The following is a 56,342-nucleotide window of genomic DNA, read 5'->3' on the forward strand; positions in this document are numbered from 1 at the left end:
AAAGGGGCCGGCGAATAGCCGGCCCCTTTTCGTGTATCCCGGGCGGATCAGGCGTCTTTTTTCGGTTCATCTTTCTTCTGGGGCTTGATCTCGATCTCTTCTTTCCCTTCAGACGCCTTCTTGAAATTGCGGATGCTCTTGCCGAGTGCGCCGCCTATTTCCGGCAGCCGTCCCGCGCCGAATACCACCAGCACGATAATCAGAATCACGATAAGCTCAGGCATGCCGAATCCGAACATACGCTAACCTCCAAAAACTATAGAGTTGTCAGCGAGTATCGCATCCGGCCGGCGAAAAATCAAGCGCAACCACCGTGGAGCAGGCATCCGGCGGCCGGCCTTACATTTCCTCTGTTTGCTGCTATACTGTATAACCATTTAGTGCAGACCGCCGGATTTCACTCATGGCGAGATCGTCGGCCAACGGCGTCCGGGCGAAAGGAGAAAACGATGAAGTGTCCCCATTGCGGCAGCAGGACAGCGGTGCAGATAGACATGCATTCGGAAGGGTTCAGCTCGGAAGAGTCGCCAGTGAAGGAGTGTGGCGACTGCGGCCTTGTTTGGCGGGTACGGGTGGTCAAGGGCAACTCGCAGATAGACATCATCAAAGAATCCGGCCACGCGGCAAAAAAATGAACAGCCTCCCGTGCGGGAGGCTCATGTGGCGGTGACAGGGGGAGCCGCCGGTCAGACCGGCTCGAACAAGTCCTTGCCCGCTCCGCAGATGGGGCAGACCCAATCATCGGGCAACTCCTCGAAGGGTGTGCCGGGATTGATGCCGTTTTCCGGGTCTCCCGCCGTGGGGTCATATTCGTACTGGCAGATGGTACATCTCCAACGTTCCATGGACCGTGGTCTCCTTTCCAGCCGGAGAGGGATTTTTTCTCCATCTCTCCGGACCGTGGTTGATGGCTATCCCTTCCAACTGATGCACTGAACCGGGCACCCGTCGATGGCCTGCTGGATTTCCTGCTCGCCGGCCCCGTTGGGATCATAGACCTCCGACTTGCCGTCCTCGTTGAACCGGAACACTCCCGGACAGGTCGCTACGCAGAGCCCGCAACTGATGCATGAATCCTGATCAACCGTCGGTATTCGTGCCATGTGAAGCCTCCTTGTGTATCGAATGGACTCCATTGTAGCAGTGGAACAACCGCTGTCAATGGCGGCGCAGCCGTGTCATTTGCCGGAATTTCCCCTCTGCACGCCCTCGCAGCAAGTCAGAGGCGGCCCTGAGTTACGGACCCTTTCATCTTATCCCGATGCCCACACTTTTCAGGCTGTGAAGCCTCCCATGCACGTTGTGTCTTCCGCGCCACACAAGGACAAGGCGCTCCTCGTCCGGCTCGACCATGAGCGTATCGAGTTGCATCTTCAGTTCATGGACCGTCGCTCCGATCGCCACCGAGACGCGGGGTGCGATGCCGGGCAGGGTAAATTCCAGCCTGCCGTTGCGCGAGGCGTTTGCGACAAGCACCTGTTCCGTGCCCGACAGGTGTCGGTTTGACATGAGGCCCGGTGGTGCGGACGAGTGGAAGCGCGAATCCATATCCTCCGGCGGGAGGGGGTTCACGTACTTTCGCCAGTGATCGTCATAGGTGCCGGCGTACTTCGCCCGAGGCTGCCAGTGGGGCGGAATCGGCCCGAACCCCATGGGCCGGGGACGGTCGTCGGTCTTTCTTATGGGATGTGTCGGGTCTTCCATGTTGGGAAGGCGAAGACCGTCGATCTCCTGTTTCGTCCTTTTCGCCAGAATGCCCCTTCCCACCGGATTTTCGAGGCAGAACTCATGGTTTTTCGGGTCAGGCCAGGTCGCGTCCGCCCCTCCGAAGGCCAGTTCCCAGACGAGGGGAATCTTCTCGAACGGAGCAGCCCTCGACATCGACACCATTCCCAGGCACTTCATCCAGATCCGTTCGCCGAAGACCCGCACCGTCTTTCGCACCGGCCCCACGGCGAAGGTCACATCCACCGACTCGACTCCCACCTTTGGCGCCCAGGCGTGGCCGAGGAGGATGCAGTCGGTGCCGGGCTTCTCCAGTGTGATGTCGGTGTCGTGGATGAGGCTCGATGAGGCGGGATCGTCGGAGTAGAGAGGCTCGAAGCGGACTGGCACCTGCTCTTCCGCCACGGAGAGGGTTCCGTCCCGATTGATCCGCCACGTTCCCTTGACGATGACAAGGAGCGTTTCGGCGCCGTGGCGATCGGAGAGAAAGAGCGGGGTGGCGGCGAAGGGGGTGGAGTTGAGGAGGTCCATCCGGTCTGTCTCTTTCTAATCGTTATGCTGCAGAGCATCCACAGCAATTTCCGCCAACCGCAGATGGGTCGGTGTACCGGCCGTAATAATCCAGAGCAGGCTGATCACCAGGGGACAGGATGAGCGGCAACGTCTTTGCCATTCTCTTTACCTCGTTGATATCGCAGCAGGCTGTTGAAGCAGTCATCACGCGGCAATACGCCTGGACCATCGCACGGTACGCCAATGTCTTGTCGCTGCATTCAATGCTTGTTCCCAAGTCCCTGCTTCTTCTCTCTGGTCAGCTTTTCCAGATCGTTCTTAACGATGTAGTCGTGGAACGACATCGTGCCCTTTTCGGGAAAGTCCCGGTTTTCCAAATCCCAGTGGTAGATCTTGTCAAGTCTTGAACCGACAAAACCGGTCGGGTTGGTGGTCCAGGCGAATTTTCCTTCATCGAAGTACGTATCTGCCAGCAGGATGGGGGAACCCAGGTAATGAGGGTATTTTTCGGAGACAGGCATGAGGTAGGTCTTGGCAGCACCTGTGCGTTCATATTTGAAAACGACCCATTGACCATCTGGCGAGATAACAAACTGCGATGCACCACTTGTCAACAAATGTGGCACTGGTATATTTTTCTTTTCCCAACCAATATAGACGGCCCCTTTTTTCCCGCGAAGAATAGCAAAGGGGAATTGGGGATGAACATATATTCGTGAAAAATCAATTTTGTCTTTATACTGCTTTAGAGCATCCTCCAGCGGATGGTGGGCCACCTCCAGCTTCATGTCGAAAACTTGAAGTTTCTTTTCTAAGATACGGTACAGAAATACTCTCTCTTTCGTAGTTGTCCATATTGTACCAGCCGGCTTAAATACTTCCTTTATTACCTTGTGCTTATCATCACTCAAATCAATCAATTGTAAAAAGTTGTTTGAATCGAATGGTTCTTTGGCATTACGCTTCTGCGACTCTATTTCAAACAGAAACCGTTTGCGTTCTGAATCGGCTAAAGCGATTTTTTCAATGTATTGTGTAATTGGAAACACTATGCGGTACTCCCGGTGCAGTTTCTTTTTGAAGTCAAACAACAGGAAACGCCGAACCTGGCCGTAGCCCAGGATATCCTTGGCGGTTTGCGAAACAAACTCTCCACCGCCGCTCATGTCGTCCGCGGCATTGCGGAAGTAGCGGTCGTAATCGATCTTCCCCTTGGGAAAGGAGATGATGGTAATGGCGTTGCCCATGTCGTTGCTTCCCACAGCATTATCAAAAGGCACTGGAAAGACAGAAACGTTGCGGTAGCCGCCGAATAGGCCACCACCAATCGTGAAAATTAGGGGTTCGAGAGACTGCGCAGATGTGAAGTCTTGTATTTCGTACAGATAAGAGGGTTCCATTTGACTACCTCCATGAGCGATCGCATTTGTGGAAAACAAGATGATGCTGATCAAAGTAAAATATAGCCATTTCAAGTATTTCATGGTGTCTCCTTGAATATTACATGGCCGTGATTGGCAAACTTGATCCAGGCAACTTCTCTACGAATTTCATTGATTTGATACTCCTCGAGTTCATCGAGCACTTCTAAAATCTTCTTATCTTTCGCCCGCATCTCAATGATGTTCTCAGCAATCCGTCCAATCTGCTGATCCAGCCGATAGAAGCGGTAGGGGTTATATTGGGTGAAGGCCGGCCAGAGGCTGGTGTCGAAATCATCCAGGAACTTCTTGGTCTCCGTGCAGTAGTCCCACAGATTCTTGCCCACGAAAGGGAAGCTGTAGACAAAGGTCATGTACCAGTCGGTGCCGAACAGGATGCGGTCTTTGATTTTGGGGTGCTTCCGGATGATGGCTTTGAAATTCTTTCGAAATCCGCTGTCGGCGAATGATGACGAGATGTCGGTGTAGAGGTTGGGGTATTCCCCGCTTTCGATCATCTCAATGATTTGGCGGTTCCATTCCATGCCCAGGTCGGTAGGCCCGCCGAAGTGGGCCAGGCAGAGGTACAGGTTTTTAAACGATACGTGCATCCGTCCATCCACCAGTTCAGCGCCTCCGTCCAGCAGTTCCTTCCAGGCCTGGGGGGAGGCGAAATGCCTGCTGAAGTAGCCCGACCTTTTGTCTTGCTTCTGTTTCCGGTCGTTCTCCCCGTCGAGGGGGTGTTCGAAATCGAAGTATTCATCTCGTTCGTAGGCGGCAGCCCCTTTCGGGGTGCAGTGGTTCAAGATGGGGATGCCGCGCAGGCAGCATTTGGCGTAGAAATCCTTCAGAATCGGCAGCCGCGGATCCCACGGACGATGCCCCTGGGCGGTGTACATCTTGAACCCCAGGTAGATCCCCCTGTCTCCAACCTTGTCGAGCACCTCGGTGGCGTTTTTCTCCAGATGCCAGCGGCGCGGATCGAAGTGGTACATGGGGAGAAGCTTCAGTGGATATTTCACGACGGCAAGCTCGGTGTATTGCAGCTGCTTCATCCAGTTCTCGTAGAGAGCGGTTTCCGCGTCCGGCATCAGCACCGGCGCGGCGACGATTTTCACCTCTCGGGCATTGCCTTTGTCATCCAGGTAGGAGCCGGTTATTCCCTCTATCTGTGCCTCTTCCTGGTATGTATCAAACTCCTCCGGCGTCATGTGCTTTTCAGAGGTATTCGCCTGCTTGTCCCGCCTTACATAGACGCTATTATCGCGCGGGGCCTTTACCCACTCGCCATGCTGCGGCGTCCAGTAGGCGCAGGGCTTGTTCGCCTCGATGTCTTCTCGATTTTTATAGAGGGGGTTGTAGACCCTGAGACCGAAGTAGCCGTCAATATGGCAGTACTCCATGTCCATGGTCATGACTACGCTGGTGAAGATGAGGTGGGGGGCATCCTTGTAAAGGGCTTCCTCCATGAAATAGTTGGTTAGAACCTTCTCGCGCTCCAGTATGAAGCCTTCGGCAACCTCGATGGTTTTTTTCTTCTGCTGTGCTACCAGATCAATTAAGGGTGAGGCCTGCAGGATGCCTTCATCAGGATTGTGGGGGGAATTGCCGAGCAACTGGGATACGGCCCGCACTGGAGCCCAGACAGGCTCGAACAAGGCCGTAAAGATGGCGCCAAGGGTCAGGCCGCTCCCTTCTATCCATCCCCGGGAGGCGGAGGTCACCGTCTGCAGCATGGCCACTGGGCCCGGCCCCTGGTCCCTGACGAACTGCAAGGGGGCACAGCGTCCGCTCTGAATGTGTATGTGGGAATCGACAATGACGGTCGGCTGGTACATGCTGATAGTGTGGATCTCGCCACACATCATGTCGGGCTTGACGTGCTGGAGAACCTTTCCCTTGGGATCGTTTTGCTCGATTCCCTTGTGGCTGGCGTCTGTCACGGGGTGTCCCCAGGGCGTTTGGTTTGCACTACAGCCGTCCGGTTGTAGAAAAGGGTGTATTTGTTGTTAAGGGCGGCTTCTTCCGGTTCGAAGATGACCTCGAACGTTACATTGGCGTCCTGATCAGTCAGTTCAATTATTCCCTTTTCGTCGGTAGACTTTTCCACGATGCTGCCGTCCGGCATCTTGATTTTGACTACTCTGCCGCCGATGGGTTTGTTGTCTTCGTGACCGAGTTTGAAAGTCCGGCTGTTCTCATCATATGTGTCCCACGAAAGATACTCGACCACCTTAAGGCGAAAGGTCCGTTTATCGGGCACAACTTTCTGCTCGCCGCTCGACTGCCCGGCATTGGAATCGTTGTTCACTCCCATGATTTGTGCTCTCCCGAAAACTGTGGCGATGCGGCCGAGGAAACCTCGTGCTTACATGGCGTTTTTATTGTTCTGCGTCATGGGATCGGAGTTGCGGCATGCCCCTTTCCCCTCAATCTTGACATCGAATGAGTAGTTGATGAACTCGGCCTTGTCCTGTATCGTGCCCGACCCAACTCCTTTTTTACTGCCAGGCTCATCACCACTGCTTTTTTTGTAGCAGCACCCGTCGATTGCGCCCATGGTGCCGTCGATCTTCACCGTCTTTGTGCCATCGGCGAGACTGGCCGATCTGGCGACGTTGGTATAGGGTATCGGTACGACTGTATTGCCCATGGGGGTAAGACAGACATCCGGGCCGCTTACGACAACAGCTCCACTCCCTTTGTTGCTCATTCCCTGTTTGTTAACGAAAACCGTTGATTTTCCCACTACCGTCTCCTTGGGGGTTCTATTTCTCGCTCTCCAATACCAAGGCACCGCATGGCCCATGGTCATCGGAGCAGGTCACCAGTATCGGCGATTGCAACCATCCACGAACAAGCCCTTGCATGGCAATACTTGCCAAGACCACGCCGCTGGCGGCGCCGATGTCGCCGTAGCAGTTAGCCGGCGTCCAGAGCCGCCTGCTTTCATCCAGTTTGTCGAAACAGCGCATTTCGGCCATGCCCCATTCCCTGGCTCGGGAATTTTCACCATTGAGGTCGCTGAACACCGCACGGATCGCCTTTTCTTGCACCCCGCTCAGGGCGGCATGGCAGGCCTCGGTCAGCCCGCTGTTTCGTCCGAGGGAGCTCGATGCCCGCGGCGCGGGTTCTACTGCCAGCCCAAGTCCCGCAATACTCCCGAGGATTGGCTTGCCTGACTGCTTTGCTCCGGCTCGGTTCTCAATGACCATGAACCCGACCGCCTCTCCGGCAATGAGCCCCTGGTGACGGCCATAGCTTGCGGATTTGAGGCGGCAGTCCTTCTCGAACCAATTCAGGGTCGAGGTTCTTAGCAAGGAATCAACTCCGCCGACGATACACACCGCGTCGGGATTGCTGTTGATCAGGCGGCTGGCCTGTTCAAGGGAGTACATCATGGATGCGTTTCCCCGGGGGATAGCCTGAAGGCCGGGTTTGTCCGTCCATTTCCCGATTATCCCGCGCAACGGGAACAGGCTGCTTTCTTCATAGCGCGGACCGGGCCGTTCTTCGGAGGCTACTCCAAGGAAGAGATGGATCTGTGAAGGCCTGCGCGGGTCTTGCCGAAAATACTCATCAAGGAGCTTTTCAAGGCAAAGAGCGGCGACACCGGCCATCCGCTGAGGTGTATCCCAGCTGTCATGAATCCCCCTGATCCGCGCCACGGTGATAGGGTTGTCGTTTTCGTCCCGATAGTCGTCGTACTCGGCAAAGCGGGAGATTCCCGCCCTGACTGACGCCGCCGTCGGGGGGCCGTCATGCCCTACGGCAGTAACGCAGCTTGCCCCGGTAATCGCCAGCGTTCTCATATGGCCGCAACCTCTTTGCGCTGTCTGGCCGCTGGTGCCCGCACTTCAAACATCGGTCGTCCAGGATTCATCCGCGCCAGCTCAAGGGCGGCGGCCGCACGCTGACGCTGAAGGCCCGTTTTGAGAGCCAGCCGGAGATGTTCAGGCGAGACCGGCTTCCCGAGAAAGTGACGGGTTCCGCTTTGAAAACGGCCTTTATTCTTGTCCCACCATGCGGCAACCAGGTCGGCATCGGGCCAGGGGAGGTTTTCATCGGCATCCATCGCCACATTGAGATCCTTCGGATCATCGGTGGGGCCGGCATTGAAGCCTTCGGGCCGTGTGCCTGCCAGTTCTTCGAGCTCGATATCGATGCCGGTTATCATGGTGAGCGCTTCCCCCGCCACTCGTGCGATCGTCGGCGTATCCATCCGGTCGATGAGCCACGGAACAAGGGACGGATCACCCAGAGCCCCCGCGCCTATCGCAGCAAATCTGATCGTTTCAGACGATTGAGCGAGCTCTCGTTGCCAGGCACGTGCGCTTTCGGGGCGCATGCACCGCACGGAAACGTTCAGGGCTTTCTCGGCATATCGGGATGAGGATGCGACGAAACCTCTCAGCACGCCGACGGCTGTGCCAATGCCTGCAAGGGACGCGGACCATGCGGCGGAAAAGCGGATTTCGTCGTCGTGGTCCGTCAAGTATTCTTGCAGCCTGAAATCATTAAGTTCGCAGCCCCTGCCCAACTCCCCGTATGCACGGAGCCCGCGGGCCATCAATAACGGGGAGGTATCGTTCACGGCTCTTGTCAACTGCGGGCCCGGATCGTGCCGGTGGATGGCGTAAGCCGCCATGCCGATGTAGCGATGAAAGGGCGATTCTTCTGCCAGTAGCTGCTCTATGCGCGGCCTGGCCTGTTCGTAGGGAAGCCACCCCAGTGCGGAAATGACGGTGCGGGCCTTCTCCCGATCCGTCCCCATCGCATTCATGACCTGCTGAAGATGCTCACTGTTGCCGCTTTCGAAGGCCAATACCGCCGGGGCGAAGAGTCCTTCGACCGTGTCGCCCGCAAGCGCAGATCGGCATATCTCCCAGGACGCGTCGCCACCCACCCGTAAGCCATCGACCTGTGCTTCAAGTCGTTCATCGAAACGTTCGAGGTCACTCAGAGAAAAATGAGGAGATTGCAGGATGCCACCTCGAAGATGCCAAAGAAACGCTGCCTCTTCGGCAAGTTGGTGCAATATGGATGATATTGTTGGATTCATCAGTTAAGGGGTGTGATAATTCAATTGATTCCAACGGACGCGCCTTTGATCCTGTTTTCGCCAGAAGACTGGCTGAGCAGGTAGGCACCCTTGATGATCACCTTGCCGGCGCTGGTGAGAACGATACTGGCTTTTCCGCATTTGAGCTCGATTTCTTCCCGGGCATCAAACGTGATCCGCGTCCCGTCGACAATCACTTCGTTCGGAACGACCTTCGCAGTTTCGGCCGCTGTCGCATCGGCGATCTCATCAAGTAGTGAGTACATTGTGTCGACAATGATCGGCTGTCCGGGATCGTTGTTCTCAAATGCCAGGAGAATTTCTTTCCCTGCCGGGTTGCCCATGTCCAGAAGCTGGTTTTTCACCGAGGTCGTGAGCCGGGCGGCGATGGGACCCAGAGAGTTCTCCGGGTAATCGACGATAAACCTGTTGTCGGTTACGGAAACGATGCGGCCGACGCGAAACCCTTCCGACAGGGTGCTGTTAATTCCAAACGAAATAGCTGAAGCCTTTTTTCTCACATCATTCTCCGCATATCCCGTGGCCCTGGGTTCAATTCTGGAAAATTTTGCTCGCCTTGATCGTTATGCTGCTCCCATCCATGACAATGGATGAAGAACCGGCCTTAAGCGTGATTTTGGACGCCTCGATGATATATTCGTTAGCTTTTGCGTAATATTTGGCGCTGATGGTTTCCGTGTAGTTGCCGTTTGTATTGGTGGTTCTGTCACCCTTTACGTTCTCACTCATGTTGTTGCCGACGAACACCGCTTTTGCCAGTCCGACTTCTTCCGTCTTGGCGCCGGCAACCGTCTCGTTCATGACGCCGCCTACCGCAACTTGGTAGAGGCCGCCAATGGCTAGCTCCTTTGCGCCGCCGATTGTTTCGAGTGAATTTATGCCGACAGTCTCATTCTTGAAACCGCCTACGCTCAGAGTCATGTTGGCGCCGATGCTTTCGTTGTGGTTTGCCCCTACCTGGATGGACTTGTTGACACCGACACTCTCGCTCTGATCCACCCCCACTGTTTTCGAGCGGTTGTTGCCGACGGTCAGGCTCTCGTCCCGCCCGACAGTCTGCCCCTTGTCGTTCTTAACCAGAATGTTCCAGTCCTTTTCGCTCTGCAGGTAGATCTCCTCGCTTCCCTTCTTGTCCTCGAAGCGGAGTTCATGGAAATTGTCCGTGCCGCCGTTTGGGTAGCTGCGGGTGCGGATGCCGCTCTGGGTTTTGCTGGCGGGCAAAGCGTACGGTGGCTGATTTTCGGAGTTGTACGCACTGCCGATTACCATGGGACGGTCGGGGTCTCCCTCAAGGAACGTGACAAGCACCTCGTCTCCAACACGGGGCAGAAACTGGGTTCCCCATCCGCCGCCTCCCCAGGGCTGGCCGACCCTGACCCAGCATGAGGTCCTACCATCCTTCTGGCCGCGCCGGTCCCAGGGGAACTGCACTTTCACCCGCAGGTAGCCGTCGGGGTCGGCGTGGATTTCCTCGCCGGACGAGCCGGTAACGACAGCAGTCTGAAGTCCGACGATGACAGGCCTGTCGGCGACGATCTGGGGGCGGACCGTTACGGTGGCCGGCACGGCGATAAATTCATTGTCGTAGCGAAAGCCGCCATCTCCGGCATGCTCGCCAAGCACCTGGGGCTGAGCGCCGTGATGGATTACTGCCACCGGCAGATACTTCCCGGCATAATCGTGGCCGGAAAGTTCCCACTCGTGTCCCGGCATCATGCGGGGGCACGAACTCTGCCCTTCTGCGGTCTCGCCGAGCACCAGCAAGCGCTCCAGGCGGACGTTGGCCAGATAGGTGCCTCGTTCCTCATTGAAGTAATTGCCGGGGAAGTCGTAGACCTCCCGCTGAGCGGACGCCTTTCCCTGCCGCTGGGTGGTCAAGTCGAGGTTCGTGTGCTTGTAATAATAATCGCGCTGTGACACCTTGCCGGGACGAACGCGGCGCGAGTAGATGAAGTCGAAGACGCTCTCCTTTCCGGGCACCATGCCGTCATTGGTGTTGAAGGGGATCTGGCGCTTGCCGGGCATGTAGAGATAGCCTGAGTTGGTGTCGGAAAAGACGATGACGTGCTTGTCTTCGTAGTGCTCGAAAAAGTAGAAGATTCCCTCCTCTTCGAGAAGTCGCGAGACAAAGTTCAGGTCCGTTTCCCGGTACTGGACGCAGAATTTGCGCAGGCGGTCCTCCCTGGAGAGTGCAAAGCGGTAGCGGTCACTGGTGATATTGCTCTCTTCGAGGATTTCGGCGACTATGTCCTGAACGTTCTTGAACTGGAAAACACGGCAATCCTGCTCCAGCGAAAGAAACCACAGGGCCGGCACAATGTGGGCGTGATAGAGATCGTAGCCGCCATCCGTTCCGAGAGAGGTGAATTCCCGGACAACACCGTGGAAATAGCGCGTTCCACCCTGATGATCTACGGAAAGCACGGCTTCCTTGTCGATCACCTCGTCGAGCGCTACATTGTTTTGGGTTGCCAGGGTGAGGTGGATGTCATAGGGATGGGATATACGCTCGTCGACGGTGAATCCCGCTACCGACAGTAAGTACCTTGTGGCGGGAATCTCGAACTGAAAGCTTGATGTTGAGCCCTGAGAAAGAAGGCTTGCCGCGGCCTTTTGGATTGTCATGGCGTTTTCCTCGTGAAACTTACGAATTGCTCAGAGAGGCGGTGGCGATGACCCCTTCAGTTCCATCTCTTGCGGAATCCTCCGACAAATGTTTCTCCCCACCACGGTTGCCGAGGTGTTGATCCAACTTGAGAATGTGATGCAGGCGCATAGGGTGTCTTGCCGTAACTGTGACTGGCAGCTTTGTGCGAAGGGATTACCACCTTCTGTCCGACAGCTATTCGGTTCCTGTCGGTTATTGAGGGATTAACCGTAAGTATTTCGGCCACTGAGAGGTTATGCATGCGGGAAATTCTAGACAGGGTATCTCCGGGCCTTACAACGTAATGTTGAGCGTTGCCCCCGTTTCCAACATGCTTTTTCGCCAATTTAGTCTTCGATCGGGATTGACCAACTGTGGTCATTGCTCGATGATTCTCTGCGTTGTCGGTTGCTCCGCGTGCATCCTTCAGAATGCTCTCAATATCATAGCCACCAAACGTTGACACATAGTGTTCAATGGACGTGCCGTTTCCATCTTTCGGAATGTTGCGGCCTGCAGATTTGAGATAACTTTTCAGCCCTCCGACCCCCTTCAGATAGGCTCCTCCGATCATTCCCGATTTCGTGATAACGATCCCGTTGACCGTTGTGCTCTCGTACAAATCCAGATGCAACGCTTTGATTTGTTTCCAGAGGTTGGCCACGTGGTGCCGGATTGCGTCTTCCTGGGCTTCAGGGGCAGAGAGAAAATCCACCTTGCTCTTAACGCCTTTCCGTCCCGTCCAGTGACCGATCCAATCGTTGTCAACGTATTTGCCTTCTGCATTTTTCCTGGCGCCCGTTCCATCGTGGGGATAATATCCCGCATCGATCAGGGCATACTCTCCCATTTGGTACTTACCCAAATAGCCACTGTAGTTTTCGATGTCATATCTCCTGCTCGACTCTTTCTGTGCCAAAGCAGTCAAAAAATCCTCAAACGTCTTACTCACGGCATACGCCCTCAATAGAAATTATTACTGTTCGGTATCATGTTGTTGAATGAATCAAGGAAGTTTATGCGAGAAGTCGTATTTGTAACCATGCCAACTCCATACTGACTTGTCTTCCACAATCAGATCAACAAAATCGGATGTTGAAAGGGTGGATAGACTGACATTTTCCTGAATTATCAACTGAAGTATGTTACGCCATGTTCGGCCTTCTTGCCTAAAAATCACGAACCAGCACCCTTCAGTGCCGCAAAAATAGGGATATTGTCGCACATATGCCAGAATCTCACGCGTACCGTCGTGATTAAGGTCGGCCAGTGCAATGTCGATCTGAACAGGTTCTTTCGAGAGGGTCTTTGCCTCCCGGATCTCTTTCTTCAACAGTGCCTTAACGATTTTTCTCTCACGCTCGTGCTTTGTGGCAGAAAAAGTCACCTGCTGGTCAGCATGGGCCGAGACAGCCCCGAGCAATAGCATACAAATAGCTACACACACGCCACAGAATCCCATTTGTTACCTCGTAATTGCTTTGCCATCTTCGGGGAATACACACGCCATGTCATGCTAATAGTCTTGCAATGTTGAGATTATCTGAAGATGCACCCTCCCCGTCGCCGGGGAGGGTATACCATCAGAAAATAACTACTTGGGCACGCTCCAGGAATCCTCGGCCTCGATACCGTTGGGCTCCCAGGTCCACTTGATCTTCTTGTAGGAGAATGCCACCTCTTCCATATGGCCGTAGGGCTCGTTCGCAGGAAGGAGCGTCATGGGCATGTAGGGTTTCATCTCGACCACGATGGCATCCTCAAGGGTGGTGGTGAAATAGTGCTCTTCCAGCCCTTGTTTGTTGATCCGGTACCACTTGATCTGCACGTTTTTCATGTGCTCTCCGGTGCAGAGGGCCTGATAGAGTTTCGGCGAACTCTTGTCGAACATCTTGACGATCGACAGGGGGCCATGGACGCGCTTGCCGGTGGGCAGGCCGTCATGGGGATTGCGCGGCATGTGGATGTCGTGCTTCATTTCGTAAAGCTGGATAGTGTTTTCGCGCCCCTGCAGTTCGCAGGAACCGTCGATTTTCCCCTGTTTTTCTCCAATCAGGGTCATGTGGGCGGGCATTGCCATCTGCTGCTACCTCCTTGTGATGTGAAATTGCGGTCCCTGATGGTCCGCATTGCAGGCACCGGCTCCGATTCTGTCGCGTCCCTACTCTTTATCCAGTTTCCCCACCAGTGACAGCGTGAAGTATGCCCCCATGTACTTGAAGTGAGGGGTGACCTTGAGGCCCACCCGGTACCAGCCCGGCTCACCCGGGACGTCCTCAACGGTCACTTCGGCCTGGCGCAGGGGGCGGCGACTGCGAACGCCGGGCATGGGGTTATCCATCTCTGAGACGTACTGACGAATCCACAGATTGAGCTCATTCTCCAGATCACCCCGTTCCTTCCACGTGCCGATGTGCTCTCGCTGGATCACCTTCAGGTAGTGGGCGAGGCGGCTGACGATGAACATATAGGGGAGCTGGAGCCCCAGCTTGTAGTTGAGCTCGGCCTCTTTTCCCTCCTTGGAGTTGCCGAAGGATTTCGGCTTCTGGACCGAGTTCGCAGAAAAGAAGGCGGCATTGTCACTGCCTTTTCGCATGGTAAGGGCGACGAATCCTTCTTCGGCCAGTTCGAATTCGCGGCGCTCGCTGATGAGCACCTCGGTGGGGATCTTGGTCTGGATGGCTCCCATTGCCTGGTACTGGTGGAGCGGCAGGTCATGCACCGTTCCGCCACCCTGGGGACCGATGATGTTGGCGCACCAGCGGAAGTTGGCAAAGCTCTCGGTGAGCCGGGTGGCGAAGGCGAAGGCTGCGTTGCCCCAGCAGTAGCGGTCGTGGCTGTCGGAGACCTGCTCTTCGTAGTTGAAACACTTGGCCGGCCTGGTGGCCTCGCCGTAGGGGAGTCGCAGGAGGAAGCGGGGCAGGGCCAGTCCCACGTAGCGGGCATCTTCGCTCTCGCGGAACGCTTGCCACTTGGCGTACTGGGGGCCTTCGAGGATCGACGTGATGTCTTTCAGGTTCGGCAGGGCGGTGAAGTCATCGCAGCCGAAGAACTGGGGTGATGCGGCGGCCATGAAGGGGGCGTGGGCCATCCCGGCCACGGCAGCCAGGTTCTGGAGGAGTTTGATGTCCTGGGGACCCGGGCCGAAGTCGTAGTTGCCGATGATCGCTCCGAACGGCTTGCCGCCGAACTGACCGTACTCGGCGGAGTAAACGGTCTTGTAGAGGCCCGATTTGGCCACCTCGGGAGCGTCCTCGAAGTCGTCAAGCAGTTCCTCCTTGGTGGCGTTCAGGAGCTCGATCCGGTTGTTTTCCCTGAAGTCGGTCCGATCCACCAGGAAGTGGAGCGACCGCCAGCATGATTCCAGTTCCTGGAACTGGGGATGGTGAAGGATCTCGTCCATCTGGAGGGAGAGCTTGCGGTCGATCTCGGCGAGCATGTCGTCGAGCACTGCTTTGGATACCTTCGGGGCTTCGGTTCCCGGCTCCAGGAGCTGGGCCATGAGGGCCTCGACCCCTTTTCTGGTGATAGAGTAAGCCTCGTCGGTCGGTTGAAGTTTAGTGACCCGGACGATATCCTCCAGGAGCGACGTGTCGGACGCACTCTGCTCCTGGAGGGGAGCCGTTCCGTTCATCTCTGTGCTCATTCTCTCCTCCTTATCCTTCGATCCCTATTTCGGCCATTAGCTTGGCGCGGGCGATGTCGTCAACGACCAGTTCCTGGATTTTCCTCCGGAAATCCGGGATGTTGGAGAGTGGGGCCTTTAGCGCCCGCAGTGCCTCGCGCAGCTCCAACAGGCGTTTCATCTCCGGCACCTGCTCCACGATGGCCTCCGGGCCAAAATCCCTCAGAGATTCTATCCTCAGCTTTACCGGCAGCTCCTCGTCGGGTGCATCGTAAAGCCGGTTGGAGACGGCGATGTTCAGCATGATTCCCTGGGCCTTCATTATCTCGTTGAAGTTTTCTTTGTCCACGGGCACCGGGTCCCGCTTCTCCACGGGCCGCTCGTCCGGTTGCCCGGTAAAGTCCCCTAACACCAGGATTTTAAGGGGAAGCTCCACTTCCTCGCGCCCTTCGCCATCGGCGGGACGGTAGACGATGTTCACCCGTTCCTTCGGTGCTACGGATGCTTCATTCGACATGTAATTCTCCTTTTGTGTGTGATGGGAACGTGCCGTCCGTGGCGTGTATCCCGTTGAATTCAGCTTTACCCTTCTGTCAACCGTACTGGTTCAGCCTGCCTTCAATCCTCGGCCGGCCCTCCCACCTGTTCCTCGATCCGCTTGATCGCCAGGTTCCAGACGGTTGTGAAGACGATCTTCTTCGCCGGATCTGCCCCATAGATCCTCTGGTGATCGATGGAAAAGAAATCGGCGGGCGAATCCCGACCGATCCGTGCCGTGGGAACCTTGAGGGCCTTGCCCGACGAATCGGGGACGGTGCCGTCGCCGGTGCCGGAGAAGGGCTCCAGGGCGACCACCGCCGTTGCTCCTGCGGAGGTGTCCCGTATTTCGTCGTTACTGTCCACATAGGCCCGGAATGCCCCCTTGTTCCTGAACTGGTGGGGCGTAGAATGCACGTGGGGTTCGCGGGTATAAACGATCCGGTCCGGTGAGTCGAGGGTGGTGGAGTAGAACTGGATCGTGTCGTCGTGGACCCGGGAGCCGAGGTTGTCGTGGAATTCTTCGGCTTGAGAGAGATAGCGTTGATAGAATGTCCACGGACTTCTTTTTCCTGGTCTAATTGAATCTGTTTTTTCACCCGGATCAAGCCAGTCCGGGTTCACCATCCGCCAGGGTACGTTGTCTCGGACGCGGTAGATATCCTCATAGGGGTTGCTTCGAGGAAGGCTCAGGGGCCGGCCGTCGGCCCCTGGGTAGGCGAGCCACTGCCGGCTGCCGCTATTGTCCCGGTACTCCTTGTTCGGCAGCAGTTGCAGCCCCCCCGGCATGTTCCCCAAGAGCGCCGTCACCTCCTCACCGTCGGTACCGAGGATCCAGGCCGAGGCATACCCCTTGGCCAGCCGCTCGAACATCTTCACGGGATTGAGAAACCAGTCCCAGATGCTCTTGCGGGGTCCGCCGGCAGGGCGCTCGAACCCGGCTTTCATCCGCCAGTAGGCGGCGGGTGAGCCGGTGGCCGGCTGCACGCCGTGGACGACCCCGAGCACTTTTTCTGCGGCACCGTGGAGCACGCAGGCGGACCGGGCCACGAGCCCTCCCATGGAGTGGGTCACGAGGATCACCCGAGTGCAGAGGCGTTCCAGGGGGCGCCCCGCTTCGTCCTTCAATCCTTTGGCATAGTGGTCGATGGTGGCACCGATATACTCCTTCAGCTTCCTGCCGGCCTCCAGATTTGAGGCGGTCCAGTTGTAGCCGAAGGCGTGGACCGGGAACTCGAAACAGTGTCCCACCGGCTCCTCCCATTGGTGATCGTGAAGTGCCCGCAGGATCGGTCCGTAACTCCCCCACATGATCCCGCCCCAACCCCGCTTGTCGGCTCTCGGGTAGCGTCGCAGAAAACTTTTGTCGAGCTTCGGGTTGTCGGTGTCGACCTCCAGGTAGTCGGGATCGAACTCCGGGCCGACGAGGAGGGCCTTCTTCTCCGCGGCATCAACGGATGCCAGACCGAATTTCTTTGCCATAAACCATGAAGCGTCTGGATCCCATGCCCTTTCTCCTTGATCCTCTCCCTTGGCGAACTTCAGTCGGCTTCCCATGATGCCGGGGATGAAGATGATCGGGATCACCTCCCGCTCGATGACGATCCGGTTCTGCACCTCGGTCCTGAGACCCCGTATGGTGTCGAACAACTCCCACCACTTGATGTCGATCTGGTTGATTTCCGAGGAAATGCTCACCCGTCGTTCTCCCCGTTATCTGCCGGTTCCGTACATCGGTTTCAGCGAGTTAAGGATGGCGTCCCAGATCTGCAACTTCTCTTCAATGCGGCCGTCAACGGATTCCATTTCGATGAGGATTTTGGGGTGCTCTCCCGAATCCTTTTCTCCGGCATACCGCCACATGAAACTCAGTTCTTTTCTTCCGTCTTCGTCAGCTCGTAGGATTGTCTCCTCGCCCGGCATGGCGGCAACCATTCTCTTGCCGGTACGGATTTTTTCGATCTCGACATTGCCGGCAAATCTGGTAGCCAGTAACGCCCCTAGTCTTCCCAATAGTCCATGACCTTCCGGCTCGATTTTGCGGGTTTCGACGGTTTTAATGACTAATTTCACTTCCAGCGGGTGCCCCTCGAACCGGGCGGCGGCCGTTTCCTGCTCCAGGTAGGGGAGATTGATGGCACCACGTTCGGTATAGAACCAGTTGCCAGGGGGGAGTTTGAGATCGCCGAAGCGACGGGACTGGTAGGATCTGGCGATTTCAAGCAACCAGGTCAGCATCTCCTGTTTAGCATCAGTCAAGCCGTGATACGTGAGCCATACCCCGCTTGTTCCCGAGTCAGCGAATATCAGCCAATATCCTTCATCATCAGCCCAATTGGCCCCGTAATAAAACACCCCCCGCGCCCAATCTCCCAAGCCGGGAAACTCGCGAGTCTCGATGATTACCCGCTCCTTTCCTTTGGGTGGCGTGAGTTTGCCGATCTCTGCCAGGCGCCTCTTCCATGCCTCGTCGCGGGCCTGTGCGCGGGGAACGCTGCCGGGCCAGGCAAACTCCTCGATCTCCGCGTAGCGGAGCCTCTGCCACTGGTGAACCAGCTTCATCTCCGCCGGCACATCGATGGCGAATCTTCCGATGGGGTAGGTGGTCATCCGTGGTACTCCTTTGCCAGTCGAGGGTGGCGTGCTTTTTTTCTGCGTCCCTTCGCTGCTCGTGCAGGCAAGCAGGGTGACGATCGGTGTGATGAGCAGGAAGAGGAGCGCCCTGCGCAGGGTGGCGGATATGGTCATGTGGTGGTCTCCTCGCGGGGGAGTTCCTTTCGTTGGCGCGTAACTTCATGTCTCATGTCCTGGCTGTCCCCGCTTTTTCCTCGCTCCGCTTGATCGCCAGGTTCCAGACGGTTGTGAAGACAATTTTCTTCGCCGGATCTGCCCCATAGATCCTCTGGTGATCGATGGAAAAGAAATCGGCATGCGAATCCCGGCCGATCCGTGCCGTGGGAACCTTGAGGGCCTTGCCCGACGAATCGGGGACGGTGCCGTCGCCGGTGCCGGAGAAGGGTTCCAGGGCGACCACTGACATGAAGCCAGAAGAGTCGGGGTCCCATGCTCTCGTCCCTTGCTTCTTGCCCTTGGCGAACTTCAGCCGGCTTCCCATGATGCCGGGGATGAAGATGATCGGGATCACCTCCCGCTCGATGACGATCCGGTTCTGCACCTCGGTCCTGAGACCCCGTATGGTGTCGAACAACTCCCACCACTTGATGTCGATCTGGTTGATTTCCGAGGAAATGCTCACCCGTCGTTCTCCCCGTTATCTGCCGGTTCCGTACATCGGTTTCAGCGAGTTAAGCACGGCGTCCCAGACCTGGAGCTTTTGCTCCAGTTTGCCATCAGCGCTGTCCATGGTAATGCGTATCTCCGGATACTCTCCGGAATCCTTTCTTCCCCGGTATTCCCATGCGAAGTTCAAGACGGTTTTGTTGCCATCGTTCATTCTGAGAACTTCTTCTTCTCCGTCGAGGCCGGCAACAGTCTTTTTCCTGGAGCGGATTTTGTCGATATTCAAACCGGTTGCGAATCCTGTCGCCATGGCGGCCATGGTCTTTTTGATGAGACCGGCTTCTTCTACCTTGTGCGTCTCCGTTGTCTCGATGTCGATCTCCAACCCCAGCGGGTGCCCCTCGAACCGGGCGGCGGCCGTTTCCTGACGCAAATAGGGAAGGTCCAAGGCACCATGTTTGGTATAAAACCAGTAGCCTGATGAGGGCTTGAGTTCACCAAAACGGCGTGTAGTGTAAGACTTGGCAATGTTGTTGATATTTCGAAGCATCTTGTTGATGTTCTCTGTTTCTATGATTGCGCTCCTTGTTTCAATCCAAACACCGGCATTGCCGTAATCCAATAAAACAGACCACTTCCCTTCGTTTACCATCATATAGTTCCCGTAATAAAACACCCCCCGCGCCCAATCTCCCAAGCCGGGAAACTCGCGGGTCTCGATGATCACCCGCTCCTTTCCTTTGGGTGGCGTGAGTTTGCCGATCTCTGCCAGGCGCCTCTTCCATGCCTCGTCGCGGGCCTGTGCGCGGGGAACGCTGCCGGGCCAGGCAAACTCCTCGATCTCCGCGTAGCGGAGCCTCTGCCACTGGTGAACCAGCTTCATCTCCGCCGGCACATCGATGGCGAATCTTCCGATGGGGTAGGTGGTCATCCGTGGTACTCCTTTGTCCGTGGCGGTGTGCGTCCCTTTTTTCTGCGTCCCTTCGCTGCTCGTGCAGGCAAGCAGGGTGATGATCGGTGTGATGAGCAGGAAGAGGACCGCCCTGCGCAGGGTGGCGGATATGGTCATGTGGTGGTCTCCTCGCGGGGGAGTCTCTTCCGTTCGCGCTCGAAGTCGACGAACCTCAGGTCGTAGGCCCCCGGCGCGTCGGCGAGGTGGACGTCGTCGCAGTAGCCGTCGGGGTCGTCCCCCGGACCGGTCGTTCCCTCCATGGCGTGCCGGGCGGTGAATGAGGGGAATTCGACCCTGCCGCTTTTCAGGTCCGGATGCCTGAAGGAGAAGGTGAACGGTATCCGGTGCCCCTGGTGATCGTCGGCCGCCACGGCTATATTCTCCTGCATCAGAGGCGCCGGCGGGGTGTTCCCCGTGCCGGAGAGGTTGCTGACCATGGGGTCGAGACGGCGGCAGACCGGGCGTCCTTCGAAGAAGACGTTGTTCGAGAAGTTGACGAACTTCGCCTTGCCGCCGGTGACCCCGGAGGCGACGCCGCCGAGGGAGCCCGGCTCATCTCCGCTGCTGCGGCTGAAGACCGAATCCTTCAGCATGACCGGGTGGCCGTCCACGGCCACGGTACTGCTGCCGTTTGCCACATCGACCGACCGGGCGACGTTGGTGTAGGGAATTGGCACCACGGCGTTTCCCACCGGCGTCTTGCAGACGTCGGTGGTAGTGACTACGCCGCCGCTTTCCTTGTGGACGACGGTCTGGCCGTTGACGACAAGCGTTGCTCCCATCAGGTTACTCTTTCGTTCGTTTTCGCCTGCTGTTCCCGCCGCCACCGGTTAAGGGCATGGCGATCGGTGAAGTCTCCCCGCTCGAGACAGAGTACCCGCGTCTCTCCTCCGTCGTCGGAGGAGCAGAGGGCGACCTGCTCCCCGTTGGCGAGGTCCTTGGCAAGAGCTGCGACGGCGACGACGGTCTGCACCACGCCGAGGGCCGCGCCGCATTCCCCGACGGAGAAGGCGGGGAGCCACAGTTGCCGCTCCCGGTGTGAGGGGCCGAAAACCCGTTCTTCGGCTACGGCCCATCCCAGTGCACGCTGCCGTTCGCCGTTCAGGTCGGCGACAACCAGCCCGATCTCTTCACCGGGGCAAGGAAGTCCGTCGAAGGCTTGTATGAACGCTTCGGTGAGCCCCCGTGCCTGCGCGGGATGGCCTCCGGTGCGGGGAGCGGGATCAATGCCGTGGCCCCATGATGAGACGAACGCGTAGATGGGAGCGCCCCGCTTCCGTGCCGACTCTTCCCGCTCCAGGAGGATGGCTCCGGCCGCCTCTCCGGGGATGATCCCCTCGGGGTTGGGCCCGCTCAGAAGCCTGCCGGCCGCCAGGAGTTCTTCGAGCACCGGCAGGAAGCAGAGGGAGTCGACGGCGGCGATGAGCGCTCGCGGACATCTCCCCTCTCCGAGAGCCTTCGCCGCCTCGGCTACCCGGTCAAGAAAGAGGCAGCGTCCGGAGCCTGCCTCCCGGCCAACCGGTAGATGCTCCATCGGAGAGAGGGGGGGAAGAATGTCCGCCGGACAGGGAATTGCCCCGACTTCTTCCGAAGGGATCCCATTGATGATCCATGCCGGCACCGCGTCGCCAGGGGAGGGTGAAAGGCCGCTGGCGGCCTCCCGGAGCGCCGGTGCCAGGAGCGCCAGACTTCGCTCGCTCCCGGTCAGGCCGAACCGCACGTCTTTCCCCGAAACCCGGCTGATCGTCGCACCACGCAGGGCTGTGCCGTCGGGGGCGTCGGCCACCAGAACCGTTTCGTGCCAGGCGAAGTGGCTGCGGCTGCGGATTACGGCTGACACGGAGCGCCAGGGCGTAAATCCCATGGGGGTCACGAGACCGAAACCGGTCACGGCGATCCGCTCACCGGTTCCGGATTTTTGGGCCCCGGTTTTGGAGCCTTTTCCGCCAGCAATCGATTCGCAATCCCGTTCCATCGTTATCTACCCCTTCGTCAGTCGCACCATCTCCACCGGATCGAGGCGGGCGATCCGGTGGAGGGCATCGGCGGCCTTTCCCTTGAAGCGGGGCTCGGTCTGGGAATCGAAGCCGGCCCAGGCGAGCTTCAGCCCCCGCAGGGCCAGGACCGGGTCGTACTCTTCGAGGCCGAAGGCCCCGATGTCCGCCACGACCTGCTCCAAATGGGGGAGCGCCAGCTTGGCCCGATTGGTGTTCACGAGGAGTTGGGCCAGGGCGAGACGCCAGTGGAGCTTCTCCTTGCGGGAGGCGCCGTTGCCGAGTTGTTTCTGGAACCGCTCCACCGCCTCCAGGAGTTTGCCGTCCCGAATAAGAGCCTGGGCCTCTTCCACCTCCCGGGCAATGGCCGCGGCGCGACCGTTGTTATGGCCCACAGCAGGACAGCCGGCAACGGATGCCCCGCGCTGCGCGAGCCCCGTGAGCCACTGGCGGGTTTCCGGGGTGGCAAAGGGAGTGCCGTCGGCAAAGGCCAGGTCAGGGAGGGCCGGAAGTCGCCCCACAAAGGCAGCCGTCTCCGCGCAGACCGCTTCGCGGGCGGCGGCAAAGCGGTCGCCGAGGCGGGAGAGAGCCTTGGCGGTGAGCCGGCTCAGATCGAGCCAGAAGATGAACTGGGGAAGCCGCGCCTCAGCCGCCTTCAGGAGCGCCTCGCCGTCTCCGTGGCTGGCCAGTTCCTGGAGAAGGGCCAGCACCTGCCGCTCGGGAGGAGGGATTCGGGTTCGTCCGTTTATCGACGGCGGGAGCTCGGTTACCTTCCCCCAGGCGGCAAGGCGGGAGAGCCGATAGGATACGGGGGCCGCGGGATCCTGCTGGATGAGGGCGCCGGCCGCCTCCCCCACCTGGCGAAGCGCTTCCTCCAGCATCTGAAGGGAGGAGCCAGTGGCAATCGCCTGGCAGGGAGGCTCCACGGCGGGGGCGGCGGTTTGACGGGGCGGCGCGAATAGGCCAGCGGCGGGAGCCTCGGCTTGAGCCGGCGTAGCAACCACGGCTTCGGGGGCCGTTCCTTCTCCGCCTTCCGGCGCCATGTCCGCCAGTAGTTGCCTCAGTTTCGTAAGGGACGGGGCATCCTCCAGGCGCTCTCCCAGAAAGCGGTCTATGGCGCCAAGAGTTTCCAGCACAATGCCGTGCTGCTCAGGGGGAAGGGACCGGTTTCCCTGATGATGCAGGGCGATCGCGGTCCGATCCAGCCACCACTCCACCGATCGTTGGCGCCCCCGTGTGCGGGTGGGGTAGAGGGTGCACCAGAACCGCTCCAGGAGATCGCGCCAGACGGTGAGCCCCAGAGCGAGGCCGTCTCCCCCGCGGGTCTGGACGAGCCCCACCGCCAGGTAGCTCGCCACGAGGAGGTCCTTGGACCGGGTGGCGAGGATGTCGGCTGCCATGCGTACCACCAGTTCCCAGTCGACGGTACCGGCAGCGGCGGGCGAAGTGAGCTTGTCAACCTCTGCCTGGAGTGCGTCAAAGAGGGGATCATAGCGAATGTCCTCGCCGGCCGGCCGTTCGGGGCATATCGGTTCTTTTCCGATAGATGCAATGTCCAAGGCGTGCTCCGTTCCGATGCTGGCATGCCACCCTCCTGTGTCCGGCGCGGACCAGAGGTGGAGAAAATCTCCCGGAGTCAGGGCCCGCCGGAAGGAGGCGAGAAAGGAATGCTCCAGGTTGCCGCCCATGAAAAGGGCGTGGGGGATTCCTTTGACGGTCCTCTTGGTCAGGAGGTGCCAAAGGCTTACCAGGGTGATTTTGTCATGCACCGGCCTCCGGTCGAGCTTGACGGAGAACTCTTCCCGGCCGGCATGCCCGGCGACCAGTTGTTCGAGACGGGGGATGTCCAGGAAGGATACATAGGGATCAAGGGGAGAGCCGAGCCGGTTCAGGCCGCGGCGTCGTTCCGCCAGGCCGTCCCAATCCGATCCGGGGGGCCGCACCCTTTGGAGCCCTTCGCCCATGTGCTTCAGATCATCAAAGGTGTGCGTCGCCAGATACTCGATCTGGCACCATGACGGTTCACAGGCAAAAGGGAGCAGATCCCACTGCTCTTCCCATCCCTCAAGGGGGCCGCTCCCCATGATGAGCAGCGGATAGGGGCGGCCTAGGCTGTCGCTGGAAAGCCGGACCACTCCAATGACAAGGGCATCCCGGCCGAATCCCCGGGACCAGAAGCGCCAGGAGCAGAACGGCAATGCCGCTTCGCGCCGGCTGATGAGATGGCGGTACCCGCTCTCCACCCACGTGGCCAATCCCTCGACAAAGGGAGAATCCTCACCGAGCCGAAAGTAGTCGGCTGCGGCAGGATGCTTGCCGAAGGCGGCCCAGCGCCAGGACGGATCAACGGAGGGCATCAGTTCAGCTCCTTGTTCTCCCGCGATACAAACCGCAGAATGGGTGCCCCTACCAGCACCGGGCGATCATCCGTGGCGCCGTGGCTCCGGCCATGGCGCCGCCCTGCCTGATCACCTGCTGGCTGCCGATGAACTGGTAGCTTGCCCGGATGGAGGTGATCCCCATGCGCGCCAGCGCGTCTTTCTCGCCCGGGAACTCACCGGCCGCAAACGTGCGATGCCCGCTGGCGAACTCACGGAGGAAGTCCGGGAATGCCTGGGGTCCGGCATATCGTTTTGTGAGCACCTGGTCGCCCGCCTCGATCTGGAAGATCACGTCGCCGCAACTGTCGGGCGACCAGTAGAAGGTCTTGCCCACGGGAAAGTTCTGGTTTACGAGAGCCTGGGCTTGCCCGGCGCACTGGAGCTCCAGTCTCGTGCCGTGCGGCTTGATCCGGGCCTCGGGGTTCGCGTCGGTGGGAAGTCCCTTGATTGCTACGGTGTAGTTTGACTGCCGGCCGGATGTCATGGCATTGAGCTGTGCCCCTTTGCCCAAAAAGGCGAAGAGGGATCCCTCCAGCGGCAGCGCCCCGCCCAGTGTCTGCCGGGGGGCATACCCCGCTGCCGTGCCCCGGACAAAGGGGGCGGCCGGGCCCTTCACGAAGCGCCAGGCAAGGCCGTCGGGGCCCAGCAGCATCGGGCCCGCCTGTTGGGGGGGCATGCCCAGGGTGGGGGCGAGGACCTGCTCCTCCCAGAGGGTCTGGAGTTGGCAGCCGGCTTCGCGCCTGACGTATCCCCAGAGGAAATCGAGGGGACCGGTGACGAGGCGCCAGAGGGCGTCGTCGGCACCGGCGCCGGCGATATCCCGCTTCAGCCGTGCGGCTGCATTCCAGGCTGCATGGAAGGGGGTTTTCCCCGTGGCGGGATCATCGGTGAAGGTCTGGGATGCCAGTTGGAAGGCCTGCTGCCGCGATGATGCGGCCGGAGCGATGGCCGCCAGGGCCGTCTGGTATTCCTGCCAGTTGTGCGCAGCCATGGGGGGCGGATCAATGGCGCTGGCCGCAGCCTCGTTTCCCAGCCTCCTGCGGATGGAGGCCATGAGGCGACGGCTTTCTCCGGTGACGTGGGTTGCCGTATCGGGCGCGGAGACGGCGCCTCCGGCCCGCGCAACCTGGAATGCGAAGAGCTGTGCCGCAAAAGAAGGGATTTCTGCCGTGCCCGCCAGGGGATGCAGTTCCTGGGACATCCGGTTGATGAACGCGAAGTACGGACCGTGCCCGGTGGCCATCCGTGCTGCGGTCTGCTGCCACTCCCCGCTGCCCCGCAGTCTCTCGGCGCCGCGGGGGAATGAGGCCGCGAATTCCTGCCACACCTGGATGCACCGGGTCCGGTGCCAGGGGGTGAATCCTTCCCGTGCCTTTGCCAGAAGGCGGGAGTCGCCCACCGCGGTTTCCAGCTCGCGCATGAGGCTGTCGATCCGGTCTTTGCCCTTGCCGGTGAAGGACGGGGCGATCGTCGGTTCATCCGGCGCCGGCACGCCTCCTCCCCAGAATTCCGCCAGGGTTACGGGTGACAGCCCTCCATGGCGGTCGACCCAGGGGGCGAGCCAGGAGAGGCTGCCGTCCTTGAGCGCGAGGGACCGTCTGAGCCAGCCCTGGAGCTGGGCCGCCTCGCGGGCCACATCGGGAGAGTCGGATCGCCATGCAAGATAGTGGAGATAGAGCTCTCCGAACCGCTTGTGCGCGTCGGCGACCGACGGGGTTTCAGCGGCCATGAACGAGAGGGACGCCGGCTGGGGGAGGGCGCGCAGATCATCGAGTCCCCTGCCTGCCCGGCTGGCGGTAAGGATGTTGATCCGTCGCGCCAGGTGGATGGCGTACCGGGCAAAGAGTTCGTCCTGCGTGGCAGCGGAGAGACCGTTCACCCCTTCGGCCAGGTGGCGGTCATAGGGGGCGAGAAAGCCGTCCCGGAACTGGCTGCAGAACTTGTCCTTGAGGACGGCTTCCACCCGCCGGCTTTCATTAAGCCCGAGCCGGGGCGCCCACCAGGCGCGGTTCCGTTCTTCCACGCGCAGGATCCCCTGGCGGATGCTCTCAAGAACCAGGAGGTTATTCACCGGATCCGCGCTGAGGGGAGGTGTCCGTTCGAACTGGCGCGATACCTCGCGGATGGTGGCCATGTTCTTCACGAAGGAAAAGGACAGGAGGCCACACAGGGCCAGACCCAGCAGCAGCCAGGAGAGGATCCCCAGGTTGCCGGTGACGGCGCGCCACTGGACGGCCCGGTGCGTCGGGGCCAGGAGTGCCCGGTCGGCGGGAAGGACCCGGGCAAAGAAGTCGTGGAGGAAGATGCCGCGGTTGGTGTCGGGGAGCAGCCGTGGCCCGGCAATGGTGCCCAGTGTTTCGCTGAACCGGGAGCGGGGGCTGCCGGTCTGCCGGCCGCTGGCGAAGAACACCCCCCGCAGCAGCGGGGTTTCCTGGTAGGGGTTTTCGCGGAACGTCCCCTCCATGAACGCGGTGAGCCCCTCGCGGAGCCCTGCGAACTCCTCGGGGAAAAAGGCGAGAGCCGGCGCCGCGTCACGGGCCTCGGGCCGGTGGAGAATCTGGAGCCTGAGGCTCCTGAGCCGTTCGGTTACCGTTTCCAGCGCCTTGGCCGTGAATGAGCCCACGTCGGCGGTCAGATCGCGGTTGATCATGCCCATGGGCTGGCGCAGCGCCTTTTCCGGCAGAAGCTCGGCGAAGCAGTTCATCCCTTCGACAAGGTCGCACTTGGTTACGAGCACGTAAACCGGTACCCGCACCCCCAGGGCGCGCATCAGTTCATCCACCCGGCGGCGCATGGTCCGCCCATCCTCGGCGTTTTCCTCCTGTCCGCCGGAAAGGAGGCGGTCTGCGGCCACGGTCAGGACGAGGCCGTTCAGGGGTTCGCGCCTCCGGTGCCTGACCAGCAGTGCCAGGAGCTTCTGCCATTCGTCCCGGTCCCGGTCCCCATTGACCGGTACGGCGTAGCGGCCTGCGGTGTCGAGCACGACGGACTCTTCAAAGAACCACCAGTCGCAGTTGCGCGTACCGGCATCACCGGCGGCCCGCCGGGCATCGGTGAAGGGAGAGGCGAGCCGGGCGCTGGCAAGGCTCGTGCTCTTGCCGGAGCCGCTTTCGCCGATGACCAGGTACCAGGGAAGCACGTAGAGGGGGTTTCCCCGTCGCCTGAGGTGCGAGCTTCTGAGGGCTCCCACCCCTTCCTTCCACTGATCGGCGAGCTGGTCCAGGTGCTGCCGGCCCCCGTCGGACAAGGAGTTGAGTCCGCCTTGTTCCTGCTCGATAACCTCCCTGACGAAGTGCCGCTCCCGGCGCCGCAGCAGTACGGACCGCAGCAGCATGGCCCCGACTGCGATGCCGGCGAGGAGCAGCAGCAGGCAGAGGGCCACCCACCAGGGCCAGTCGAGCGCCAGGACGATCCCGGCCATCAGGAATATCGTGAGCAGGGCGACACCCGCCAGCAGCAGCCATTTCAGTGATTTCACCATTCGTTCGTTCATATCAGTACGGTACCGTCCTCAGGAACGTGTCCCCCACGCCCGAGAGCGTGAAGCGGTAGGCAAGGAACAGGATCAGGAGCAGAACCACCGGCGCAGCCGCCACGACTGCCGCGAGCGCCCGGTTTCCGGTTCCGCGCCCGGGCCGGATGGCTGCCGGTGGCGGTCCGGCGGGCCACGCCTCGGGAAAGAGTTCGGTCCGTTCCAGGGGTGGCAGGCCCACCGAGCTGCCCATGAGCAGTTTCAACTGGGCGGTCTTCAACTGTTCCAGATGGTACTCGTCGCCAGGTTTGCAGTACTTGCCGGCGAATCCGAGGGCCAGGCAGAGGTAGAACACCTCCCGCACCTCCCGCTGATTGAGCCCGAGCGCCGTGAGCCTGGTGAAGAATTCCTCCCCCGCGTCGGTGGTGGCGTAGTGGATGCGCTGGAGTTGCTCCTTCAGCCAGGTATTTTTTTCTTCCCATGCCGAGGAGAGAATCGACTCGTCGATCCAGGCGCAGACGGCGAAACGCGCCAGGTCGAATTCCTCCCGGTCGAGCCCTTCGCTGCGGGCCGCGGCATCCGCCGCCGCCATGAACCGTTCGATTTCGCCGCGGATTTCTCCGTAGGGGGGCTGCCGGACCGCAATGGTCCTGAGGGAGTGGTTCAGGTAGGCCATAACGTCTGTGAAGCAATCGGTCAGATGCATGGATGAAGATCCTCTCTGTCGGTCGCAGGTGATGCAGGCGTCCGAAGACAGGGGCGAAACCGGCACCGGTGGGTATGACGGATCGCGGAACCAGGGCAGTGCCGTGGAGTACGCCGACTGCCGTGAGTTGCCGTTCGCTGTGATGGGAAATGCCAGGAAAGGTCTGGATTCCGGTGAATCGCGCGGGCCGCCGTCCTAGCGGGTGGGAATGGGGCCGGTCTCCTCTGTCATGAAAATCGCCGGCATGGTAAAAGGATACACATTAAAAGTCAATAAAAAACTTTGGGCATTTTACCAAGTAACAGGGGGTTGGGGAGCTGCCGCTGTGTACGGCACGAGGGGGATGCTCACGGCGCAGGGGAGAGGATGTCCGCCATGGCTCGCTCAATGGCGGGGATGTCGCAGCCGTCGAAGACCTTCTTCCCTCCGTCGAGGACTACCATGGGCACGATGTCGCCGCCGTAGCGCTCGCGCCACTCCCGGAACGCGGTGCGGTCGCGGCGGATGTCGCGACAGACGTAGGGGATGCCCTTCCCGGTGAAAAACCTTTCCACCGCATCGCAGTAGAGTCAGCCTTCGCCCACGAAGACGACCACTGAGGGGTAGCGGGATTCGGCTGTCCGGCCGGGCTTGTCCGGGGCGGAATGAAGCAGTGCCGGCGTGAGCGACGCGGTAGCGGCAAGGACAAGCATGGCGGCGAGGCTGCGGACCGTCATGACGGCGCTCCCGGGTGCATCCCGCCGTGGCCGGCGAAGAATGCGCCGAATGCCGCGAGAACCCGCTCTATGTCCGAAGATGTCACGTCCAGGTGGGTGACGAGACGGATACTTTCCCGGCCGGAGATGAGGATGCCCCGCTCGTTGAGAAACGAGGCGAGCCGGTCCGCCGTGTGGAGAGGAAGGCAGAGGAATATCATATTGGTCTGGACCTGGGCCGGGTCGAGGGCCAGCCCCGGGATGGCGGCCAACCCCTCGGCCAGGCGGCGGGCGTTGGCATGGTCCTCGGCGAGCCGGTCCACGTTTCCGGTCAGGGCCAGGATGCCGGCGGCCGCCAGGATGCCGGCCTGGCGCATGCCTCCTCCGACCGCCTTGCGCCATCGGCGGGCCGTGGCGACGAACTCCCTGCTCCCGCAGAGCAGCGACCCCACCGGGGCGCCGAGCCCCTTGGAGAGGCAGACCGACACCGAATCCACGTGGCCGGCGATCTCGCGGACCGGTACGCCGAGCGTTACGGCGGCATTGAAGATGCGGGCGCCGTCCATGTGCAGGCCAAGGCCCTGCTCGTTGCAGAGCTGTCTGGCGCGTGCTAGGTAGTCCAGGGGAAGAACCCGTCCGGCATGGGTGTTTTCCAGGCAGAGGAGCCGGGTGCGGGCGAAGTGGATGTCGTCCGGCTTGATGGCGGCGGCCACGGCTGAGAGATCGAGGGTCCCGTCGGGTTCCACCTCCAGGGGCTGGGGCTGGATACCCCCCAGGGCGGCGGCCCCGCCCCCTTCGTAGCGATAGCAGTGGGCGGTCTGGCCGGCGATGTATTCGTCACCCCGCCGGCAGTGGGCCAGGAGGGCCAGGAGGTTGGCCTGGGTGCCGCTGGCGGTGAACAGGGCCGCTTCCGTGCCGAGCGTCGCGGCGCCCAGTTCCTCCAGCCGGTTCACGGTCGGGTCTTCGCCGTAGACGTCGTCCCCCACCTCGGCTCCCGCCATGGCGGCGCGCATGGCAGGGCTCGGCCGGGTAACGGTGTCGCTGCGCAGGTCAATGATGTTCATGGGATCCTCGTGGGATGGGGATAGTGTGCGTGTGCCGGATCATTTGCCCGTGGGCGGGAGCTCCCGCTCCGGGCTCGTGGAGGCCCCGCCGGGCCCCGGCCTACCAGCGGCAACTGCCGCTGCCCCGCTTTTCCAGGTAGTGCTGGTGGTATTCCTCGGCCCACCAGAAGGTGGCAGCCGGAACGATCTCGGTGACAATGGGGCGGGAATGGCGCCCGGAGCGCTGCTCGTGCTCCAGGGATGCCCGGGCCGCCCGCTCCTGGTCCGGCGAGTGGTAAAAGATGACGGAGCGGTAGTTGGTGCCGATGTCGGGGCCCTGCCGGTTGAGCTGGGTCGGGTCGTGGCAGTCCCAGAAGACCCGCAGTAGGTGGTCATAGGTGACGGCAGCGGGGTCGAAGGTCACCTCCACCACCTCGGCGTGGCCGGTGGCCTTGGAGCAGACCTCTTCATAGGTGGGGTGCTCCTTCCATCCCCCCATGTATCCCGCCAGGGTGGAAACAACCCCGGGCACGCGGCGGAATTCTTCTTCCACATGCCAGAAACAGCCGGCACCGAAGGTGGCCTTCTCAAGATTCGCATTCTCTCCCATGACATGCACCTCCCTGCCTGAAAAGAGTAACACAGTGCGCGATTGTTGTCCCTGCGCGTACCATATGCGCCGCCGGGGCAAAAATCAAGGCGGCGCGGGTTCGACCGGCCGCCTGCGACCGGTCGCCGCAGCCAGCCAGCCGAGGCGGTCCAGAAGGCGGGCAAGTTCCCGGTCCGGCGGGGCGGCAATGGTCAGGATTTCACCGCTTGCGGGATGGGGGAGCGAGAGCTCCGCGGCGTGGAGCAGGAGCCGGCCGCAGCCGAGCTCTTGCCGGAAGAATCGGTTGTGGCGCCCTTCGCCGTAGGTGGTGTCGCCGATGATCGGGTGAAAGATGTGCTTCATGTGGCGCCGCAACTGGTGGCGGCGGCCGGTGCGGGGCCTGAGCTCCGCGAGCGAGTAGCGGGAGGTGGCATGGCGCCCCGTTGCCACGGGCAGTTCCGCTTCAGCGAGTCGCCGGAAGGCGGTTACCGCCGGCTGAGGCGCTGCCGGTGAGCTCTTCGCACTGTCCAGCCGATCCGGTTCTGCGCTCAGGGGATGGTCGATGATTCCCTCCGGCGGAACAATCCCCCGGGTGACCGCCAGGTAGGTCTTGTCCGCCAGTCCGCCGGCAAAGGCATCACCGAGCGCGCGGGCCGTTGCCGGGTCCAGGGCGAACACCAGGACGCCGGAGGTGGGCTTGTCGAGGCGGTGAACGGGATAGACCCGGCAGCCGAGGAGGTCGCGCACCTCCTGGAGAGCGAAGCGGGTCTCATGGCGGTCGATGGGGCTGCGGTGCACCAGGAGCCCGGCCGGCTTGTGCACGGCCACCAAGTAGTCGTCGCGAAAGAGGATCTCCACAGCGCTCATCCCCGCGCCCTGCCGAGGAGGGCCAGGAGCTGCATCACGAGCCGGTAGGTGATCCCCCACAGGACCGGTTTCCCTGACACGGGAAGGATGATGGCCGGCCGCTCGAAGAGTTCGCCGCCGAAGCGGACCGGCGCGGTCACGTGGCGGGCGGGATCGCACAGTGCCTCCAGGGAGACCCAGAAGGCGTCGCGGACCTCGCCGCCCGGATGAAGGGAAAGCGCTCCGGTCACGCCGTAGACGAAGCAGGACACCCGGATCGGCAGGTGGGCCCCCTCGATGTCGGCAAGCCGGCCCAGCAGGCGGGCCGAGGCCAGGTCGACGCCCAGTTCCTCCCGGGTTTCCCGTTCGGCGGCGGCGCGGGGACCGGCATCGCCCGCCTCCACCTTGCCGCCCGGAAACCCCAGGTCGCCGGACCAGGGATCGCCATCGTGGGGGGAGCGCTCGATGAAGAGGACCGACACCCCGCTGGCGTCCCGGCGCAGGATCAGTGCCACGGCTGCAGGGGTATAGGCAGGGGCGGCCGGCCGGTTTTCCCCTCCGGCGTCCTTCAGGGTGCGTTCGATCTCGTCAAGGGTCGGGTTCGTCATGGGGATTTCCTGGGGGCAAAGGCCGGGGTGGCTCGCGAATGTTGTTTTTTACGGCATGTTCGTATAGCATGAAAGGGCATTAAGCACCTTTTTTCCGTTTAGAGGAATCCTGCCATGGAGCATCCCCCCTTTTCGCTTGCCGGCAGCATCGGCATCACCCCCCTCGTTGAGCTGCGACACCTGAACCCGAATCCGCGGGTCCGCATCCTGGCCAAGTTGGAGGGGAACAACGTGGGCGGTTCCGTCAAGGACCGTCCGGCTCTCTACATGCTTGCCAAGGCGGAGGAGTCCGGCGAGTTGGTGCCGGAGAAGACCATCCTGGAGCCGACCTCCGGCAACACCGGCATCGCCCTGGCCATGCTCGGCACGGTCAAGGGATACCGGGTCAAGCTCGTGATGCCCGCCTGCGTGAGCCTGGAACGGCGCGCCGTGCTGGAGGCCTATGGCGCCGAGTTGGTCCTCTCTCCCCACGACGAGGCCACCGACGGTGCCATCCGGCTGGCCCACCGCATCCTGGAGGAGGAGCCGGACCGCTACTATATGCCCAACCAGTATGCCAATCCCAACAATCCCCTGGCCCACTACGAGACCACTGCGCCGGAGATTTTCCGCGACACAGGCGGCGCCGTCGACTTCTTCGTGGCCGGCATGGGGACGGGCGGCACCCTGATGGGAACGAGCCGCTATTTCCGGGAGAAGAAGCCTTCCGTGCGCATCGTGGGGGTGGAGCCCCGGCTGGGTCACAAGGTGCAGGGGCTCAAGAACATGCAGGAAGCCATCGTGCCTCCCATCTACCACCCCGAGGCCCTGGACCTGAAGCTGACGGTCCATGACGAGCCGGCCTTTGACACGGCCCGTGAGCTGGCCGCCCGCGAGGGCCTTTTCGTGGGGATGTCCAGCGGCGCCGCCGTGGCGGGCGCCGTCCAGGTGGCGCGGGATGCCCCGGCTGGCAGCACCATCGTGGTGCTCCTGCCGGACCGGGGAGACCGCTATCTCAGCACGGTCCTGTTCCGGTCGGTTTGCGGCAAGTGCCCCCCCTGAGAGGTCCATGCGCCTGATGTCCCACCCCAAGCCCGCATCCCGCGGGCTTTTTCATGTCCGCTACCAATTGCCGAGCGAGGTGAGGAATTCCAGCAGGCAGTCGTTGAAGGCCCCCGGATGCTCCAGGTTGGCCAGGTGCCCCGCCTCGGGCACGATGCAGAGCCGGCACCCCGGAACGCCGGCGGCAATGGCCCGGGAGAATTCGGCCGGAATGGCCCGGTCACCATCGGCCCCGATGGCCAGTGCCGGCACCCGGAACCGGTCCAGAAGCGCGCCGTAGTCCGTGCGCTCCCGCATGGCCAGGAGCCCGCCCGCAAGCCCCCGCGAATCGGTGGCGCTCATCCATCCGTAGACCTCCTCAACCAGTTTCGGCCGCTCCGTGAGGTTCTGCTCGGCAAAGAGTACCTCCACAAACGCGTCCGCCACCAGTTGAGGCCCGAACTTCATCACCTCCTGGGCCAGGTGCAGCCGCCGGGCCTTGCCCGCCTCGTCGTCGGCCGGCGCCCGGGTCACGATGAAGCACGCCCCGGCAACCCGCTCCGGGTAGCGATCCAACAGGTTCATGAGGACGTAGCCCCCCATGGACATGCCGCCGATGACCGCCTGGCCGATCGCCAGATGATCCATGAGCGCCACGATGTCGTCGGCAAAGATCTCCATGGAGTAAGGGCCGTCCGGGGCATCCGATTCGCCGAAGCCCCGCAGGTCGGGGGTCACGAGGCGAAACCCGGCGCCGGTCACTGCCTGGATCTGGGGATGCCACATCTTTCTCTGCAGGGGAAAGCCGTGGATCAGGATCAGGGGCGGACCGCTGCCCTGGTCGTCATAGGCGAGGGAGATGCCGTTCACGAGAGCCTGCATGGAGGAGTCTCCTTTCAATCGTCATTGGATCAATGGGAAAACCATATACCATGCGGCGCCGTGGGGCAACAACCCCGATGGGAAAGCAAAAAAAAGCCCGCAGAAGCGGGCTATTGCAGGCAGTTGCGTACGTTTTGGGATGAAGGGCGGACGGAGGGTCAGCCGTTGCGCGAGATTTCCTCCAGATTGCCGGCAATGACCGAGGCGGTGGCTGCCTGCTCCTCGGAGGCGGTGGCGATCTGGGTGATGACGTTCTTGATCTCCTCGATGGCCTGAACGATGGTCACCAGCGACGATTCCGCCTGGAGCGAGAGGCTTTCGCTCACTTCGGCCTCCTGCTTGGCGTTTTCGATGGAACCCACGGCCTGGCGGGTTTCCCGCTGGATTTCGGCCACCATGGCGTTGATCTGCTTGGTGGAGTTCATGGTCTTGACTGCCAGGTTGCGGACCTCGTCGGCCACTACGGCGAAGCCGCGCCCCTGTTCGCCGGCGCGAGCCGCCTCGATGGCGGCGTTGAGGGCCAGGAGGTTGGTCTGGTCGGCAATTTCGTTGATGACGTTGATGATCTCGCCGATCTTCTCCGACTTGCCCCCCAGGGAGTCGACGATGGCGGCTGAATCGCGGACGATCTGGGCCACCTTCTGCATCTCCTGGACCGACCGGTTGACGATTTCCTGCCCCTCGTGGGCGTTCTGGGCCACCTGGACCGCCGAGTCCGAGGCGTTCGAGGTGTTGCGGGCCACCTCGGTCACGGTCATGCTCATCTCTTCCATGGCCGTGGCGATCTGGGCCACCCGCTCCTCCAGATATTCCTTGCGCTGCAGTTCCTGATGGTTGCGCTCGTCCACTTCCTTTTCGGCGGTGATGTCGTCCCAGCATGCCATGTAGCATTTGACCCTGCCGGGATTCTTCTTGTCCCAGATAGGGAAGGCCGTGGTGCGGAGCGTTATCCCCCCGATGGGGATCTCGGCCGAATGGGGCATCTCGCCCGGTTTGCCCAGGATCATGCGCACGCGGTTCGGGTCTTTGTGGAACTGGTGGATGGAGTGGCTCATGGCGCCGGCCACATCGGCCCCGCGCAGTCCGGCATTCAGTTCGGCGCGGTACTTCGACATCAGCTCCCGCGCCGCCTTGTTCATGTAAAAAATAGTGTTTTCAGGGGTCGCATCGCAGAGCATTACAATGTTCTTCACGTTTTCAAGCATCTGCTTGAGCACATCCAGTTCGGCGTCCTTTTCCTCCAACTGTTTCTTTATTCCCGATGCAAAAAACACGGTAGTACCTCCTTTGGACGGAAACCCTCGTGCGGTTCGGCACTGAACCACTATTAATCTACATCGGCAACAGCGGCAGATTCTTTATGGCAGAGGCGCATTTTTTTGCGCTCTGCGGCGAGGTTGCCTGCCGATGGGGATGAATGTTCGAGGTGTTGACTTGAGTCAAACAATCCGCGCCAATGATTTGTATTCTAACTATCAACCGCAGGCACTCGCGGCAGGCCGACCGGGGCGCCGCACTCGATAGGAGAATGGAATGGGAATCTCATTGTCACGACAGGTCCTGGCAACCACGCTCGTCGTCGGTATTGCGGGAGCGGCGATGGCGGCGTTCGCGCTGGTGGGCCCGCCCCGCCTGCTGGAGCACTCGGAGTCGCCGGCATTCTGCGCCGGGTGTCACGTGATGGGCGAGCAGCACGAGGCTTGGAGCCACGCCGGCGCCCACCGGAGGATCAGGTGCGTGGACTGCCATCTTCCCAACGGCAATCCGGTGGCGCACTACGTCTGGAAGTCCATCGACGGCATGAAGGATGTGGTGGCCTTCTATTCGGGCCATGTCCCCGACCCCATCACGCTGTCGTCCCATGGGGCAAAAGTCGTCCAGCAGAACTGTGTCCGGTGCCACGAGGCAACGGTGACCACCATGGACCGGACCCGCCAGTGCTGGGGCTGCCACCGGCAGTTGCGGCACAAGCTGACCGGCGCCATGGCCACCCGGTGACGGGTCGCCACAGAACATGCACTTACCGCAGGAGAGGAGAGCGATATGAATAAGAAAAGCATGAAGCGTTGGGCCGCTGTCACTGCCCTGGCCGCAACGGCAGTGGTGGCGGCGGCCGGAGCCGGCTGTGCCCCCAAGAAGGTGGAACAGGCCGGCAGGGCCGTCATCCCCGACGGCACCATCGACCCGGCCGAATGGGGGAAGGCCTACCCGGTCCACTACGATCTCTGGAAAAAGACCGAAGAGCCCACCGTGGCGGGTAAGAGCCGGTACAAGAAAGGGTATGACGACGACGGCGTCTTCTACGACAAGCTGGACGAGTTCCCCTTCCTGGCGCTCCTCTACAACGGTTGGGGATTCGGCGTGGAGTACAAGGAGCCCAGGGGCCATGCCCACATGGTGCGGGACCAGTTCGAGGTTGACCCGGGGCGGGTCAAGGCGGGAGGCTCCTGCCTCACCTGCAAGACCCCCTATGCGCCGGCCCTGCAGCAGCGCCTCGGCAAAGACTACTTCTCCAAGCCCTACCAGGAAGTCCATGCCCAGATCCCCAAGGAGCACCAGATGCTGGGCGTGGCCTGCATCGACTGCCACAACAACGATGACCTGTCCCTGAAGATTTCGCGGGGCTTCACCCTCGGCAAGGCCCTGGAGAAGCTCGGCGTGGATCAGGCGAAGCTCTCCACCCAGGAGAAGCGGACCCTGGTCTGTGCCCAGTGCCACGTCACCTACAGCATTCCCAAGGACGAGACCATGAAGTCGACCGATGTGTTCTTCCCCTGGGACGGCAGCACCTATGGCGGCATTACCATCGAGAACATCATCGCAAAACTGCGGAGCAACCCGGCACACGGCGAGTGGACCCAAGGGGTAACCGGCTTCAAACTCGCCTTCATCCGCCACCCCGAGTTCGAGCTCTTCTCCAACAACAGTGTTCACTGGCAGGCGGGGGTCGCCTGCAGCGACTGCCACATGCCCTACACCAAGGTGGGCACCCGCAAGGTTTCCGATCACCGGGTCATGAGCCCCCTGAAGAACGATCTCAAGGCGTGCCAGCAGTGCCATGCCGAGAGCCCCGAATGGCTCCGCAACCAGGTCTACGCCATCCAGGACCGGACCATGTCCCAGTTCATCCGGGCCGGATACGCCACCGCCACCGCGGCCAAGCTCTTCGAAATGACCCACAAGGCCCGGGCCGAAGGGAAGCAGATCGACAAGGCCCTCTATGACCAGGCCAGGGATCACTACGAGGAGGCGTTCTACCGGGTGGTCTTCATCGGCGCCGAGAACTCGGTCGGGTTCCACAACCCCACCGAGGCCCTGCGGATCACGGGCGACGCCAACTCCCACGCGGGCAAGGCCGAGGCGCTCCTGCGGCAGGCCCTGACCAAGGCCGGGGTGACGGTTCCCCTGAAAGTCGACCTGGAACTGGCCAAGTACACGAACAACCGTGGGGTGAAAAAGCTCATGTTCAAGCCCGAGCACGAGATCAAGGATCCCCTGGCGGCAAAGTAACTCACAATGTAATCCAACATAAGCAGCCAAGCATAACCACGGAGGGCCCAGAGGAAAACGTCGAGGAACGCAACCCCCGGAATCTCATCTGCATTGTGACGACAGCCCGGCTTGTTTCAGGAGTTGACCGCAATCCAGCGTTTTCTTTCCGTAGCCTCTGTGCCCTCTGTGGGTAGCCGCTTGTTCAGGTTTATCGAGGTATGTCATGAAAGTTAGCCATCTCCCCATACGCATTCCCTTCTGGCGCGCCCTTGTCCAGTGGGGCTTCTTCGCCTGGGTCGTCGTCATGGGCATCCGCTTCGGCGTCTTTGTCCGCCACTTCGAGACCGGCGGCGCAACCCCGCTTGTTTCCCGCCCGCCGGGCGTGGAAGGGTTCCTGCCCATCGGCGCCCTGGCCAGCACCAAGCTCTGGCTCGCCACCGGCACCATCAACCCGGTCCACCCGGCAGCCCTGGTCATCTTCCTCACCATCGTGGGCATGAGCCTTGTGGCGAAGAAGTCGTTCTGCTCCTGGCTCTGCCCGGTGGGGACCCTGTCGGAGGCGGCCTGGAAGCTGGGACAACGGCTCTTTGGCCGCAATTTCCGGGTCTGGCCCCGGCTCGATTGGGTCCTGCGGGGGGCGAAGTACCTGCTGCTCATCTTTTTCGTCAAGATCATCCTGATCGACATGCCGGCCTTTGCCCTGGCGGCCTTTCTCGATACCCCCTACTGGGCCGTGAGCGACGTGAAGATGCTCCACTTCTTCACCAGGATGTCGGGCACCACGATAACGGTCCTCGCCGTGCTCACGGCGCTGTCGCTCCTCTACAAAAACGCCTGGTGCCGCTATCTCTGCCCCTACGGCGCGCTGCTGGGGGTGGCGAGCTTCCTGAGCCCCTTCAAGATCCGGCGCGACGCTGCCGGCTGCACCGGCTGCCGCAACTGCTCCAGGGCCTGCCCGTCCGGGCTTCCGGTCCACGAGCGCGAGACGATTCGCTCCGCCGAATGCACTGGCTGTCTCACCTGCGTGGCCAACTGTCCCCAGCGGGAGGTGCTCCGCATGGCGCCGCCCCTCTGGCGGCGGCCGCTCCCGGCATGGGTGTTTCCTGCCGTGGTGGTGCTCCTCTTCGCCGCCGGCATCGGCACCGGCATGGCCACCGGCACCTGGCAGAGCTCACTTGCCTATGAGGACTACCGGCAGCTCATCCCCATGGTGCCGTACCTGAGCCACTGAGGAGGATGCGAGGGGCTTGACCCCCGTCCACGACGGGGTACTGTATATCATCAAACATGGAAGAACAGGAGGTGTCGCATGGCTGACGATACGAACGATGTCCTGTATCGCCTGGTTGCCGAGGGAGTTCCCGATGCCGTTGTCTATGCCGACCGGGAAGGGATCATCCGGCTCTGGAGCCCCGGGGCCGAACGGATGTTCGGCTTTGCCGCAGCCGACGCGGTGGGGCAGTCCCTGGACCTCATCATCCCCGAGAATCTCCGGGCCCGGCACTGGGAGGGGTACCGCCGGGTCATGGACACAGGCACGACCCGCTACGGCACCAAGCTGCTCACGGCACCGGCCCTGCGCGCCGACGGCAGCCGCCTGTCCACCGAGTTCTCCATGGCGCTCGTGCGCGACGGAGCCGGTGACATGGCCGGCAGCGGCGCCGTGATTCGTGACGTGACCGAACGCTGGCTGAAGGAAAAGGATATGAAAGAGCGCCTGGCTGAGCTGGAACGGTGCTGCGGCACCGACCGGCCCGGCCGGTAGCGCTTTGGCGTGAAAGGAAAAGAACGGCATGGAGTATTTCATCGCAGGACAGGCCCTCTGCTGGGGGCTCGTTGCGGCGGCCGCCCTGCTCTGGAAAAGGGAGTGAGGCAGTCTCCACCCATTACAACCACGTAAAGGAGAACCTGAACCATGAACAAGAAGACCATCGTTATCCCCGCCCTTTATCTGGCCCTTCTCTCCGCCGGGGTCACCCTGTCCGCCGGCAGTGCCCGGGCCCACTGTGATACCCTGGACGGCCCGGTCGTCCAGGATGCCCGCATCGCCCTGGAGAAGAACGACGTAACCCCGGTCCTCAAGTGGGTTAGGGAGAAGGATGAAGCAAAGATTCGCAGTTCCTTCAGGGAAACCGTGGCAGCGGCGAAGAAGGGAGCAAAGGCGAAGGAGGCGGCCGAGCACCGCTTTTTCACCTCTCTCGTGAAGGTCCACCGGGCCGCGGAAGGAGCACCCTTTACCGGACTCAAGCCCGCCGGGACGGTGGAGCCCGCGGTGGCGGCGGCCGACAGCGCCCTGGCGTCGGGTTCATCGGCCGAACTCGTAAAGATCGTCACCGATGCGGTTGCCGCCGGTATCCGCGAGCGCTTCGACCGGGTTGCCGAGGCGAAGAAACACAAGGACGAGAGCGTGGCCGCCGGCCGGAAGTACGTGGCGGCCTACGTGGAGTACACCCACTACGTGGAGCGCCTCCATCGGGACGCGGAGGGGCACGCCGCCCACCACGGCGGCCCGGACGGGACGAAGGCGCCCCACGGCCACGGCGATGCCCATGCGAGCCACGGCCACTGATCGCGCCGTTCATTGATCCAGGCATGGAGGCCGTGCGCGCTTGAAAAAACGGATCACCCGGTTACCCGGCAAGATGAAAGGGCAGGGGAGGAACAGGGAGCGTCCTCCCCTGTCGTTCAAATACGCCCTGTGGGGGTGTGTGAGCGGGATGGCAGGGGTCCTTGCCATCATGGCGGTGACCCGCATGGCGGGCCATCCCCTGCTGATCGGCTCCTTCGGCGCATCGGCGGTGCTTTTGTTCGGGGCCGCCGAATCTCCCTTCGCCCAGCCCCGCAACCTGGTGGGGGGACACCTGGTTTCCGCCGTTGCCGCGGTGGCGGTGACGGCCTGGCTCGGGTCCGGTCCCGTTGCCGTCGCCCTGGCAGTGGGGGCGGCTACCCTCCTCATGTACCTCACCCGCACCATCCATCCACCCGGTGGCGCCACTGCCCTGATCGGCGTCCAGGGGCACGCGGGACTCTCCTTTCTCGTGGACCCGGTGTTGACCGGCGCGCTGATCCTGCTGACAGTGGCCCTGTTCACCAACAATATCGTCCAGCACCGGCACTATCCGGAGCAGTGGTGGTAGGGAAGCCGGTCCGGGGAACGCTGTCCGCGCCGGGAAAATAAGCTTGCCCGCATACCCCGGTTCCGGTAAGCTCGACCGTAACACCCTGCCGTTCCTCCCGCCATCAGCCGCCGGCGTTTTCGGAGTTGCGCATCATCGATGGACAGCCCGCCCCTCTATAACAGCAGGATCTTCGATACCTATCTGAAGCTCCTCGCACAACGGTATCCCCACGTTCGGGCCGATGACGTGCTCAGCCATGCCGGCATGTCGGTACACGAGGTCGCGGACCCCGGCCACTGGTTCACCCAGCAGCAGGCGGACCGCTTTTACGAGGCACTCGCGCGGATGACCGGCACCCCCGACATCGCGCGGGAAGCGGGCCGTTTCGCCGCATCACCCGAGGCGCTCGGCCTGGTACGGCAGTACATCCTCGGGCTGGTGGGGCCTGCCCGCGGCTATGCCCTCCTCAATCGTGCGGCAGCCTTTTTTACCCGGTCATCGACGTTCGAGTCCCGGAAGATGGGGGATAACCGGATCGAGGTCTCGGTTCGCTTCCGGCCGGGGGTGAGTGAGCGGCCGTACCAATGCGCCAACCGCATGGGATTCCTCGAAGCACTTGTCCTCATCTTCAGCCGGCGTCTCCCGGAGATCGAACATCCCGAGTGCATCTTCCGGGGCGGTGAGATCTGCCGCTACGTGATTTCCTGGCCCAGGGGTCGCGCCGACCTCTGGCGGACGGGGCGACGCTGGGGGCTTCTCGGCGGCTCGGTTCTCGGGCTTGCCACCCTTCTCCTGAGCCCCTCTCTGTTCCCCCCTGTGGCGGCAGTGGTCATCCCCCTGATTCTGCTCCTCTTTCTTGCCGCCGAGCGCGTCGAGAACAAGGATTTGAGCGCCACCCTCGACACCCTGCGGGACTCTGCCGACAAACTGCTCGGCCAGTGTCAGTCAAACAGCGACAACGCGCTGTTAGTGAGCGAAATCGGGCAGGTGGTCAGCAGCAAGAGCGACATCGGGCAGATCCTGACCAGTATTGCCGCGTTGCTGGAGAAGCGGCTCGACTACGACCGGGGCGTGATCATGATGGCCGATGCCGACGGAAGCACGCTCAGGGTGCTGGCCAGCTTCGGGTTCGACGAGGCAGGTCGGCGGGTCATCCACGATACGCCCATTGCGCTGGACGGCATCGGCCCCCGCGGCGTCGTGGCTGCCTCGTTTCTCGACCAGAAGCCGTTCCTGGTGAACGACCTCGACGAGATCGGCCACCTCATCCCGCCGCTGCACCGGGAGGTGGGACGCCGGCTGGACATTCGCTCCTTCATCAGTTGCCCCATCGTCTGCGAGGGGCAATCCCTCGGCGTGCTGGCGGTGGACACGAACCGCACCGGCAGGCCGTTGCTCCAGAGCGACCTGAGCCTCCTCATGGGGATTGCGCCGGTGATCGGCATCAGCATCCACAACGCCGAGCACTTGGCCCGGGAACAGCGGCAGGCCGCCCTGCTGGAGGTCGCCAACCAGGAGTTGGAGGCGTTCTGCTACACCGTGGCCCACGACCTCCAGGCACCGCTCCGGGCCATCAACGGCTACTGTGCGGTCATCCGTGAGGAGTGCGGCGACCGGCTCCCTCTGCCGGCTCCCGCCTACTTCTCCCGGATCGGCGCGGCAGCGGTGCGGATGGGTGAGTTGATCGACGATCTGCTCGCCCTCTACCGGGTAACCCGCCGCGACCTGGCATGGGAGGAGATCGACCTGAGCGCCCTGGCGGGCGAAGTGGCGGGGGAACTGCAACAGCGGGAGCCGGGCCGCGCGGTGGAGTTTGCCATTGCCGCCGGCGTTACTGTCCGGGGAGACCGGCAACTGCTGCGGATTGCCCTGGAAAACCTGCTGGGCAACGCCTGGAAATATACCGGCACGCGCTGCGTGGCGCTCATCGAGTTCGGCACGGCAGAGGTAGGCGGCGTTTCCGCCTGTTTCATCCGGGACAATGGCACCGGCTTTGACATGCGGTATGCCGACAAGTTGTTCCGGCCCTTCCAACGGCTCCATCGGGACGGTGAATTCGAGGGGACCGGCATCGGCCTGGCCACGGTGTACCGGATCGTGACCCGCCACGGCGGGCGGATCTGGGCCCAAGCCGAAGAGGGCCGGGGCGCCGTGTTCTACATCGCCCTTTGACTCTTCGTCCGTTTCCCCCGTACAATCCGCTCATGGACAATCCTCTCCTCACCGACGTGACCGGCGTGATCCTCGTGGGCGGCCGGAGCCGCCGCATGGGACGGGACAAGGCTCTCCTCCCCCTGGGTGGCGCGCCTCTCGTGGCGCGGGCGATCGACGCCTTCCGCCGGGTCTTTGCCCGGACCGTGCTGGTGGGCGACCGGGGGGAGCGCTTCCGGGAACTCGGCATGGAGGTGATCTCCGATATCCACCCCGGCAGCGCCCTGGGCGGGCTCCACGCGGGCCTCGCCCGGGCCGGAACGCCGTACGTGTTCGTTGCGGCATGTGACGTGCCGTGGCCCGATTCCCGGGTAATCGCGCACCTTTGCTCCCTGCGGCCGGGTTACGACGTGGTGGTGCCGGTCACCGGCGGAGGGCTCGAACCCCTCTTCGCCGTGTACGGCACGGGCTGTCTTCCGGCGGTGGAGCGGATGCTGCGGCAGGGGAACTGCCGAATCTACGATTTCTACCCCGAGGTGCGGACCCGCCGGGTGGCCATGGCGGAACTGGCCGGTCTCGCTGCCCCGGAACGGACGTTCGTCAATGTCAATACGCCGTCCGAGTTCGAGCACATCAGGCATCTGGAGGAGGCACCAATGGCCAAGGCCGTATCGTTCGTGGCAAAGTCCGGGACCGGCAAAACCACGCTTCTGGAGAAGGTCATCGCCGAGTTGAAGTCCCGCGGTTACCGGGTCGGCGCCATCAAGCACGACGCCCACCGCTTCGATATCGATCACCCGGGCAAGGACAGCTATCGGTTTACCGCAGCCGGGGCGGACACCATGCTCATCTCTTCGCCCGAAAAGCTGGCCGTGGTGAAGAAGCACGAGGCATCCCCCCCCATCGAGGAGTTGATCGCCACCTACTTCGGCGATGTGGACATCATCATCACCGAGGGGTTCAAGAAGAGCGGCCTTCCCAAGATCGAGGTCCACCGCCGGGAGCGGAGCCCGACGCTGCTCTGCCGCGGTGAGCAGCATGACCCGACCCTGCTGGCGGTGGCGAGCGACGAGCCCCTGGAACTGGACGTGCCGGTCCTGGATCTGAACGATCCGAAGCAGGTGACCGACTTCGTGGAGGAGCGGTTTCTGAAGTAACGGCGTTGACGGTTTCGTATACACTCTCCTCTGTCACGGGTCATTCTGTTATAGTGACAAAAATGCAACACCGTATCTTTCCGCCTGGATTTCCCATGGAACTCATTGACAGCTTCGGCCGCCGCATCAACTATCTCCGCCTCTCGGTCACCGACCGGTGCAATCTCCGCTGCAGCTACTGCATGCCGGCCGAGGGGGTGGAAAAGCTCGCCCATGGCGACATCCTTTCCTACGAGGACCTCTTCCGCATTGCCCGGGCCGCCGTTGCCATAGGCATCGAAAAGATCCGGATCACCGGCGGCGAGCCCCTGGTCCGCAAGGGAATCGTTCCGTTCCTGGCCCGTATTGCCGCCATTGAGGGGCTTCGGCATCTGGTCCTCACCACCAATGGCCTCTTGCTGCCGGAAATGGCGGCCGATCTCCGGAGCGCGGGTGTCCAGCGGCTCAACATCAGCCTTGACTCGCTCAGGGCTGACACCTTCCGGGCCATCACCAGGATCGGTGATCTGCAACGGGTGCTCGACGGCATCGCCGCCGCCGACGCGGCCGGTTTTCCTCCTCCCAAAATCAATATGGTGGTCATGCGCGGTATCAATGACGGTGAAGTGGCCGATTTTGCCCGCCTCACCATTGACCGTCCCTGCACGGTGCGTTTCATCGAGTACATGCCGGCCACGCGGGAGGACAACTGGCAGTCCCTGACCGTGCCGGGCCGGGAAATCCTCGACCGGATCTCCGCATCGCACGAGCTGGAGCCGGTGGAGAAAGGGGCCTTTGCCGGACCGTCCAGGGATTTCCGGATCCGGGGCGCTGCCGGGACACTCGGCGTGATAACCGCCGTTTCCGGCCACTTCTGCGGCGATTGTAACCGCGTCAGGGTCACCTCGACCGGCATGGCCAAGAGCTGTCTCTTCTCGGATGAAGGGTTCGACCTGCGTCCGTTCCTCGAAACCAGCGACCCGATTATCCTTCAGGAGGCACTGCGGCGGATCGTGGGGGTCAAGCCCGAGCGCCACGGTATGAGCGCATACAAAGCAGAACACCAGGCGTTTTCCATGGCGAAGATCGGCGGATAACAGTGCCGGAAGCACCACAAGCGGGAGGGTCTCATGTCAGCGAGAGTAGTTGCCGTCTGTATCAGCAGGAACAAGGGGGAGCGCAAGACGCCGGTGGCGGGCGTGGAGTTGCGGGAGAACCACGGCATTGCGGGCGACGCCCATGCCGGCGACTGGCACCGCCAGGTGAGCCTTCTGGCCAAGGAGAGCATCGACAAGATGCGGGCTCTGGGGCTCGACGTGGATAACGGCGATTTTGCCGAGAACATCACCACCGAGGGGATCGACCTGCCGGCGCTACCGGTGGGTGCGCGTTTGACGGTGGGGGAGACGCTCCTCGAAGTGACCCAGATCGGCAAGGAGTGCCACACCCGCTGTGCCATCTACTATCAGGCCGGCGACTGCGTCATGCCCAAGGAAGGCATTTTTGCCCGGGTCCTGACGGGAGGAGCGGTGAAACCGGGGGATGGCATCGTCCGGGTGCCCTAGCATTACCTACCGGCCAGTTCCCGCCCGTAATTCCCTTCGCGGTGAAACCTCTCCACGTGTCCTGCCGCTCCTGCATCCGCCGGTTCTCTTTCCCCGCCTTTCAGGGATACCCACGGGACGTAACGTACCCGTTACGTCTTCCCCTTGACACTGACCACATATTTCAGATAGCGCCCTTCGGGGAAGGTGACCGGGTAGGGGAAATCTTCAGGCTGGCCGGCCAGGGAGATCACCCGCACGGTGCTGCCCGCCTGGAGCGCTCCACGGCGCAATTCCTTGAGGTAGTCGGCCACATCCACCTTCTGGTGGTTGGAGGAGGTGATCAGGAGCCCCCCTTCCGCCAGCAGGGGAAGCGAAGCGGCAACAAGGTCCGAGGTGCCGCCGCGCGTGGTGAAGCGGCTTTTCGACGTGGTTGAGAAGGAAGGGGGGTCCATCAGGACGATGTCGAAACGCTCCTGCCGGCGGGCGAGTTCCGCCAGGGTGTCCATGCAGTCGCCCACAATGAATTCGTGGCGCTTGGGATTGAGGCGGTTTGCCTCAAAATGGGCCTTTGCCCAGTCGGTGTAGGTGGGAGAGGCATCCACGCTTGTCACGCGGCTCGCTCCGCCCGCCGCGGCTGCCACGGAAAAGGCGCCGGTATAGGCGAAGAGATTGAGCACCCGCTTGCCGGCTGTCCGGGCCATCAACTGGCCGCGGTTGGCGCGCTGGTCCAGGAACAGGCCGGTGTTCAGGCCCCGCTCCAGTTCGACCAGGAAGGTCAGGCCGTTTTCCCGCACCGCTAGCCGTGGCGGTGCGGCGGCGCCGGCCAGGAGCCGCCCGTAACGCTTGGTGTCGCTCACCGCTTCCAGCTCCCGCGTGTTGCGGGGGCGGGTTTTTTCATAAATGCCGGCCGGTTTCAGGGCCCCGGCCAGCACCCGGGTCAGTTCCGGCAGGTGCGGCCGCCACCCCCCGCAGTAAAGCTGAACCATCAGGTAGTCGCCGTAGCGGTCCACCGTGATGCCCGGCAGACCGTCCCCTTCGCCGTTCACGAGCCGGTAGGCATCGGTCTCCTCAAGGGGGACATGGGACCGCCGCAGCTCCAGGGCGTCTTCCAGCCGCTGTGTCAGCCACCTTTCCCCCAGGCGGAATCCTTTTCCTCCCAGCACCCGCGCCACAATGCGCTCGCCCGGGTCCAGGAGGGCCGTTGCGAGGAAGCGCCCCGAGGCATCCACCAGTTCCACCAGGTCGCCGGCCGAGCCGGCGGGCCACTTTTTCGTATAGGCGTCGGCGATGATCCAGGGATGCCCCAACTCCAGCATCCGCACCGATTCAGGGCCGACGACGCAGCGTAGAGCTCCCATCGTCTTCTCCTTGTTCCGGTGAAACTGTTAACACAGCTACCGGCCGCGGGCAACGAATTAATCGAACGGTTGCCGTTGCCGGACCATGGCCCGCTCAGGCGTTTTCGATTCCGTGGAGCCGGAGCGCAAAGGTCAGGCCGCAGCCGGCCAGGGGATGATTCCCATCCAGAACTACATGGGCGCCGGTCACCTCCACCACAAGCATGATCCGCCCGGCGCGGGCCATGGGCGTCTGCGGCGGCGACCAGGATGCTCCTGGCCTCGCCCGGCCGCATGCCGATGATTGAGAGCCCCAGGGCGGGGAAAATCTCGTTCTTGCCAATGGTGAAGCGCAGCGGCGCCTCGCTGGTGGTGCTGTCGAAGGTTCTGCCGTTGTCCAGGATGCCTTGCCTATAACCACCGGCTGTCTCGGCCATGGTTCCAGCCGCGGGAGTCTTGTTCGGCTTGTGGGTAACTGGTTGAAAATGCGTTGGTGCCGTGTCGCGTCGAAGCACTGGGAAGAATAAAAGCAGAAATCGAACCAATGGCGTATCCGTTGCGAATTAATGCTTGACAATATCCGGCCGGATCGGCAACTATACGATCTATGATGAATTCGGGCCTCTATTTCTACGAGAACTTTTACTTTTGGTACGGCTTTTATTTTAGGCCGTCTGCCCAGGGTAGGGGTTTGTCGTAGGGGAAGCACACACCATACACTAAACCGGAAGCCGAGGGTGGACAGGATACCACCCCCGGCTTTTCAGTTTTCAAGACCAATACTGCAGCACCACTGGGCCGGGGGAGAAATCCTCCGGCCTTTTGCCTTTCGGGAGACCACGGGAGGAAGGAATGATCATCGTCATGAAAGCGGGAGCGGCAAAAAAGGACCGGGACGAGGTAATCAGGCGGATCAGCGAACTGGGCTACAATCCCCACGTCATCCATGGCACCACGCGGGACGTGATCGGGGCCGTGGGGGACGAGCGGGGCAAGCTGGTCCTTCAGGGCATCGAGTCCATGCACGGCGTGGAGAGCGTGGTGCCGATCCTGAAGCCGTACAAACTGGCATCAAGGGAGGTGAAGCCCGAGCCGAGCGTTGTCGCCATTACGGATACCGTGGTCATCGGCGGACCCGAAGTCATTGTCATGGCCGGGCCCTGTTCGGTCGAGGGAGAGACCATGATCATCGAGACGGCAAAGGCGGTAAAGGCGGCCGGAGCCCAGGTGTTGCGGGGCGGAGCATTCAAGCCGCGCACCTCTCCCTACTCCTTCCAGGGACTCGAAGAGGAGGGGCTCAAGCTGCTGGCCAAGGCGCGCGAAGAGACGGGCCTCCCCATCGTGACCGAGGTGGTCAATCCCGAGACAGCCGAACTGGTGGCCGAGTACTCCGACATTCTCCAGATCGGAGCCCGCAATGCCCAGAACTTCGCCCTGCTCAAGAAGGTGGGGCAGCTCCGGCGCCCGGTGCTCCTCAAGCGGGGCATGTCCATGACCATCCAGGAATTCCTCATGAGCGCCGAGTATGTCATGAGCGAAGGGAACCAGTCGGTTATCCTCTGCGAGCGCGGCATCCGCACCTTCGAAACCGCCACCCGCAACACCCTGGATCTCTCGGCCATCCCGGTGTTGAAGCAGATGACCCACCTGCCGGTCATTGCCGATCCTTCCCATGGCACCGGAAACTATCACTACGTGGCACCCATGGCCCTGGCCGCTGTTGCCGCCGGCGCGGACGGCCTCATGATCGAGGTGCATCCCGATCCCGAGCGAGCGTCGTCCGACGGACCCCAGTCGCTCAAGCCGAAGAAATTCGACGCGCTCATGGCAAAGCTGCGGCTCGTGGCGGAGTCCGTGGGCAGGCGACTGTAGCGACGAGCAGCCGCCTGTCCCATGCCGGGTCGGGAAAGGGGTTGCGGGGAGGCGGGAGATTCGTTATGGTGAGAGAATATTAATCCATGGAGGGATTACATGACGCTCATTCGACTGACACTGTTTCTGACGGCCCTGCTCGCGGCCACTCACGCCTTCGCGACTCGGCCGGCTCGGCAGGCGGCGCCGGTTGCCGAATCGGAGGCTCGGCTGGCCCTGGAGTCGATCCTCGATCTCTGGCGCGACGGCAACTACGACGCCCTCTACGAACGGACGAGCATCACCGGTGGCGGGAGTCGCGAAGCATTTGCTCGTCGCCTTGCCGGAGCCTCGCGCCGCCCGGCGTGCTGTTGGGAGAAGATGCAGGAGGTCCGGGTGACGGTGCGCGGCACTGATTCCGTCTCCGTTCGGGCCACCTTCGGCCTGGAGGGAGGACCGGGCGGCACCGACCACGTGACGCGGGCCATCCGCCTCGTTCGGGAGGACGGCGTCTGGAAGGCGGCGCGGGCCGATATCCTTGCCCTGGCGGGTGAAAAGCGGACAACATACCGTTATGTGAAGCGGGAGGGGAACGCCGGACAGTAGCTGATCCGGGAGGAATGTCGCCCCGCCCCGCGGCTCCGGTCATGCGGCGGGGCGGGCTTCCGGGGCAGCCCTTGGTATCGGGCGGTTTGATGGTATAGTTGTTCACCATGAAACCTTACATCGCCCTTTCGGCCATCCTGGTCGCCATGCTCCTTGTGGCCTGTTCGGCACGGGGAGAAGTGCGCGTCGTCCGGCAGGAGATTGCCGTGCTGCTCGTGCCGCCGCAGCATCTCGTCGTCGGTGAAAGCACCCTGCATCTCGCACCCGGCGCTGCCGGGGAGCTCAGCCTTGCCCTCAACGGCTCGGCCCGGCTCGAAGCCGTGCGCCTGGACGGCCGCGACATCCCTTTCCGCAGGGAGGGCGGGGCGCTCCGGCTGAATCTGCCCGTAGGCACCGGCGAGCGGCGGGTGACGGTTGCCTACCGTTGCATATTCAATGATCCGGCCCCGGAGCGGCCGGTGGTGACGGAGGACCCCTCCTACGGGGTGAGCGCCGTGGTTGCCGAGCGGGGGACCTATCTCGGCAGCGGCGCGGGCTGGTATCCGGAACCGACGGCGCCGCCGGGCAGCCGAATCGTCACCGTCAGAGCCCCCGAAGGCATCGAGGCCGTGACCGCCGGTCGGCGCGCGGCCAGGGCAACGGCCGGGGGCGTCACCACTTCGGTCTGGGAGGAGGAGCACCCCGCCGAGGCCCTCTCGCTGTCGGCCGGCGCTTACGTGGTCGCCGAACGGAACGTGGACGGCATCCCTCTCTACACGTATCTCTACCCCGAAAACGCGGCGCTCGCCGACCGCTATCTGGAGGCGTCCGCCGGCTACCTCCGGTTCTACGCGGAGAAATTCGGCCCCTATCCCTTTGAGAAGTTCGCCGTGGTGGAGAACTTCTTTCCCACCGGTTACGGCTTCCCGTCCTACACCCTCATCGGCGGCACGGTCATCCGGCTTCCCTTCATCGTCCATACGAGCCTCCCCCACGAGATAGCCCACTGCTGGTGGGGCAACGGAGTGCTGGTGGCCTACGACCGCGGCAACTGGTCCGAGGGGCTCGTCACCTATCTGGCGGACCACCTGCTGGAGGAGCGGAAATCGGCCCGGGATGGGCGTGACTACCGCTACCGCCTCCTGGCAGACTATGCTTCGCTGGTACCCGCCGGAGAGGATTTTCCGCTGCGGCGATTCCTGGGACGGGTCGATCCGGCCTCCCGTGCCATCGGCTACGGCAAGGGAGCCATGCTGTTCCACATGGTCCGCCGGGAAATTGGTGACGATGCCTTTTTCGGCGCACTCAGGCAAGTGTTTCGGGAGTTCCGGTTCAAGGCGGCATCATGGGACGATTTCGCCCTGGCCTTTTCCCGCGCCTCGGGCCGCGACATGGTTTCGTTCATGAACCCGTGGCTCGAACGGACCGGCGGCCCACGTCTCGCCCTGGCCGAGGTGAAGCGGCGGCAGGTTGGGGACGGCTGGCTCGTGAACGGGGTGGTCCGGCAGGAGGGCGATGCGTTTCCTGGGCGGGTGCGGGCGCGGGTGGACGCCGGCGGCACGTCCCGGGACAGCCTGGTGGAGACGACGGGCGGGCGCACCGGCTTTACGGTTGCCGTGAGCGGGCCGCCCGAGCGGGTTACGCTCGATCCCGAGGCGGATACCTTTCGCCTCCTGTCGCCGGAGGAACTCCCGGCAACGGTGAACAGGATCAAGGGGAGCACGGCCCTGACGGTCGTAACGGCACCCGGCTGCGGTGCTGACAGGGATACCCTGGCGCTTCTTCTCCGTTCCCTCGATCAGGCGGAGGCTCCGCTGATCCGGCAGGACCAGGTCGATGCCGCGGCCCTGGCCGGTCGCGACATTCTTTTTTGCGGCGTCCCCGGGACGACTGGTATCCGGTCGCCGCTGCCCCACGGCGTTTCAGCGTCTGCCGGCGCCTTTGCCGTGGACGGCACGACCTATGCCGGAGCCGGCGACATGCTCTTCGCGGTCGCCACCCGGCCCGACGCGCCGGGCCGGGTAACGGCGTTCCTCCATTCCCTCTCCCCGGCCGCCGCCGGGGCGGCAGCACTCAAGATCACCCATTACGGGCGCTACGGGGTGCTCGTCTTCTCGGGCGGGAACAACCGGGTGAAGGAAGCTCCCCCGGCGCTCAGCGAAACCAGCGTGGTAACGTTTGACCGGCAGGTTGACAGATAGGATGGCGCGACGTCATTCGGGAGGAAGCATGAAGCGATTGGGAACATTCGCCGGGATTGCGCTGGTGCTGGTCCTCACTGCGGTGGTGGCACGCACCTGCTTCAGCCATGATCTGATCGTGCGGCTCATGGATCGCAGGGAGATCGGCTTCGAGGAGATGATGCGGGATCTGAAGGGGGGCAAGGTGATCTATGTGGGGGAGACCCATGACAATCCCTATCACCATGACCTTCAGCTCAGGATTGTCCGCGAGCTCCATCGGGCCGGCGTGCCGCTGGCCATTGCCATGGAGATGTTCACCTACGAAAGCCAGGATGAACTGGACCGTTGGGTGGCGGGGAAAACCGATCCGGCGTCATTTCAACGGATCTACCTGAAAAACTGGAACTTCCCCTGGGCCCTCTATGGCGACATCCTGCTGTTTGCCCGGGACAGGCGCATCCCTCTCGTGGGCCTCAACGTCCCCCGGGAGGTAACCCGCAAGGTTGCCCGCCAGGGGTTCGAGTCCCTGTCGCGCGAGGAGCGCCGTAAGCTCCCCCCCAGTATCACCTGTGACGTGGATGCTGCGTACATGGCCATGATCCGGCGTTCCTACTCGGATCACGATACCAGCGCCAAGACCTTCAAGAACTTCTGCGAGGCCCAGATGCTCTGGAACAAGTCCATGGCCTATCACCTGGTCGAGTATCTGAAGAACAACCCCGGCCGGACCGTTGTGGTCATCACCGGCAGCGGGCATGCCGTGCGGGGGGGGATGCCGGTCCAGGTCGACCGGGAAAAGCCCGGTCTCGCCAGCAGGGTGGTTCTTCCCGATCCGGTGGTTCAGAACGGGTCGATCTCCGTGGAGGACGCCGACTACCTCTGGCTGTCGCACTGACGCCGGCTCATGTCATGGCCGGCAGGGAGATGAAGAAGGTGCTTCCTTTGCCCGGCGCGCTCTCCACCCAGGCCCGGCCGCCGTGGGTGGCCACGATTTCCCGCACGAGGGTCAGGCCCAGGCCTGCGCCGCCCACCTTGCGCCGGTCGCTGTTGTCGACCCGGAAGAAGCGCTCGAAAATTTTTTCCTGGAATTCTGGAGAGATTCCTATCCCCTGGTCCCTGACCCAGAGCGTTACGATGTCGGCGGTGGCGCTGGCGCCGATGGTCACGTCGCCCCCGTCGGGTGAGTACTTGATGGCGTTGGACACCAGGTTGGAAATGGCCTGGTAGAGCTGCTCCTCGTTCCCCCGCACCGGCGGCAGGTCAGGGGGGCAGTCGACCACAATCCGGTGCTTCTTGGAGGCGGCGGCGTAGAGCGAGACGACATCCGCCACCAGCAGGCCGACGGCAATCGGCGTTATCCGGAACTTGACCATGCTCGCCTTGAGCCGCTGGAGCTGCAGGAAGTTGGTGATGAGCTCGTTGAGCCGCTCGGTCTCCCGGTAGATGGTCCGCAGGTAATTTTTCTGAAGGTCCCGGTCCACCTCGTTCTCCAGCAGGAACTCCGTAAAGCCCATCATGGCGGTGAGGGGGGTATGCATCTCGTGACTGACTGCCGAGATCATTTCATCCTTCATCCGTTCCATCTCTTTGCGCTCGGTGATGTCAATGGCGATCTCCATCCGGACCATGCGTCCGTCGGTCCAGCGGATGGCCTTGTCGATGCATTGGTACCAGCGGCTGCTGATGCTGTTCTGGTACTCCCAGATGTAGGGCGGGAGCGCTTTGCCGTCCATGATCAGCTTGTCGTTGGTGCAGAAGTCGCAGGGGGTGGCCCTGCCCCCCTGGAGCACGTCGTGGCAGGTCCGGCCTTCCCACGCGTCTCCGAAGAGCTGGGCGCCGAACTTGTTCAGGTAGAGCAACTCGTAGGTGTTCATGTCAACGACGTAGACCAGGGCGTTGAGAGAGTCGAAGATGGTGCTGATCTGGTTGAACTGGGCGTGCATGGCCTCTTCGGCCTGGCGCCGGCGCCGGCGTTCGTCCGCCTCGCGCAGTTCCCGCTCGATGGCCGGGACGAGGCGGGAAAGGTTGCCCTTCATGAGGTAGTCGTGGGCTCCAGCCTTCATGGCGGCAACGGCCAGATCCTCGCCGATCTTGCCCGATACGATGATGAATGGAACGTCCAGGCCCCGCTCCTTGACGATGTTCAGGGCGGGAAGCGCCCCGAACTGGGGCATGTTGTAATCCGAGACAATGACGTCCCACTCCCCGGCGTCAAGGGCACGGTGAAGCCCTTCGGCGCTGTCGGCGCGCTCGTAGGCGGGATCGATTCCCCCGCGGCGCACCTCGCGCAGCAGAAGCAGGAGGTCGTCCTCGGAATCTTCCAGGATCAGCATGCGAATGGGTGTCGGTGTGGTCATGGGGTCCTCGTTGACCGTCGTGGCGGTCAGCGGTGAATGATGCCGGCGTTACGGGCTTGGTCGCGGTTGTCCCTGAGCCGCTCGTACCGGGTGCGATCCCCGATGGCCGGCAGGGAGAAGTCGCCCGGAATGGTCCAGGCGTTCTTCAGGTAGAACCAGGGTGCAAAACTGGAGACGGCCGTGCCCGCGGTCGTCTCGATCCGTTCCGGTGTCGATATGTTGTGGATGGCGAGCCCCCTGGCATCGGCCACCACCGTATGGCTGCCGCTGAAAGGAAGGGCTCCGGCGTCGGTGAACTCCCAGCTCACCTCCCGGCGCTGGGCGCCGTCGGCAGTGCCGTGGCACGAGTCGCACGGCCGGGGCTGGCCGTACTTGTGGGAGACCTTGTCCATCTGGATCCAGAGGAGCGCCTTGTTGTTTTCCGGCAGACCTCCCACGAGGCCCACGTAGCCGTAGGCATCGCCGGTCCGCTCCAGGTCGGGCAGCGTGGCGGGCCAGCGCCAGTGGAGGCCGGGTTTGAGTCCGGCGCCCTTCACGTTCATCACGGCCATGGGGTAAGGCTTTACCGGAATCCACCGCCCTTTCTGGTCGCGGATCAGGATCGGATCGTCCATGATTCCGTAGTATTCCTTGTACTTGAAGAACGGCGTGCCGGTTCCCCCCAGGCTACCAGGCCCCCAGTAGGTCCCCTGGTAGCCGCCCACATTCCGCACGTGGCAGGCCTCGCAGGTGAGGGTGCGATGAACGGATGTCCCGTGACTGGCCACGATGGTTCCGTGGCACCGGTCGCAGGTTGCCTGGCGCTTCACCATGGCGTGGGTCAGTCCGTTGCCGTTGCGGCTCGACTCGTGGCAGTCGAGGCAGGTGACCTTGGCCTGCAGGTGGACGTCCGGAGCCGCCCCCTCCGGGTTGGCATAGACGCCGCCGAAATAGCCCGCCCCCCGCCGCCGTTCCTCGGGGCCCGCGTGGCAGGTCTGCCCCCTGCCGCCGCCGTAGCAGCTTTCGGGCCGGGGAGTCCTGCGGAAGCCGTGCATTCCCTTTTTCGGGTCGGCGGGGTCCGCGGGCTGGGGATCGTAGTGGCAGTCGAGACACCCCACGTGGCAGGTATTGCACTGGCGCTGGTTGAGTGCGTTGGTGGCCCGGTCGAAGGGGGCCGCCGTATTTGCGGCGATGGCTTCATGATTGTCGCCGAACCAGGCCCCGCAGTTGTGGGGGCCCCGCTTCCGGTCCGTCCAGGTGCGGTAGGCGCTCTGCTTGCCGTTGCGGGCCATGGTGCTCCTGGTGAACTCGGCAAACTGCCGCGCGTGGCAGGCTCCGCAACTCTTCTCCATGCGCCCGAAGTCCTGGGACAGGGTGTCGATGCGCTTGTCCTGCCACAGGATGATGCTCACGCTCTGGTCCGGTGCGGCGCGGCCGGCCTTGTCGGTCATGAGCTTGATCCGCTCCATGGGGTTGCTGCCCAGGGAAAGGGGGTGCTTTCGCTCGACCGTCTCTCCGGTGAGCCCCTTTTTCCGCACTGCCACGAGCCGTCCCATGCCGGCGTGGGCCTTGTCCTTCACCACGGCATCGGGGCTCCCGCCGTGGCAGAGGTGGCAGTCAGCCGGCATGCCGGTCTGGGCCAGGACCTCTTGAGGGGTGACGGTGAAGTGGGGGTAGCCCAGTTCCTTCATGGTCGAGGCGTTGCCGTGGCAGCCGACGCATCCCGACCCGGCGGCGGGAGGCGCGGCAGCAGTAGCCGTTCCACCGGTTGCCGCGACCACGGGGACAGCCAGCGCGATAATCCCCGCCAACAGTCTGAGCATCCGCTAACCTCCATCCATACCGCACAAAAACGACGGACCGGCCACACGTATCACCATTCTATCTTTACTACCTCTCGCGGTCAACGGGGCGGCCGCAGGGTTTCGCTCTCCGGTACCAATGCTTGACTTTTCGACGGTTTGTGAGTAGCGTTAGACGTTTTCCCGCTGCGGCGGGGCGCGCATATCCGAACGTGGAGGAACCCATGGATTACAAGAGCACCCTCAACCTGCCGGTCACCGATTTCCCCATGAAGGCCAACCTTCCCCAGCGGGAGCCGGAGATCCTCGCCGCGTGGCAGCGGGGCGACCTGTACGGCACGATCGCCGAAGCGGGCAAGGGCAAGCCGCGGTACGTCCTCCACGACGGGCCTCCCTACGCCAACGGCCATATCCACATCGGCCACGCCCTCAACAAGATCCTCAAGGATATCATCCTCAAGAGCAAACGGATGCAGGGGTTCGACGCCCCCTATGTACCGGGCTGGGACTGCCACGGCCTGCCCATCGAGCTCCAGGTGGAGAAGAACCTGGGGTCGAAAAAGCACGAGACCACCAAGCTCCAGATGCGCAAGCAATGCCGGGAGTATGCCGAAAAGTTCGTGCATGTCCAGCGGGCGGAATTCGAGCGGCTCGGGGTCCTGGGCGACTGGGATCGCCCCTACCTCACCATGAGTTACGATTACGAGGGGATCACTGCCCGGGAACTGGCCCGCTTTGCCGAGAACGGCGGCCTCTACAAGGGGAAAAAGCCGGTCCACTGGTGCTCCTCCTGCGTCACGGCCCTGGCGGAGGCCGAGGTGGAG

54 protein-coding genes and 1 pseudogene (1 of these 55 running past the window's edge) are annotated in these 56,342 nt (G+C 62.2%); 17 read left to right on the top strand and 38 right to left on the bottom strand.

Features of this window, described 5'->3' with window-relative positions:
- Positions 1-47 precede the first annotated feature (47 nt).
- Positions 48-239: a twin-arginine translocase TatA/TatE family subunit gene (locus AC6CDK_RS02965; RefSeq protein WP_010943808.1), complete on the bottom strand. Its 192-nt coding sequence runs from the start codon at positions 237-239 to the stop codon at positions 48-50.
- Between the two features lie 210 nt (positions 240-449).
- Between AC6CDK_RS02965 and AC6CDK_RS02970 the strand changes: the two genes are divergently transcribed.
- Positions 450-635, top strand: coding sequence for a hypothetical protein (locus tag AC6CDK_RS02970; RefSeq protein WP_192905679.1), 186 nt, complete (start codon positions 450-452; stop codon positions 633-635).
- 51 nt (positions 636-686) lie between these two features.
- Here AC6CDK_RS02970 and rd read toward each other — a convergent pair whose 3' ends face one another.
- The 30 genes from rd to AC6CDK_RS03120 all read right to left on the bottom strand — a co-directional run bounded on the left by rd (position 687) and on the right by AC6CDK_RS03120 (position 32,077).
- Positions 687-845 (bottom strand): rubredoxin, encoded by a 159-nt coding sequence (rd, locus tag AC6CDK_RS02975; protein WP_039647029.1) that lies wholly within the window; start codon positions 843-845, stop codon positions 687-689.
- A gap of 66 nt (positions 846-911) precedes the next feature.
- On the bottom strand, positions 912-1,103 hold the full coding sequence (locus tag AC6CDK_RS02980) for a ferredoxin (RefSeq protein WP_039647027.1): 192 nt from the start codon (positions 1,101-1,103) through the stop codon (positions 912-914).
- Between the two features lie 145 nt (positions 1,104-1,248).
- Positions 1,249-2,256 (bottom strand): DUF2169 family type VI secretion system accessory protein, encoded by a 1,008-nt coding sequence (locus tag AC6CDK_RS02985; RefSeq protein WP_192905678.1) that lies wholly within the window; start codon positions 2,254-2,256, stop codon positions 1,249-1,251.
- 242 nt (positions 2,257-2,498) lie between these two features.
- Positions 2,499-3,722 (bottom strand): hypothetical protein, encoded by a 1,224-nt coding sequence (locus AC6CDK_RS02990; RefSeq protein WP_066358098.1) that lies wholly within the window; start codon positions 3,720-3,722, stop codon positions 2,499-2,501.
- Positions 3,719-5,602: an amidohydrolase family protein gene (locus AC6CDK_RS02995; RefSeq protein WP_192905677.1), complete on the bottom strand. Its 1,884-nt coding sequence runs from the start codon at positions 5,600-5,602 to the stop codon at positions 3,719-3,721. The genes AC6CDK_RS02990 and AC6CDK_RS02995 overlap by 4 nt, the downstream gene beginning before the upstream one ends.
- Positions 5,599-5,976, bottom strand: coding sequence for a hypothetical protein (locus AC6CDK_RS03000; protein ID WP_066358092.1), 378 nt, complete (start codon positions 5,974-5,976; stop codon positions 5,599-5,601). Before AC6CDK_RS03000 ends, AC6CDK_RS02995 begins: the two co-directional genes overlap by 4 nt.
- Before the next feature lie 51 nt (positions 5,977-6,027).
- Positions 6,028-6,408: a DUF4150 domain-containing protein gene (locus tag AC6CDK_RS03005; protein WP_039647018.1), complete on the bottom strand. Its 381-nt coding sequence runs from the start codon at positions 6,406-6,408 to the stop codon at positions 6,028-6,030.
- Positions 6,409-6,427: 19 nt separating this feature from the next.
- Positions 6,428-7,471: a 3-oxoacyl-ACP synthase gene (locus AC6CDK_RS03010; protein ID WP_039647016.1), complete on the bottom strand. Its 1,044-nt coding sequence runs from the start codon at positions 7,469-7,471 to the stop codon at positions 6,428-6,430.
- Positions 7,468-8,721, bottom strand: coding sequence for a TIGR02270 family protein (locus AC6CDK_RS03015; protein ID WP_039647014.1), 1,254 nt, complete (start codon positions 8,719-8,721; stop codon positions 7,468-7,470). The genes AC6CDK_RS03010 and AC6CDK_RS03015 overlap by 4 nt, the downstream gene beginning before the upstream one ends.
- Positions 8,722-8,741: 20 nt before the next feature.
- On the bottom strand, positions 8,742-9,242 hold the full coding sequence (locus AC6CDK_RS03020) for a DUF6484 domain-containing protein (protein WP_052269448.1): 501 nt from the start codon (positions 9,240-9,242) through the stop codon (positions 8,742-8,744).
- 31 nt (positions 9,243-9,273) lie between these two features.
- Positions 9,274-11,367, bottom strand: a complete 2,094-nt coding sequence (locus AC6CDK_RS03025; RefSeq protein WP_039647012.1) for a type VI secretion system tip protein TssI/VgrG — start codon at positions 11,365-11,367, stop codon at positions 9,274-9,276.
- Between the two features lie 56 nt (positions 11,368-11,423).
- The gene (locus tag AC6CDK_RS03030) at positions 11,424-12,341 is read right to left on the bottom strand and encodes a LysM peptidoglycan-binding domain-containing protein (protein ID WP_192905676.1); all 918 of its coding nucleotides are present in this window, start codon (positions 12,339-12,341) and stop codon (positions 11,424-11,426) included.
- 54 nt (positions 12,342-12,395) lie between these two features.
- Positions 12,396-12,851, bottom strand: coding sequence for a hypothetical protein (locus AC6CDK_RS03035; RefSeq protein ID WP_192905675.1), 456 nt, complete (start codon positions 12,849-12,851; stop codon positions 12,396-12,398).
- Positions 12,852-12,983: 132 nt separating this feature from the next.
- Positions 12,984-13,469 (bottom strand): Hcp family type VI secretion system effector, encoded by a 486-nt coding sequence (locus AC6CDK_RS03040; protein WP_039647006.1) that lies wholly within the window; start codon positions 13,467-13,469, stop codon positions 12,984-12,986.
- An 81-nt stretch (positions 13,470-13,550) separates the two neighbouring features.
- Positions 13,551-15,035, bottom strand: coding sequence for a type VI secretion system contractile sheath large subunit (tssC, locus tag AC6CDK_RS03045; RefSeq protein ID WP_039647004.1), 1,485 nt, complete (start codon positions 15,033-15,035; stop codon positions 13,551-13,553).
- A gap of 10 nt (positions 15,036-15,045) precedes the next feature.
- A complete protein-coding gene (gene tssB, locus AC6CDK_RS03050) occupies positions 15,046-15,531 on the bottom strand; it encodes a type VI secretion system contractile sheath small subunit (RefSeq protein WP_039647002.1) in 486 nt (161 codons plus the stop codon).
- 101 nt (positions 15,532-15,632) lie between these two features.
- Positions 15,633-17,249: an esterase/lipase family protein gene (locus AC6CDK_RS03055; RefSeq protein WP_192905674.1), complete on the bottom strand. Its 1,617-nt coding sequence runs from the start codon at positions 17,247-17,249 to the stop codon at positions 15,633-15,635.
- A gap of 15 nt (positions 17,250-17,264) precedes the next feature.
- Entirely contained in the window at positions 17,265-18,299 is a 1,035-nt protein-coding gene (locus AC6CDK_RS03060) for a T6SS immunity protein Tli4 family protein (protein WP_192905673.1), read from the bottom strand.
- A 52-nt stretch (positions 18,300-18,351) separates the two neighbouring features.
- The gene (locus tag AC6CDK_RS03065) at positions 18,352-18,807 is read right to left on the bottom strand and encodes a hypothetical protein (RefSeq protein ID WP_226048439.1); all 456 of its coding nucleotides are present in this window, start codon (positions 18,805-18,807) and stop codon (positions 18,352-18,354) included.
- A 15-nt stretch (positions 18,808-18,822) separates the two neighbouring features.
- Positions 18,823-19,722, bottom strand: coding sequence for a T6SS immunity protein Tli4 family protein (locus tag AC6CDK_RS03070; RefSeq protein ID WP_226048438.1), 900 nt, complete (start codon positions 19,720-19,722; stop codon positions 18,823-18,825).
- A gap of 134 nt (positions 19,723-19,856) precedes the next feature.
- Positions 19,857-20,525, bottom strand: a complete 669-nt coding sequence (locus AC6CDK_RS03075; protein WP_039646994.1) for a DUF4150 domain-containing protein — start codon at positions 20,523-20,525, stop codon at positions 19,857-19,859.
- Entirely contained in the window at positions 20,525-21,718 is a 1,194-nt protein-coding gene (locus AC6CDK_RS03080; RefSeq protein ID WP_052269446.1) for a 3-oxoacyl-ACP synthase, read from the bottom strand. The genes AC6CDK_RS03075 and AC6CDK_RS03080 overlap by 1 nt, the downstream gene beginning before the upstream one ends.
- A gap of 6 nt (positions 21,719-21,724) precedes the next feature.
- Positions 21,725-24,094, bottom strand: coding sequence for a type VI secretion system protein TssA (gene tssA / locus AC6CDK_RS03085; RefSeq protein WP_192905671.1), 2,370 nt, complete (start codon positions 24,092-24,094; stop codon positions 21,725-21,727).
- A 49-nt stretch (positions 24,095-24,143) separates the two neighbouring features.
- Positions 24,144-27,611, bottom strand: a complete 3,468-nt coding sequence (locus AC6CDK_RS03090) for a type VI secretion protein IcmF/TssM N-terminal domain-containing protein (protein ID WP_066358072.1) — start codon at positions 27,609-27,611, stop codon at positions 24,144-24,146.
- 1 nt (position 27,612) lies between these two features.
- On the bottom strand, positions 27,613-28,296 hold the full coding sequence (locus tag AC6CDK_RS03095) for a DotU family type IV/VI secretion system protein (protein WP_192905670.1): 684 nt from the start codon (positions 28,294-28,296) through the stop codon (positions 27,613-27,615).
- A gap of 347 nt (positions 28,297-28,643) precedes the next feature.
- A complete protein-coding gene (locus AC6CDK_RS03100; protein ID WP_192905669.1) occupies positions 28,644-29,012 on the bottom strand; it encodes a glutaredoxin family protein in 369 nt (122 codons plus the stop codon).
- The gene (ltaE, locus tag AC6CDK_RS03105) at positions 29,009-30,055 is read right to left on the bottom strand and encodes a low-specificity L-threonine aldolase (protein ID WP_066358070.1); all 1,047 of its coding nucleotides are present in this window, start codon (positions 30,053-30,055) and stop codon (positions 29,009-29,011) included. Before ltaE ends, AC6CDK_RS03100 begins: the two co-directional genes overlap by 4 nt.
- Positions 30,056-30,155: 100 nt before the next feature.
- Positions 30,156-30,644 carry a peptide-methionine (S)-S-oxide reductase MsrA gene (gene msrA / locus AC6CDK_RS03110; protein ID WP_039646981.1) on the bottom strand — a complete coding sequence of 163 codons (489 nt, stop codon included), beginning with the start codon at positions 30,642-30,644 and terminating at the stop codon, positions 30,156-30,158.
- Positions 30,645-30,728: 84 nt separating this feature from the next.
- Positions 30,729-31,490, bottom strand: coding sequence for a tRNA pseudouridine(65) synthase TruC (locus AC6CDK_RS03115; protein WP_226048437.1), 762 nt, complete (start codon positions 31,488-31,490; stop codon positions 30,729-30,731).
- Complete coding sequence (locus AC6CDK_RS03120; protein WP_192905668.1) at positions 31,487-32,077, bottom strand: NUDIX hydrolase; 591 nt, start codon at positions 32,075-32,077, stop codon at positions 31,487-31,489. The genes AC6CDK_RS03115 and AC6CDK_RS03120 overlap by 4 nt, the downstream gene beginning before the upstream one ends.
- A gap of 114 nt (positions 32,078-32,191) precedes the next feature.
- Here AC6CDK_RS03120 and AC6CDK_RS03125 point away from each other — a divergent pair, with 114 nt between their 5' ends.
- Entirely contained in the window at positions 32,192-33,118 is a 927-nt protein-coding gene (locus AC6CDK_RS03125) for a PLP-dependent cysteine synthase family protein (RefSeq protein ID WP_039646977.1), read from the top strand.
- Between the two features lie 60 nt (positions 33,119-33,178).
- Here AC6CDK_RS03125 and AC6CDK_RS03130 read toward each other — a convergent pair whose 3' ends face one another.
- Both AC6CDK_RS03130 and AC6CDK_RS03135 read right to left on the bottom strand, forming a co-directional pair.
- Positions 33,179-33,979, bottom strand: a complete 801-nt coding sequence (locus tag AC6CDK_RS03130) for an alpha/beta fold hydrolase (protein WP_039646976.1) — start codon at positions 33,977-33,979, stop codon at positions 33,179-33,181.
- A 158-nt stretch (positions 33,980-34,137) separates the two neighbouring features.
- The gene (locus AC6CDK_RS03135; protein WP_039646974.1) at positions 34,138-35,253 is read right to left on the bottom strand and encodes a methyl-accepting chemotaxis protein; all 1,116 of its coding nucleotides are present in this window, start codon (positions 35,251-35,253) and stop codon (positions 34,138-34,140) included.
- Between the two features lie 259 nt (positions 35,254-35,512).
- Here AC6CDK_RS03135 and nrfH point away from each other — a divergent pair, with 259 nt between their 5' ends.
- The 10 genes from nrfH to AC6CDK_RS03185 all read left to right on the top strand — a co-directional run bounded on the left by nrfH (position 35,513) and on the right by AC6CDK_RS03185 (position 45,442).
- On the top strand, positions 35,513-35,977 hold the full coding sequence (gene nrfH / locus AC6CDK_RS03140; protein WP_039646971.1) for a cytochrome c nitrite reductase small subunit: 465 nt from the start codon (positions 35,513-35,515) through the stop codon (positions 35,975-35,977).
- Positions 35,978-36,022: 45 nt separating this feature from the next.
- The gene (locus tag AC6CDK_RS03145; protein WP_039646970.1) at positions 36,023-37,489 is read left to right on the top strand and encodes an ammonia-forming cytochrome c nitrite reductase subunit c552; all 1,467 of its coding nucleotides are present in this window, start codon (positions 36,023-36,025) and stop codon (positions 37,487-37,489) included.
- A 205-nt stretch (positions 37,490-37,694) separates the two neighbouring features.
- Positions 37,695-38,702, top strand: a complete 1,008-nt coding sequence (locus AC6CDK_RS03150) for a 4Fe-4S binding protein (protein WP_039646968.1) — start codon at positions 37,695-37,697, stop codon at positions 38,700-38,702.
- Positions 38,703-38,780: 78 nt separating this feature from the next.
- Positions 38,781-39,236, top strand: coding sequence for a PAS domain-containing protein (locus tag AC6CDK_RS03155; RefSeq protein ID WP_039646967.1), 456 nt, complete (start codon positions 38,781-38,783; stop codon positions 39,234-39,236).
- Positions 39,237-39,386: 150 nt separating this feature from the next.
- Positions 39,387-40,040: a DUF6448 family protein gene (locus AC6CDK_RS03160; RefSeq protein WP_039646965.1), complete on the top strand. Its 654-nt coding sequence runs from the start codon at positions 39,387-39,389 to the stop codon at positions 40,038-40,040.
- Between the two features lie 40 nt (positions 40,041-40,080).
- Positions 40,081-40,608 (top strand): HPP family protein, encoded by a 528-nt coding sequence (locus AC6CDK_RS03165; protein WP_014552105.1) that lies wholly within the window; start codon positions 40,081-40,083, stop codon positions 40,606-40,608.
- A 138-nt stretch (positions 40,609-40,746) separates the two neighbouring features.
- On the top strand, positions 40,747-42,762 hold the full coding sequence (locus AC6CDK_RS03170; RefSeq protein WP_192905667.1) for a sensor histidine kinase: 2,016 nt from the start codon (positions 40,747-40,749) through the stop codon (positions 42,760-42,762).
- Positions 42,763-42,794: 32 nt separating this feature from the next.
- Positions 42,795-43,898 carry a bifunctional molybdenum cofactor guanylyltransferase MobA/molybdopterin-guanine dinucleotide biosynthesis adaptor protein MobB gene (mobAB, locus tag AC6CDK_RS03175; RefSeq protein WP_039646960.1) on the top strand — a complete coding sequence of 368 codons (1,104 nt, stop codon included), beginning with the start codon at positions 42,795-42,797 and terminating at the stop codon, positions 43,896-43,898.
- 95 nt (positions 43,899-43,993) lie between these two features.
- The gene (gene moaA, locus AC6CDK_RS03180; protein ID WP_192905666.1) at positions 43,994-44,974 is read left to right on the top strand and encodes a GTP 3',8-cyclase MoaA; all 981 of its coding nucleotides are present in this window, start codon (positions 43,994-43,996) and stop codon (positions 44,972-44,974) included.
- Between the two features lie 33 nt (positions 44,975-45,007).
- The gene (locus AC6CDK_RS03185) at positions 45,008-45,442 is read left to right on the top strand and encodes an MOSC domain-containing protein (protein WP_039646956.1); all 435 of its coding nucleotides are present in this window, start codon (positions 45,008-45,010) and stop codon (positions 45,440-45,442) included.
- A gap of 131 nt (positions 45,443-45,573) precedes the next feature.
- Here the strand turns inward: AC6CDK_RS03185 and AC6CDK_RS03190 are convergent, their stop codons facing one another.
- The 3 genes and pseudogenes from AC6CDK_RS03190 to AC6CDK_RS03200 form a co-directional block, all read right to left on the bottom strand.
- A complete protein-coding gene (locus AC6CDK_RS03190; protein WP_039646955.1) occupies positions 45,574-46,782 on the bottom strand; it encodes a class I SAM-dependent rRNA methyltransferase in 1,209 nt (402 codons plus the stop codon).
- Positions 46,783-46,876: 94 nt separating this feature from the next.
- On the bottom strand, positions 46,877-47,008 hold the full coding sequence (locus AC6CDK_RS03195) for a peptidylprolyl isomerase (protein WP_264158260.1): 132 nt from the start codon (positions 47,006-47,008) through the stop codon (positions 46,877-46,879).
- A 43-nt stretch (positions 47,009-47,051) separates the two neighbouring features.
- A pseudogene (locus tag AC6CDK_RS03200) lies at positions 47,052-47,198 on the bottom strand (hypothetical protein); the annotation flags it as partial.
- A 415-nt stretch (positions 47,199-47,613) separates the two neighbouring features.
- Between AC6CDK_RS03200 and aroF the strand changes: the two are divergent.
- The 4 genes from aroF (at position 47,614) to AC6CDK_RS03220 (ending at position 52,275) form a co-directional block, all read left to right on the top strand.
- Positions 47,614-48,633 carry a 3-deoxy-7-phosphoheptulonate synthase gene (gene aroF / locus AC6CDK_RS03205; protein ID WP_039646953.1) on the top strand — a complete coding sequence of 340 codons (1,020 nt, stop codon included), beginning with the start codon at positions 47,614-47,616 and terminating at the stop codon, positions 48,631-48,633.
- A gap of 99 nt (positions 48,634-48,732) precedes the next feature.
- Positions 48,733-49,218, top strand: a complete 486-nt coding sequence (locus AC6CDK_RS03210; RefSeq protein ID WP_192905665.1) for a hypothetical protein — start codon at positions 48,733-48,735, stop codon at positions 49,216-49,218.
- Positions 49,219-49,325: 107 nt separating this feature from the next.
- Positions 49,326-51,398, top strand: a complete 2,073-nt coding sequence (locus tag AC6CDK_RS03215) for a M1 family metallopeptidase (protein ID WP_192905664.1) — start codon at positions 49,326-49,328, stop codon at positions 51,396-51,398.
- 28 nt (positions 51,399-51,426) lie between these two features.
- The gene (locus AC6CDK_RS03220) at positions 51,427-52,275 is read left to right on the top strand and encodes a ChaN family lipoprotein (RefSeq protein ID WP_039646947.1); all 849 of its coding nucleotides are present in this window, start codon (positions 51,427-51,429) and stop codon (positions 52,273-52,275) included.
- A 7-nt stretch (positions 52,276-52,282) separates the two neighbouring features.
- Here the strand turns inward: AC6CDK_RS03220 and AC6CDK_RS03225 are convergent, their stop codons facing one another.
- The gene (locus tag AC6CDK_RS03225; RefSeq protein WP_039646945.1) at positions 52,283-53,737 is read right to left on the bottom strand and encodes a PAS domain-containing sensor histidine kinase; all 1,455 of its coding nucleotides are present in this window, start codon (positions 53,735-53,737) and stop codon (positions 52,283-52,285) included.
- A gap of 26 nt (positions 53,738-53,763) precedes the next feature.
- Entirely contained in the window at positions 53,764-55,539 is a 1,776-nt protein-coding gene (locus AC6CDK_RS03230) for a cytochrome c3 family protein (protein ID WP_192905663.1), read from the bottom strand.
- A gap of 203 nt (positions 55,540-55,742) precedes the next feature.
- Here AC6CDK_RS03230 and ileS point away from each other — a divergent pair, with 203 nt between their 5' ends.
- Positions 55,743-56,342: the 5' end (the start) of an isoleucine--tRNA ligase gene (gene ileS / locus AC6CDK_RS03235; RefSeq protein WP_192905662.1), read on the top strand. It continues 2,172 nt past the right edge of the window; only the first 600 of its 2,772 coding nucleotides appear in the window; the start codon lies at positions 55,743-55,745; its stop codon lies off the right edge, out of view.

Source organism: Geobacter sp. PheSNFMC (assembly GCF_059620965.1).

What these genes read in the sequence shown, in the direction of transcription:
- AC6CDK_RS03115 (WP_226048437.1), bottom strand. Translation starts at nt 31,490, where the DNA reads ATGAGCGCTGTGGAGATCCTCTTTCGCGACGACTACTTGGTGGCCGTG.
- AC6CDK_RS03210 (WP_192905665.1), top strand. Translation starts at nt 48,733, where the DNA reads ATGACGCTCATTCGACTGACACTGTTTCTGACGGCCCTGCTCGCGGCC.
- AC6CDK_RS03000 (WP_066358092.1), bottom strand. Translation starts at nt 5,976, where the DNA reads ATGGGAGTGAACAACGATTCCAATGCCGGGCAGTCGAGCGGCGAGCAG.
- msrA (WP_039646981.1), bottom strand. Translation starts at nt 30,644, where the DNA reads ATGGGAGAGAATGCGAATCTTGAGAAGGCCACCTTCGGTGCCGGCTGT.
- AC6CDK_RS03040 (WP_039647006.1), bottom strand. Translation starts at nt 13,469, where the DNA reads ATGGCAATGCCCGCCCACATGACCCTGATTGGAGAAAAACAGGGGAAA.
- AC6CDK_RS03025 (WP_039647012.1), bottom strand. Translation starts at nt 11,367, where the DNA reads ATGACAATCCAAAAGGCCGCGGCAAGCCTTCTTTCTCAGGGCTCAACA.
- AC6CDK_RS03015 (WP_039647014.1), bottom strand. Translation starts at nt 8,721, where the DNA reads ATGAATCCAACAATATCATCCATATTGCACCAACTTGCCGAAGAGGCA.
- mobAB (WP_039646960.1), top strand. Translation starts at nt 42,795, where the DNA reads ATGGACAATCCTCTCCTCACCGACGTGACCGGCGTGATCCTCGTGGGC.
- AC6CDK_RS03090 (WP_066358072.1), bottom strand. Translation starts at nt 27,611, where the DNA reads ATGAACGAACGAATGGTGAAATCACTGAAATGGCTGCTGCTGGCGGGT.
- AC6CDK_RS03190 (WP_039646955.1), bottom strand. Translation starts at nt 46,782, where the DNA reads ATGGGAGCTCTACGCTGCGTCGTCGGCCCTGAATCGGTGCGGATGCTG.
- AC6CDK_RS03075 (WP_039646994.1), bottom strand. Translation starts at nt 20,525, where the DNA reads ATGGGAGCAACGCTTGTCGTCAACGGCCAGACCGTCGTCCACAAGGAA.
- AC6CDK_RS03150 (WP_039646968.1), top strand. Translation starts at nt 37,695, where the DNA reads ATGAAAGTTAGCCATCTCCCCATACGCATTCCCTTCTGGCGCGCCCTT.
- ltaE (WP_066358070.1), bottom strand. Translation starts at nt 30,055, where the DNA reads ATGAACATCATTGACCTGCGCAGCGACACCGTTACCCGGCCGAGCCCT.
- tssC (WP_039647004.1), bottom strand. Translation starts at nt 15,035, where the DNA reads ATGAGCACAGAGATGAACGGAACGGCTCCCCTCCAGGAGCAGAGTGCG.
- AC6CDK_RS03225 (WP_039646945.1), bottom strand. Translation starts at nt 53,737, where the DNA reads ATGACCACACCGACACCCATTCGCATGCTGATCCTGGAAGATTCCGAG.
- AC6CDK_RS03035 (WP_192905675.1), bottom strand. Translation starts at nt 12,851, where the DNA reads ATGGGATTCTGTGGCGTGTGTGTAGCTATTTGTATGCTATTGCTCGGG.
- rd (WP_039647029.1), bottom strand. Translation starts at nt 845, where the DNA reads ATGGAACGTTGGAGATGTACCATCTGCCAGTACGAATATGACCCCACG.
- AC6CDK_RS03145 (WP_039646970.1), top strand. Translation starts at nt 36,023, where the DNA reads ATGAATAAGAAAAGCATGAAGCGTTGGGCCGCTGTCACTGCCCTGGCC.
- AC6CDK_RS02990 (WP_066358098.1), bottom strand. Translation starts at nt 3,722, where the DNA reads ATGAAATACTTGAAATGGCTATATTTTACTTTGATCAGCATCATCTTG.
- AC6CDK_RS03125 (WP_039646977.1), top strand. Translation starts at nt 32,192, where the DNA reads ATGGAGCATCCCCCCTTTTCGCTTGCCGGCAGCATCGGCATCACCCCC.
- AC6CDK_RS03195 (WP_264158260.1), bottom strand. Translation starts at nt 47,008, where the DNA reads ATGGCCCGCGCCGGGCGGATCATGCTTGTGGTGGAGGTGACCGGCGCC.
- AC6CDK_RS02980 (WP_039647027.1), bottom strand. Translation starts at nt 1,103, where the DNA reads ATGGCACGAATACCGACGGTTGATCAGGATTCATGCATCAGTTGCGGG.
- moaA (WP_192905666.1), top strand. Translation starts at nt 43,994, where the DNA reads ATGGAACTCATTGACAGCTTCGGCCGCCGCATCAACTATCTCCGCCTC.
- AC6CDK_RS02985 (WP_192905678.1), bottom strand. Translation starts at nt 2,256, where the DNA reads ATGGACCTCCTCAACTCCACCCCCTTCGCCGCCACCCCGCTCTTTCTC.
- tssB (WP_039647002.1), bottom strand. Translation starts at nt 15,531, where the DNA reads ATGTCGAATGAAGCATCCGTAGCACCGAAGGAACGGGTGAACATCGTC.
- AC6CDK_RS03170 (WP_192905667.1), top strand. Translation starts at nt 40,747, where the DNA reads ATGGACAGCCCGCCCCTCTATAACAGCAGGATCTTCGATACCTATCTG.
- tssA (WP_192905671.1), bottom strand. Translation starts at nt 24,094, where the DNA reads ATGCCCTCCGTTGATCCGTCCTGGCGCTGGGCCGCCTTCGGCAAGCAT.
- AC6CDK_RS03130 (WP_039646976.1), bottom strand. Translation starts at nt 33,979, where the DNA reads ATGCAGGCTCTCGTGAACGGCATCTCCCTCGCCTATGACGACCAGGGC.
- AC6CDK_RS03070 (WP_226048438.1), bottom strand. Translation starts at nt 19,722, where the DNA reads ATGACCACCTACCCCATCGGAAGATTCGCCATCGATGTGCCGGCGGAG.
- AC6CDK_RS03220 (WP_039646947.1), top strand. Translation starts at nt 51,427, where the DNA reads ATGAAGCGATTGGGAACATTCGCCGGGATTGCGCTGGTGCTGGTCCTC.
- aroF (WP_039646953.1), top strand. Translation starts at nt 47,614, where the DNA reads ATGATCATCGTCATGAAAGCGGGAGCGGCAAAAAAGGACCGGGACGAG.
- AC6CDK_RS03160 (WP_039646965.1), top strand. Translation starts at nt 39,387, where the DNA reads ATGAACAAGAAGACCATCGTTATCCCCGCCCTTTATCTGGCCCTTCTC.
- AC6CDK_RS03010 (WP_039647016.1), bottom strand. Translation starts at nt 7,471, where the DNA reads ATGAGAACGCTGGCGATTACCGGGGCAAGCTGCGTTACTGCCGTAGGG.
- AC6CDK_RS03230 (WP_192905663.1), bottom strand. Translation starts at nt 55,539, where the DNA reads ATGCTCAGACTGTTGGCGGGGATTATCGCGCTGGCTGTCCCCGTGGTC.
- AC6CDK_RS03060 (WP_192905673.1), bottom strand. Translation starts at nt 18,299, where the DNA reads ATGACCATATCCGCCACCCTGCGCAGGGCGCTCCTCTTCCTGCTCATC.
- AC6CDK_RS03095 (WP_192905670.1), bottom strand. Translation starts at nt 28,296, where the DNA reads ATGCATCTGACCGATTGCTTCACAGACGTTATGGCCTACCTGAACCAC.
- AC6CDK_RS03120 (WP_192905668.1), bottom strand. Translation starts at nt 32,077, where the DNA reads ATGACGAACCCGACCCTTGACGAGATCGAACGCACCCTGAAGGACGCC.
- AC6CDK_RS02970 (WP_192905679.1), top strand. Translation starts at nt 450, where the DNA reads ATGAAGTGTCCCCATTGCGGCAGCAGGACAGCGGTGCAGATAGACATG.
- AC6CDK_RS03215 (WP_192905664.1), top strand. Translation starts at nt 49,326, where the DNA reads ATGAAACCTTACATCGCCCTTTCGGCCATCCTGGTCGCCATGCTCCTT.
- AC6CDK_RS03185 (WP_039646956.1), top strand. Translation starts at nt 45,008, where the DNA reads ATGTCAGCGAGAGTAGTTGCCGTCTGTATCAGCAGGAACAAGGGGGAG.
- AC6CDK_RS03155 (WP_039646967.1), top strand. Translation starts at nt 38,781, where the DNA reads ATGGCTGACGATACGAACGATGTCCTGTATCGCCTGGTTGCCGAGGGA.
- AC6CDK_RS03080 (WP_052269446.1), bottom strand. Translation starts at nt 21,718, where the DNA reads ATGGAACGGGATTGCGAATCGATTGCTGGCGGAAAAGGCTCCAAAACC.
- nrfH (WP_039646971.1), top strand. Translation starts at nt 35,513, where the DNA reads ATGGGAATCTCATTGTCACGACAGGTCCTGGCAACCACGCTCGTCGTC.
- AC6CDK_RS02965 (WP_010943808.1), bottom strand. Translation starts at nt 239, where the DNA reads ATGTTCGGATTCGGCATGCCTGAGCTTATCGTGATTCTGATTATCGTG.